Genomic DNA, 57,671 nt, shown 5'->3' with positions numbered 1-57,671 from the left:
ACAAATACAAGCATTTACAGAATGACAAATTAATTGATTCACCATTGAACAAATCCAAATATTGACAAAATTACAAATTCAATCATTGACAAAAAAACAAATAGAATCATTTACTACTTTACAAATTTCTTGATTCACCAAAAAACAAATATCATGATTCACAAACTTACAAATTACTTGACTTAGAAAAAAACAAATAGCATCATTTACAGAAATACAAATAAAAGCATTAACCAAAAAACAAATACCAGCACTCACAAGCGAACAAGCAGCAGCACTTACTGTTTGACAAATCACTTGATTTACTAAAAACAAATACCACAATTTACAGAAACGCATATAGCAGTATTCACAAAAGATAAGATTTCTTGATTTACTAAAAAACAAATACAAGCATTCACAATCAAACAAATTGAAATATTTACTAAAGAACAAATACAAGCATTCACAATCGAACAAATACCAGAATTTATACCACAACAAATTAAAGCACTGACTGAATGACAAATTAGTTTATTTACAACAAAACAAATAAAAAATTTTACATGAAAACAACCATTTACAGCAGAGCAAATACCACACTTCACAACAAAACAAATAGCAGCAATACCACCAATTCAAATTTCATGATTTCATGATGATCAAATCCAAGCACTCACAATTGAACAAATACCAGCATTCACAATCGAACAAATACCATATTTCACAAAAGAACAAATATCAGCATTAACCAAAAAACAAATACCAGAATTTACATATTGAAAAATGCCAGAATTTACAAATGAATAGATTCAATCATTCACAATTAAACAAATACCAGAATTTATAAATTTACAAATTACTTGATTTACGATTGATCAAATACCCGCATTCACAATCAAGCAAATACAAGCATTCACAAACTGACAAATTACTTGATTCACCATTGAACAAATAGAAGCACTAACAATTAAACAAATACCAGCACTAACAATTCAACAAATACCACACTTCACAAAAATGCAAATACAAGCACTCACAAGCGAACAAATACCACACTTCACAAAAGAACAAATACCAAGTTTTACAACAAAACAAATAAAAAATTTTACATGAAAACAACCATTTACAGCAGAGCAAATACCACACTTCACAACAAAACAAATAGCAGCAATACCACCAATTCAAATTTCATGATTTCATGATGATCAAATCCAAGCACTCACAATAAAACAAATACCAGTATTAACATCACAACAAATTAAATGATTTTACTATGAACAAATCCAAGTTTTTACAAAAGAACAAATTCAGTCATTTACAACAGAACAAATATCAAAATTTACAATAGAACAAATACAAGCACTCACAAAAGAACAAATACCCGCATTAACATCACAACAAATACAAGTACTCAATGAGGGAGCGTACCGAAGATGTCGATAAATAAAAATTTTTAAAAATAACTCCTTTCTTTTTTAAACTATTAAATTAAAAAATAAATGACAAAAGACGAGAATAAAATTCTTGTCTTTTTTTGTAATTGTAAAATTTTAAAATTTTTAATAACCGTCTTTAGCACTATTATCAACACGTGTTAGGGAAATAAAAAAGTGAACTACAACATAGTTGTTAAAAATAGTAGCTAGCATGTGGACTTGCATGGATAAATAAAAAGTGGAGTGATACCTAATAAAATATACTAACCAGAAATGGTAATTCTTGGGGTGGGAGCGAATTGGAAACTAGTATATATAGACCCGGAGTGGGGACCAACTATTATTCTTTATTTAACCAACCTTGCCACTACCAAGTGAGCAAGTGTTGGTTTTATTTTTTATTTTTTTTTGAAAAATTTTTGGGCGAGAAAATAAATTTCAAACTTGTAAAAAAAATTGAGCGGGACCGGTTCAATTAAAATATTAATTTGCTAAACGCAAATTAAATAAATATTGAATCGAATGCCTCAATGTTTTTTAAAATTTCACAATTTATTTTTGAGCCCAGAATTGCTGGAATGAATAAAACAAATAGTAGTATTATTAATAATCTAAGAATAAAAATATATGTTCTTTATGCTAGAAGCAACAGAACATATTAGGAAAGGATTATTATGCAAATAGAATTTAAAAAAGAACAAATTGTTAAAGATAAACCACAATCTATTCTTATTGATTATGTTGAATATAAATTATCTCTTCCAAAATGAATGATTAAAAATAATTCTTTTATTGTTGATAACAGTTGCACATATTGAGTTTTTAATTTAGAAAATATTAAAAAAGAATTAAGTGGTAATGAATTAATAAAGTTATTAGAACCATATATTAAAGACCAAAAAATAACTGTTAATAAACCAACTGCTCCAAAATAATATTATCTTAATGATATAAAACTTGAACAATTAACATTTTATGAACAGCATAATAGTTGATTTATGGGTGAAATAACAGATAACAAAACTAAAATTACTAATCCTTGTTTTAAATATAACATTACGTGAGAAGAAAACAGAAAAGGTTTTAAAATAAATAATCCATATAAACATGATGATTTACCAATTAATTATATAGTTACTTCTTATAAGGAAATTTCAACTCATAATGAAAAAGTATTTTTGTTGAACATGTAAACAAAATAAATTAGATTATTTATTCTTTAATACTAATGATATAAAAACAAGAAAATATTTTTTAAGAGATAAAAATAGTAAAGCAATTTGTTATGACTGTATTTTAAATATTAGGTTAAGTAGGAGGTATAAATATGAATAAAGAAAAAATACTTGAATATCTTAAAGATGAATGAGAATGAAATAAAGAAATGAGAGACGATGAAAAAGTAACTAAACTTTGAAAAAGTTGTTTTAATGGAAGATTAAATCTTATATCTCAATTAAATCAAAAAATTAAAAATGGTGAATTTGATTAATAATGCAATATGACTTAATTATTGGGATTGACCCCGCTGGTATTGGTAATAATGGAATTGTTATATATTCAAATGAAACAAATAGGATTATTTATACAGAAACATTCAACACAACACATGTTTTTGAAAGTAAAAATCGTTATAAAAGAATATTATCAATAATCAAAGAACAATTTTTTGAAAACAAAATATTAGTTATTGTAGAAAATTTCTTTTTAAGTTCAAAACAATTATTAACTAATCCATTAGCAACTCCTAAAATTATTGGTTCATTAATGGTATTAGTACAAGATGTTTTCAACTGAGATTATCTAGAAAACCAACCAAAAAATAAAAATAAAATAACAAATTATAAAGGAAATATAAAATTAACAAAACATGAACAAGATGCATATAAACACATTCAATACTATTTAAGGAATTATAAAAATGAAAGATAAAGCCAATTATGTCAAATTAACAGTAAAACTAAGTAACACTATTGAAGCAAAATATTACGAAAAAGGTAATAAAGAATTATATTATAGTGTTCGTGGTCAATGAAATGGTTTAAACTATGTTACTTTAATTTTTAATAATCCAAAATTTTATAACCGATGTATTTTATTAAACAAAAACGATGAAATTATTGTCACTGGTCAAATTTTTAATACTTTAAACATTCCTAAAATCGTGTATTTTGTTCAATTAATGTTAAATGATTTAAAAAATGAAAAGAGTAAAAAATGATATGATGAGAAATTTTATTAATAGCACCAATATTAATAACAAGTATAACACTAATAATATTTTTAATATTTATTATTAAAGAATTAAAAAATGAATATAAAGTATTAAAAATATTAAGTGAAATTGCTAATCAAATTGAAAATAAGGAGAATAAATAATGAAATGTTTTCTTTGCATGCATGGAGAAATATATTCTCCAAAAACCTTGTATAAAATAAAAAAATTGAAAAAAATAATTTACCAAGATAGAGATATTGATAGTGAAGATTTTAAGAAAAGATATGAATATCTTTTAAAAAAATTAGGTGATGGTGATAATCAAATTATTTGAATAAATTTCTTAATAAAGCAAGAAAGAAATAATAGAAAGGAGAATAAATAATGAATAAAGAAGTATGTTGTGAAGATTGTTGTGTATGTGATAAAAAACATGATTTATTTACTTGCGAAAAAAACTGCTGAGAAATGTATGTGAACATTGTTATCAAGGTGATAAAGAACATAGAAATAAAGTTGATGAAATTAATAAATCAAGACATAAAAATTGTATTAATAAAGAAAGATTTATGCAATATCTTAAAAACACATATCGCTTAAACGGATATTATGAAGAAGTTTATAAACCAATTAAAACCAGAATTAAAGACCGGTGATTTGATAATGACTAATTATTTACTTTCAATTGACCCAAGTATTAAAAATACTGGATTTACTTTATGAAAAAAAGTTTATTTACATGATAAATATGATTTTTGAAATTGAAAACCAATATTTGTTAAAAGTTATAATTTAAAAGAATATGATGGACAAAGAAAATTTTATTGAGATATAAAAGTTAATGATAATGAATTGGATTTAATTATTGAACGTGGTACTTTTAATTCAAAAAATGGTATTGGTTATGAAACTCAAGAACATTTACGTGGTTTTATTGCAGGACAATTTAATAAATTATTAACAAAAGATATGTTAATAAGTCCAAGTGAATGAAAGAAATGATATGAACGTTATGACCCACCTATTTTTTGATTAAGACCTTGAGATAAAGAACTAAGTATATATGTTGCTGAAGAAATTATTAAAGAAATAATTGAAATATAAAAATATCAAATCATGATGAAGCAGATAGTTTATTAATTGGTTGATATTATTTAAATAAGGAGAATAAATAATGAATAAAGAAAAATTACTTAAATATATGAAAGATATAATTAAATGAACTAAAAAAATTAATTATACAAACTCTGATTTGGACAAAAATATTTTAAATTTATTAATTGAAAAAATAGAAAAAGGTGAATTTGATAATGACTAAATTAACAGATTTATTTGGTCAAGATAAAATAGAAATATTTTCACCAAATCCCAAAGATTTAACAGATAGTAATGATATAAAAGCAATTATTTTATGAAAATATCCTAATGTTATTGCTGAATATTTAGTTGTTTCTCAACCACATGCAAATACTGCTATTTTAGTTGGTGATAACGTTCACTATACAGGTTGAGTTGAAGTGTTTATTAAACCAAAAAATGAAGGAGTAAATGAAAATGCCAAATGACACGAATGTACAATCAAATAACTATACTTTATTAAAAATAATAAGAATTGGAATAAGTCCATTATCAGCAATGATTGGTACAAGTGCTTATTATGGTCAAATTATTGGTAATCCAGTATTAGGAAGTATTAATGCTTTATTATTTAGTAAAAAGTTAGGAATTGATATATGAAACTTAAATCAAATGCCAAGTACTAAAAAGAAAATATTAAATTCAAGTAAAAAAAATATTATTAGGTTTAGGAACTATTGGTTTAATTAATTATGCAAAATTTACAAAAATCAATCCTAATCCTGAACCACCACCTTGATTAACAACTACTACCACAGAAACACCACCATGACCATTATTATTAACTAATGATAATAAACAACAAATGGATTGAGATACATATATTAGTTTAAGTACTTATGGTATATCAAATCTAATTGGTGGGTTAAGTGAACTAATACCTAATAGATTTGAAGTAATAAGAAAAATATGTAATATGGCAACTAGTGGATGTCTAATTTCAAGTGGTGTAGCTATGGGTATAAATAATGATTTTAATAATGCTTATGCAGTACCAACAATAGTTGCTGGTGCAAGTGAAATTATACATAATTTATTACCTATGGAAACTACAAATTATAATCAAGAAATGCAAGAAACATCATTTACAAATGAAACAAGAAGATTAATTAATAGTGATGCTATTAGTAATAATAGTGGAAGTAGTGATGTTTTATATGAAAGACCAACTACATATGATAGTTTATAAAGGAGATGATAACTAATGAATAAAGAAAAATTGATTGAATATTATAACAATGAAATTCAGACATATAAAGAAAGAATGGAACAATTAAATAAAGAAATATCTTTATTGGTAACTATTATAAGTAATTCAAAATCAATGATTGAAAGAATTAATAATGGTCAATTTGACGAATAATTAAAAATAAATAATTGAAAGGAAATAATTGAAAATGAAAGAATTTTTACATGAATTAATTATTATTGGAACAAGTGTAGGAACATTAATTTGTAGAGAATTAATTGTTTGATTGAAAAGATTTATTACAACTCCAAAACATATTAGAAGAAATAATAAAGTGATGAAACATCAAAAAAAATTAGCAAAACTTAATGAAAAAATTAATGGAAAAGAAAATAAATAATAAAGGTGTGATTTAAATGTTAGAAAATGAAACTAATGTTGAACAAAATACTGAACCTTTAATTGAAAATAATAATTTACAACAAGAGCAAGAAATTAAGATTGTTGAATTAGAAAATAAGTTAAATAAACTTAATCAAGAAATTAAAGAAAAAGAAATAATTAATATATTTAAAAAATATCAAGTTAAAAAAGAATTTTATGAATTTTTAAAATTTAAAACAAGTAATATAGAAAATTCAAAAATTGAAGAAACTATTAAAAAAATGATTAAAGAACAACCACTATTTAAAGAACCAATTAATACAGGTGGTAAACAAGAAACAATATTAACAAATCAAGAAACTTCAATAAAAAGTAGTTTATTAGATTATAAAAAGAAAAATAATTTATAAAAGAAAGGAAAATTTAAAATGCCAAATCCAGTGCCATTTAAACAAAATTTAGATAATACTACAAAATTAGTAGAAACACCTGAATTTATAGAATTTTATAAACAATCAAATAGTCCATGAGCAAGTTTTTTTCCAATTGAAATGGTTAATTCTACAAAAATTGAATTTATAGTTAAAAAACCAAAAGACCCAACATTCAAAATACTTCATTGAAATGATAAAAGTAAAGGATTAGAAGTTGGTTATGTTGATACTGATAAAATTATTAAAGAAATTACAAAAGAAGCTAGTACAGGAGAAATGATTGGTGAAGTTGATTTATTTGCAGATAATGGGCAAAATTTACTAGAAAGTATGCAATATGAAGTTGCTAATGATTTAGCAGATTATTTAGCAAATAATGATACAAATACAATTGCTAAATCTGCCAAAAAAGTAATCATTACTGATACAACACCAGTAGGATATTTAAAATCAATGTTATCAGCATGAAATACTTTATTTCAATTAAGAAATAGTAATAATTGTAAATTTTTTATAACAAATAGTCTTTATGATACTTTAGTTTATTTAGCAGATAATAAAGGTTTAATTACTGATAATCAACTAGCACAACAATTAAGATTAAATGGAACAAATTTATATATTAAAGGTGTATTATGTCAAATTGTTATGGATGATTATATGACATTTAAAAATACTGAAAATAAAAATCAAATTATGAATTTTGTTTTAGCAACACCAAAAGCAATGAAAAGATATATGTTACAACAAACTAGTATATATGTTGAAGATATTAAAGATGGTAAAGTTCCAAAAAGATATTTAGTTGGTGGACAAGTAACAGGAGAATCTATTCCTTATATGTCAAACTCAGAAACAGAATCAAGATGAATGTTATGTGGTATTGTTAATAAAAAATATTTAAGTGAAGAAATTACAACATTAACAACTAATATTACTGCTGATACTACTAAAAAGAATAAATTATTAGATACAACAATTAAAAATACAACTGAACTAAATAATTTAAATCCAAATTTAACAACTCCAATTATTAATTATTTTAGTGATGCCCAAGGTCAAGTGGATGTAAGTAATCAAAACCAAAAAGCAGGAGATTTATATGTAGTAATCACTACTAATGACACTGATAAAAATTATCAAGGTTCAACAAATCCTATAAAAATAACTCTTAAATAAGGATAATTATTATGCCAATTGGTACAACTAGTACAGCAATACTTTTAAACATAAATAAACCAAAACATACTAGAACAAGTCAACAACAAGAACATAAAAGTTGATGATGAGAAATTTTAGAAATGATTGGTGTACAAGTAATAGCAGTAGCACTTGCTCCTTTTACTGGTGGATTAAGTGAAAGTTTAGCACTTGGTTTAGGTGCAAGTGATTTACTTGCTAGTATTAGTGCTGTTGGTGTAGAGTTTTTAACTGATTTTACTATTAATCAAGTTTATGATTATTTAAAAGGAAATGTTACACCATTAAATACTTTTTTTAATATATTACCTGCATTTGCTGGACTTAATAGAATTAGTCGTGGTTATCGTACAACTAAATTTATTAGTTTAGCAGAAAAAACTAAAACATTAGAACAAATTGGCATTAAAAAAGCAAAAAATTTACAAGAAATCATTAGTCAAGTAAGTGGAAAAGAAATTTTAACAGATAAAATTATTGGAAATAAACGTTATTTATTTAATTATAACCATGCTCCAAATCGCGAAACAATAATACAAAATTTAGGTTTTGTTGCTGAAAGACAATATAAAAATAATTTTGCAAAATTAGAAGTACAAGAATTAAAAAATTATTTATTATTACAAAATGAATTAATAAAGTTAAGTCCACAGTTAACTCCTAAATTTAAAATTAAAGATATTGATAAAGCAAACAATTTTTTACAAAAATATAATACTGATTTAAAAGAAGTATTAAAAATGAACCAACATGACTGATTAAATTTAGTTCATACAATACATGCAGAAAATAGATATGGAAAATCTTTAATTTTAGATTTACAAAAAATTCGTGCTAATGCAATTAAATTTAATTTTAAAAATAGTTCAATTCATAAATTAGTATTAAAAGCAAATCAAACTTTTAAATATTTTGATATTAAATTTTATTTTAAAAAAGGTTTAAATAAATTTTGAAAAGATACTTCATATTTTGAAAAAATAAGAATAAATATTTATAAATTACAAGAGAAATTCGAAAAATTAGAAAAACAAGCATTTGAAAAAATTAATAAATTAAAAGAAAAAACAATTGATGTATTTACAAGTGCTGAAAAGAAAGCAATTAAACATGCACAATTAATTCCATTAAATTCACCAGTATTTATGGCTTGTAAAATTCAACCTTTATCATTAGATAAATGTGGAATTACTATTTATCATCGTAATCCTAAATATAAACCAATTGTAGTTATTGATAGTATTATCAAAGCAGAAACTTTTGTTATTCAAATACATCCATTTCATTGATATAGATGATATAGCGGTTGATATATTGGATATGGAGTTAGTCAAAATAAATGATTAAAAAGTATTGCTTTTGCTCTACCAGTTGTACAACAAATGATTAAAGATAGTTTTAAAATTTATAGGCAAATATTAAGGACAATTAGAACTTATCATAAAGTAGTTAATGTTATTAATAATCCTATTGATAATGTCAATAAATCATTTAAAAGGGTGGGTTTAAAATTATCAGTTAATACTGTATTTGGTACTGGATTGTTAAGACATTTAGAAAAATTTGCATATAATCAAGTTGTAAAAAAAGGAAATAAAAAATTACAAAAAGAAATTATACATATATCACATAGAAAAACTAAATCAAAAACCAAACGTTATAAAAAAGCATTTTTTAAGGAATGATAAAATATGATTAATAAACTTTGAACTGGTGTCAGTTTAGAAAATTATAATAACTGATATCCATTAACTGGAACAATTACAGAAACACCACGACAATATATAAATACATGACCAAATGTTGATGATTGATTTAAAACATTTGCTATTCGTGCTCAAAATGATATTAATGCTTATCTTGATTTTATTTTATCTAAATTTCCTTTTGATAGTTTTAAAGATGAATTAATTAAAGAAACTTTAAGAGATATGGTTTATGTTATGGTTGAACATTGAGTATTTAATCGTACACCAATTGAATTTAATGTTGATGCTACTATTCAATTTAATAATGGTAATCAATTTAGTGCAAGTAGTACTCCTACGATTAATATTTGAGATTTAGCACCTAGTAGAATGAAAATATGAGCAAGATTAACAGAATTAAAACAAATATTTTCAAATTATAATAATGATGAAATAGATGTTGAAAAAATTGACTTAAAAGCATTTTATACTAGAAACCAAGTTAATGAATTAATTCAAGAACAAAAAGAATTTACATTATCAAAGCAAATAAAATTATATGATGATACCATTAATGGTAATAAAAATGAAACATATAGGGGACCAGTTACAAATTTAATAAATAAAGGTTATGTTGCAACAGAATATGACTCAAAAACTGAAACTATGATTTTAGATTGACCTAATGAAATTGGAACATTACCACCTGATGTTTTACAAAACAATCCACAAATTGGTGATTATACACATGCACCAACTTGTGATTTTTCTGCTAAACAACAAAAACGAATTACTACAAATGAAAATGAAATTACCAAATTAAATAGTGAATTAATTAAAACAAACGAAAATATTAATGATGTTAAAAATAATTGATTTAATATTGAAACTAGTCCCTTATGAAAAAAAGTTGAAAATAATAATATAGAAATATTTAAATGATATTTTATTAAAATCAGTTATCAATATTCAACAGAAAATAACTTTATGAAATTTTATAAAGTAATTAAAATTTATTTAAATAATGTTTTTAACGAATTTGAATTGTTAAATGTTGATTCCATGACTTATGGAGAACAAATACAAAATAAAAATATTTTAAATATTGGAACTATTTACTATAACAATAAAAAGAAACAATTTAGTGGTGGTGGTAATTCTTATCCTGAACTTGGAAAAATTAATTTAATTGGTGATATAGAAGAAATATATCAATATCAAGGAATAGATACACCAACTGAATTTATAGCAGAAGAAAATACTGAACATGATTATTATACAAAACTAGAAACAAATCAATTATTAGATAAAAAACAAGATAAGTTAATTGCTGGTGAAAATATTAAAATTGATGAAAATAATAAAATTAGTGCTACTTGCGGGAAAACTGATTTAACTGATTATTATAAAAAAGAAGAAGTAGATAAAAAATTAGACAATAAAATGGATAAAGACCAATTCAAATATGCTTTTTCTATAAATACTATTGGTACTGAAATTCCTAATTTAGAAACTACTGATAAAACTGTTGCTGGTGCTATTAATGAAATTATCAAAAAACAACCACAACCAATTCCAATTCCTCCAAGTAGTTCAATTTGAAAAGAAGTAGGAATAAGAGAAAAAAATAAATGAGATAATTGACAAATTACTTATGATTTTATAGTTAATAAAAGATATAAAGTTTATTATTCTTGAAATATATATGCTAAATTGTAAAGGTAAGTGCAACTAAATTATTTTTCTATCCAAATATTCGATTGGTGAAAGATAATTTAGTATTTTTCTCGGTCTTTGATTTAAAGACAATATAAATTTATGAACTTCATTTTTATTAGTTTTTGAAAAAATAAATTTTTTAGGAAATTTTTCTCTAATTAAACCATTAGTATTTTCATTAGTACCTCTTTGTCAAGGTGAATATGGATTGGCAAAATAAATTTTTACATCTAAATTTTTTTCAAGTTGTTGTCAATTTGAAAATTCTTTGCCACGATCAAAAGTAATAGTTTTAACAATGTTTTTAGGAAGAATTGATAAATAATAACTGACATTTTTATTAATAACTTTAGTAGTTCTGTTTTTAACTAATATTGCTAAAGTAAATCGTGATACTCTTTCAACTAAAGTTATTAAACATGATTTGCTTTTACCTCGTGATGATACTATAGTATCTCCTTCTCAATGACCAAGTGTTATACGATCATTAACATTTATATCTCGTTCTTTAATTGATTTACCATTAAACTTGCCACGATTTTCTTTAGATTTTCGTTTTTTACCTTTTCTTCTTAAATTTTTACTAGTAACTTTATCAAGCATTCCAAAATAAATTCAAGTATAAATTGTTTTAAAACTAATAACTCACTCTTTATGAAAATTTTTAATTCTGCCATAAATTTGTTCAGGTGATCAACCTAATAGTAATTTTTGTTGTACATATTTTACTAAATTCTTATTTTTAAACTTATGAAAACTAATATGTGATTGTTTTCGATTTTCAGCTTTATTTTGTGCAATTAATGAAAAATAATGATTATTATCTTTATTTCTATTAATTTCTCGAATAATAGTACTAATACTTCGATTAAGATTTTTAGCTATTTCACTAATTTTAAATTTAAATTTCAATTGATTCTCAATATAAATCCTTTCATCTATGCCAAGATGTTTATAACTCATATAAAAACTCCTTACTTTTTTCTAAACTAAATTTAGCATTATGAAATTTTTATATGAGAATTTTTTGCAATTTTATTTACTTGCACTTACAAGTATAATTCAGCAATAAAATGGATGATATTTATCATAAGGATTACATGTAAAAGTAATGAAAAAACTTTTATAAAAATAACGAGTAATCTTTTGTCCAAAGGTAGAACTATATATATTTTTATCAATAAATGTTCAACTTCACTCTTTAATAGGTTTATTTGATACTTTAATACGATTACTTCTAAACATAGAGTTTTGTAAACGTTCATATCGATATGTTAATTGTTTTTCAGTTAATGTTTCTTTTTCTTCTGCCATAATAATTTCATCTGTTCTTGAACCTAAAAAACTTGACCCACCTGCTTCTTTTCCAAAAATCTTATTACCATTAGCATAACCAATAAAGTCAATTTGTTGATTACTTGGAAAGATAATACATCCCCCATCCTTAGTAATTTTTCATTTAATGCCATGTGGATTATTAGGTAATAAATTAATATTATATGTATCTAATAAAACTTGACAAACATTCATTAAAGCACCAATTGTAGTTTCACTATGAGTATTTTCATATCTTCTTACTTCTTGAACACTACTATCTCTAAAATTACAACATATAAATAAATCAAATGCTAAACAGTTTCAAGTTTTTCTTGTTCCACGTGCTGTTGGAACAAAACGATAAAAACAATTAGTAGTAAAATATTCTGCTCATTCATCACCAACAAATTCTTTAAAAATATCTCAACTAAAACCATAATTATTATCACTAAAATTAAGATTATATTTTTTATTTAATTGTCCATAACTACTAATAAAAGCCATATTTACTCCTTATTTTTAAAAAAAAATTAAACTTAAATTATTAACAAACAAAAATTAGAAAGGAACATTAAAAATGTTTATATTACCATTCGCAAATCATTTTGATTGAGACAAACATGATTTTAATCAAGATGAATTAAGTTTAAAACAAACAGAAGAATTATTTGCAAAAATAGATGATTATTTATGAAGTATATGTGATAAATCTGAATATAAATCATATAGATTTAGACAACGAAAATTAAAAGCAAAAAAAGGTTTATTAACTTATAAGCGACGTATTTGTACACATTATAACACAAAAACACAAAAAATGGAGTACGTATCATTATTAGATAATTATCTTGGTGTTAAAAAATATAGTAAACTTGCACCTAACGTTATTAAACAAATTTTAAAATATTTTGCTGATGGTAAAAAGTATCGTGATGTTTGTGATACTTTTATTGAAGATTTAATAAGTAATAGTACAGTTTGTAGAACATATCAAAAATTTGAATTACCAAAAGCAAATATTCCCAAAATACCATTACAACCAAATCAAAATTTATATGTAAATATTGATGATGGTCATCGAAAATTTAAGTTTAATGAAAAACACAATACTAAAAATTGTAAAAAATGTTCGATGAGATTAATAGTAATGTGTACTGGTAAAAAGAAAAATGGAAAATTAATTAATAAAAGAGCTGTATGTAAAATAAGAGTTTCAAAAACAGAAATTGGTGCTGAAAAAACCGCAAAATTAATAGAAAAATATGGTAATTTATTTTTTGAAAACTTTGACCAAGCAAATTTAATAGTTTGTGGAGATAGTGCAAAATGAATTAGAAAAACTGCTACAATTTTAAATGCTAAATTTATTTTAGATAAATTTCATGCTTTTCATGTTTTATTTCTTGGTATAATGGCAGGAAGAAGAAAAAATCAAATTGCTAAATTACACTATCAAAATGCAATAAATTTATTTGCCAAAGGTCAATATTATGAATTAATTGATTTTTTACAATCATTAACTTTACAATATAAAAAATTAAAAGTTGGTTATTTTATTAATGCAAAAGATGGTGTATTAAACCAAGCATTAGTTGAAAATATTGGTTGCTTTACTGAAACTAATATTAAACAAATTTTAAAGCATATGATTGGTGATAGAACTTATAACATTGATATGTATACAAAAATGGTTAATTTTAAATGTTATCAAATAAATACAATTATCCAGTTATTATAAATTAAAACTTAAATTTGCTGAATTATACTTGTAAGTGCAAGTAAATAAAATTGCAAAAAATTCTCATATAAAAATTTCATAATGCTAAATTTAGTTTAGAAAAAAGTAAGGAGTTTTTATATGAGTTATAAACATCTTGGCATAGATGAAAGGATTTATATTGAGAATCAATTGAAATTTAAATTTAAAATTAGTGAAATAGCTAAAAATCTTAATCGAAGTATTAGTACTATTATTCGAGAAATTAATAGAAATAAAGATAATAATCATGATTTTTCATTAATTGCACAAAATAAAGCTTAAAATCGAAAACAATCACATATTAGTTTTCATAAGTTTAAAAATAAGAATTTAGTAAAATATGTACAACAAAAATTACTATTAGGTTGATCATCTGAACAAATTTATGGCAGAATTAAAAATTTTCATAAAGAGTGAGTTATTAGTTTTAAAACAATTTATACTTGAATTTATTTTGGAATGCTTGATAAAGTTACTAGTAAAAATTTAAGAAGAAAAGGTAAAAAACGAAAATCTAAAGAAAATCGTGGCAAGTTTAATGGTAAATCAATTAAAGAACGAGATATAAATGTTAATGATCGTATAACACTTGGTCATTGAGAAGGAGATACTATAGTATCATCACGAGGTAAAATCAAATCATGTTTAATAACTTTAGTTGAAAGAGTATCACGATTTACTTTAGCAATATTAGTTAAAAACAGAACTACTAAAGTTATTAATAAAAATGTCAGTTATTATTTATCAATTCTTCCTAAAAACATTGTTAAAACTATTACTTTTGATCGTGGCAAAGAATTTTCAAATTGACAACAACTTGAAAAAAATTTAGATGTAAAAATTTATTTTGCCAATCCATATTCACCTTGACAAAGAGGTACTAATGAAAATACTAATGGTTTAATTAGAGAAAAATTTCCTAAAAAATTTATTTTTTCAAAAACTAATAAAAATGAAGTTCATAAATTTATATTGTCTTTAAATCAAAGACCGAGAAAAATACTAAATTATCTTTCACCAATCGAATATTTGGATAGAAAAATAATTTAGTTGCACTTACCTTTACAATTTAGCAAATAAATAAAAATAAAATAAAACTTATTAAAGAAAACTTTAATAAGAATTTTTGAGTTATAAAAGTAAGTATTATTGTTGACTAATATTTTTGAAGTGTTAAGATTAACTTACAATTGCATATTGAAGTCTAAATTATTCTCGTCTAAACTTATAATTTAAAGACAAATTTGAATATTATTGACAACATCGGTACGCTCCCAATTTATTAATAAATACTAGTAATTAACAATCTTTTTTTAAAAAATTATTATACAAATTATAAAAAATATTTTCTTAAAAAATAAATGCTTTAATCTAATTTACATTACTATACATTTATTTTTTTTAGATTTAAAACTTATTACTTCATCATCATTAATTTTTTGATAGTTAATATTAGAAATTTTATGAATTATTTTTTTCTCATTATTTTTAAATGTTTTTCTTTTTTTTAATATTTTTTCTAAACTGTCATTGTTCTGTTCAATCAATTTCTCAAAACTGTCATTTAAGTTTTTTACCATAATTTAAAATTCCCCTTTTTCATTGCTTAATAAATTTATTATACAGAATAAAAATAAAAACTGAATTTATTAAAAAACATTTAAAACATTATATTTATTAAACCTGATAAAGGTTTTAAAATATTGCTAGCATATAATTTTATTGTCATTTTCTACCTGCTTTAACATAAGGTTGCGCTCAACTTTTGACCAATTCTGTATTAGGACGAAAAATCATTAATGATACTAATGCTATTAAATATGGAAACATTCCTCATAATCAACTTGGAATATTATTACTAATAACTATAAATGTTTGTGAAGCATTAATATACTGATATAAAAAAGAAAAAATAAAACAAATAATAGAAGTTAAAAAAAATCTACTATGTGCCATCATTCATAAAGCAATTGCTAAAAATCCAATACCACCAAAATTATTACTATAAATAAAAGTACTTGGAAGTACATAAACAAATAAAGCACCCGAAAAACAAGCTAAAGAACTAGAAAATAGCGAAATATAAAATCGAGAACGACGAACATGAATATAATTTAAAGCCACTGCAGTTGGATTCTCACCAATTCCTCTAATGTATAATCCAAGCTTAGTTAAAAACAAAATAGCTGCAAAAATATAAATTGCTAAAAAGGTTACCAAAATTGCAATTCAAGAAAATTGATAAATATAAATACTTGCTAATGAATAATTTATTTCTCCAGTAAATGTTAATGGTAAAATTACTGCTAATCCATAACCAAAGTAATTAATAACCATTGATACTAAAAATTGATTTGTTCTAAACAATAAGGTTGCTAAACTATGAATTAAACCAAATACAATTCCGATGATAATAGTTATAAAAAATGCCAAAATTGCAACTCCACCACCAAAATTATTTTTTAATTGTGAAACAATTATACAATATGTAGCAGCACCAGTACACATAATACCATCAAAACCAAAATTAACAATTCCTGCTCTAGTATTTAAAATTCCACCTGTACATAACAATAATAATGGACAAGCAAATAATAATGTATTAACTAAAATTGTTGAAAATGATAGTAACATAATTATTTTTTTCTCCTTTTCCTTTTAAATATTTTCTTTTTTTTAAAAATTTTTGAAGATTTTGATTCAACATTAACAATTTTAACATTTTGTTTTTCATCCTTAATTAATTCTTTTTTTCATATTAGCTTCTTTTTAGTCTTATTAAATATTCTTTAATAGCAATAGAATGAGTTAAGTAATGCCAAATAAAAGGATAAATACCAATAATGTAAATGGTGATTGATAATACTATTATTGCAATTTCTGGATTTTTCAAATACATAAAAGCATTATTTTCAATAGGACTAATAAATAAACTCATAAAAAATGATGAAAATAAAATAACTCCTGGTGTATATCCCGCTAAAGCAGCTACTACTATCCCATAAAATCCTTCTTGAATTGGAGCAGAAAGCGAAGGTAAATTATTATTAACTCCTAAAAAATAAAGATAACCAGCAATTCCTGCTATCGCTCCTGAAATTGGTAAAATTATTAAACCCTGATATTGAGGATTTAATCTGGCATATTTTGCAGCAACGGGATTTTTAGCAATTGCGTTTAATTTAAAACCAAGAGTGCGATTATTAAAAATAATAATTGCGATTAATAAGACAATAATAGCAATAATAATACCAGCAGAAAATAAATTACTAATGCTAAAAGGTCCACTAATTAATGAAAATCTAATATTAGTAATTTGTGTTGGAATGTTTAAGTTATGATAAACATTACTGGCTATTAAACCTTTATATCCTTCTCAAGCAATAAAATTAAATAAAATAGTGCTAATAATTTCATGAATTTTAAAATAAGTTTTTAAAATTGCAATAATTAAACCGGCTAAACCACCAATTAAAACTGCAATTAATAAAAGAAAAGGAGTAATTCATTGACTATGACCACCACTCTTATAAATAGCTACTGCCAATACATATGTTACCATAGCACTAAATAACATTTGACCACTAACTCCAAAGTTATAAATACGATACTTAAAAGTAATAGCTACTGCTAATCCTGTTAATATTAATATACTATATGTTTCAATTAAATTACTAAAACTTACTAAATTAGTTAAAGGATTAATAAAAATAGTTTTCCAAAATGATAATGGATTAACTTGTAAACATAGCATTAATAAACTAACAAAAAATAGAGTTATTAGTAATAATAATGTACCCACTAATCAAAAATTTCATTTTTTAATATTTTCCAACATCTTTTAACCCAACCTTGACCTAATATTTTCCATTTTTTTATTAATTCAACTAGTAATTTTGACAAATGGTCTTTTCAAATAATTAATTGTTCTAATTATTTTTTTCTTTTTCAAACTTCACTTTGTTTGTGGTAATTGATACATTTTATCAGTTTTAACAATTATTTCATTTGTAATAGGATAATCATGTCATAGTGCTGGATTGTTCATTATTTCAACTTTAACATCTTTATTTTCCAATTTACAAACAAATTGTTTGTGATAAATAACTGCTATTCGTTGACACAATAATTGTAATAAGTACGGATCAGTATCAATAATTAAAATGCTTGAGCCACTTTCGCGTAACTCTATTATCTTTTTAATAATTAATAATGAAGAATTTTCATCTAAATCAGAAAATGGATTAGATAAAATTAATAATTGTGGTTGCTCTTCAATACTTCTTGCTAATACAAATTTCTGCATTTCTCCTTTTGATAATTTATTAATTTTAATAAAAATATTATTATCGTTAAATATTTGATATTTTTTAATAATTTCTCGTACCTTTTTATTAACAACGGCTGTTTTGACAACTCCGGATTTAGTTACATATTTTTCTTTATTATAATTTCAAAAGGTAAAATTTTCAAATAAAGTGGCATCAGGAATTATAGCAGTATTACTATAATGTCCAGATATTCAATCAATTCCTAAATGACTAATTTCTTGCGGTTTAAAATAAGTTACTTCTTGTTCTTGAAAAAAAATGCGTCCTGTTTGCGTTTTAATCATACGTACTATACTTTCAAGTAAAACCTCGCTATAAAGGTTTTCATAATCATAAATACCATATATTTCACCAGGGCGAATTGCAAATTCAATTTTATGAAAATTTGAAATATTAGGTTTATTCAAAGAAAGATTATCAATATAAAGCATTGGTACTGAATTTATCGATTTTGGCTTTTTATAATTAAAAATCTTACCTCAATAATTAGTTGTAAATAATTTAGTATTTTCTTCTAATTTCATTACTTTTGTTTTACCAATATTTAAGTTTTCAATTCAAGATACTCGGTTAGCAACCATTTTAGCAAATTCTTCATCTCTAGTTGTGAAAAGGACCGTTATTTCTTCATTACGAAATGTTTTAAAAATCATTCAAAACTCTACTTTTTGACTATCAGATAAACCAACAGTTGGTTCATCTAACAATAATATTTTAGGTTCTTTGAATAAAGCACGAAGCAAAGATAATTTTTTTAATTCTTCAATCGCAAGTGTTGATACTCTCTTATTTAAATTAAGCTTAATTTTATATTTTTCCATTAAATTATTAATTTTAAATTCAGCTTCTTTTCAATTAGGAAAAATTTTGGCAATAGTTGGTTCATTACCAAGTATAATATTTTGTTTAACAGTAAGATTGTCTAAGAAAAAATCTTCTTGACCAGCATAAGCTATTCTAAAATAAAGCATTTCACTAGGATCACGAGGAAAATAACATCCTTTTCTTAAACTATTAATAACAATTTTTCCTTTAGAAGGTTGTTCAAAACCAGCAAGCATCCTAATTAACGTTGATTTACCAACGCTGTTATTACCAACAATGGCATGAATTTCTTGTGTTATTTCTAAATTAACATTTTCAAATATAACACGAGTATCATAATATTTACTAATTTTTTGTAACTTCAATATTGTTTTTTCCATAATTATATATCTCCATACTGATTAGTAAAATCAATGTTATTAACACCATAAGTTTGGATTTTACTTTCTGAAGCACTAGGTATAATTTTAAAATTAGGATTAATTTCTTCGTTAAATGTCTCATCAAAAATTTCCAAACCAGGCATAAAACCAAAAGCTAAATAATTAATATCATCATAAACATAATCATTATTATTAATGACATTAGATCCAATAAAACTAATAGTTTTACTATAAGTTGGACGGGAAGATATTAACCTAGCAGTATAAGCAATAATACTGTTATATCAATAATTAGTATTAATAATAAAATTAACACCATGTGTTTCATATAATGATTGGGCAATCTGACCAACACCGGCAACACTATCAGCACTATAAATATTACTTGTTACAAAACTATCATGAGGATTAGCATAAATAATTTTATATGTAATTTTTGGATTATCAATACCATTAATTATCTCAGCAAATTGATTCAAAATAGTTTGATCATAATCAATACCAATATTATTAATAATACCAATTCTAACTATCAATTTACCGTTGTCATCAACATCAAAGTTATATTTTTTATTTATTATTCCATCCTGAACATTTTGTTGAAAATGTTCAGCAATTTTACTGCCATAATTTAAATGGCTACTAGTTACGTTATCAGTATTATATCTAATATCATAAATATTATTAGTGACTTTAACCGTATCAGCAATAATATTATTAAAAAAATAAAATTTAACATTCTGAAATTGTTGTAATACTCTAATTAAGTTTTTAGTAGAATAACTACTAGTTTCACTATGATGTGGAATATACTTTTGAAAACTAGGATTTAAAATATAAACTTTTTTGATATTATATGTAGATAAAAAGTTCCTCAACATTAATGCATAATAATTATCATCTTGAGAACTAAAAAATGTTACTACATGATCTTTACCATAAAAAGTTTGTAACTTTTGATAAACAAGTCGGTCATAAATGTTTTGATTTTGTGCTTGTTGATAACTTGTTATTAATAAAACTGTTGGTTGTAAATTCCAAGTACAAGCATAAATACTACTACTAATAGTAGTTATTGTTGGCAAAATTATAGTGAATAATAGAAAACGTCGAAACATAAAAACCACCTACTAATAATACTTATTTATAATTATACAAGAAATCTTAGTTTAATATCAAACAATCAATTTATTGCAAATTAATTAAACGGTTTATTAAAAAAATAATAAAGAATATAGATAAAAAGGATTTATGACAATTAATTTTATTAATAGTAATATTTGGTTTGTTATTATTTTCAAAGTTATTTTCTTTTGTTATTCCTAAAATGTAATGATGAGGAATTTTAATTTTATTTTTAGTCGCATTTACGTTCTTATTTATATCTTTTGCTAGATCATTTATTTGAAATTCTAATTTTTGAATGATTTTAAAAAACAAAAAAAATAAATTATTTACTATTAACTTTGACTTATTTATATAAATTTTTACATACTTTATATTTATTTTTAATAATAAATTAATTAATTGTAAAATACATAAAATTTGATAATATACAATTATTATTAGTATACATAAGTTTTAACCAATTACTTTTATAGGAAAGTAAATGGATTTTTTTGTTAAAAGGAGGTATTAAAATGGCAAACAAAAATAAATCAGAAATATTTCAAAAAATAACAGCACAAAAAGAAATGAAAGATATTTTAAACCAATCAAATTCTACATTTAAAAATAAAAAAGGAAGAAAAAAAGAAAGACATGGTGGGTTAACATTTAAATTTAATAAAATTAATAACACTAATAATCAATTAACAGATGTAATAATTAATGATAACCCATCAAAAAGTCATATAGAAAATCCAGAGACAGTTTCTATTATTTTAACAGAGAGTGAAAATATGCAAGAAACAGCTAATGAATTAGAAGAAATAAGTAGTCTTTATGCAAAATATATAAAATTAGCGATCTTTTAATTAAGATCGCTAATTTATTAAATATTTAAATTTGGATATTTGCGTTTTAAAAAAAATAATAAAACTTGAATATCAGCAGGACTAACACCAGAAATTCTTGTAGCATGACCAATTGTTAATGGTCTAACGCGCTTTAATTTTTCTCTAGCTTCACCAGTAATACTTTCTACTAAATCATAATCAATATCACTAGGAATTTGTTTTTTTTCTAAACTATTAGTTTGTTGCGCCATTTTTAGTTGCTGATTAATATACCCTGAATATTTAATTGTAATTTCTAATTCCATTAATTCATGATATTGTAAATCATTTATTAAAGGTAACTGTGAAGTAAACATTGATAATTTGACACCTGGGCGTTTTAATAATTCATAAGCAATAATATGATTATCGGGAATTGGACCTAAATTATTATTAATAATATACTTAGCAACTTCTGAATTGGGACTAACTTTAATGGTTTTTAATTTTTCAACAATATTGGACATTAATGTTTGTTGAATATTAAATTGTGATCAACGTTGTTCACTAACTAAGCCAACTTGATAACCATACTTAATTAATCTTGTTTGAGCATTATCATTTCGTAATAATAAACGATGTTCAGCTAAAGAAGTTAATAAACGATAAGGTTCAACTGTTCCTTTTGTTACTAAATCATCAATTAAAACTCCGATATATGCTTCATCACGCTTTAAAATTAATGGTCTTTCTTTTTTTATTTTTAAATGGGCATTAATTCCGGCTATTAAACCTTGACACGCTGCTTCTTCATAACCACTAGTACCATTAATTTGACCAGCACTAAATAAGTTTTTAATTAATTTAGTTTCCAATGTTGGTCATAATTGTGTTGGTTCAAAAGCATCATATTCAATAGCATATGCTCATTTTAATACTTCACAATTTTCTAAACCAGGTAACGTTCTCAACATTTTATCTTGCACATCAATTGGCAATGATGTTGAAAAACCTTGGACATAAATTGAATCCAAAGCAAGTGATTCTGGCTCTAAGAAAATTTGATGACGAGGCTTATCAGCAAAACGTACTACCTTATCCTCAATACTTGGACAATAACGTGGTCCAGTACCTTGTGCTTCACCATTATACATTGGTGATTTATCTAAATTATTATTCATAATGGTATGAGTTTTATCATTTGTATAAAGTAAATAACAAGGTAATTGTTTTGCTAATGGTAAAAAATTTTTAGTTTCATGTGAAAATGCTAAAGGTAAATCACTACCTAGTTCAATATTAGTTTTGTCAAAATCAATACTATTTTTTTTAATACGAGGTGGTGTTCCTGTTTTTAAACGTATCATATTAAAGCCTACAATTTTTAATTGTTCAGAAATACCATTACTTGTTCTTTGACCATCTGGTCCTTCTGATTTCTTATTATGACCTTGTAAAGTTAAAGCTGTCATATAAGTACCAGTAGTTAAAATCACAATTTCACTTGTAATTTTTTCGCCATTCTCTAAAATAACACCCTTAGCAGTGTTTTCTTCAATTATTAATGATTGTACCATAACTTCTAAAATTGTTAAATTTTCTTGTTTATTTATTGCATTTTGCATATATTGTGAATAAGCAATTTTATCAGATTGAGCACGAATAGCTCAAACTGCTGGACCACGTGAATGATTTAATAGTTTCATTTGCAAAGCAGTAGCATCTGCTGCTTTAGCCATTTCGCCACCAAGTGCATCAATTTCACGAACCACAACTCCTTTGGCGGGTCCACCAATAGAAGGATTACATGGCATTAATGCAATTTTAGTTTTATCAAGAGTAATAATAGCAGTTTTATGACCTGCTCGTGCAGAAGATAATGCCGCTTCAACACCAGCATGACCCGCACCAATTACAATAATTTCATAGTCATATTTCATTGATTTCACCTCCATTTCATAAAATATTACATATCAAAATTAATAACATCAAAAATAAGAAATTTTATTTTTAATTTCTTTAGTAATGTTATCATAAACAAGCAAAATATTCATGTACTTTTTAGACTTTTATGCTTAATTATAATTGTAAGTGCAAGTAAATAAAATTGCAAAAAATTCTCATATAAAAATTTCATAATGCTAAATTTAGTTTAGAAAAAAGTAAGGAGTTTTTATATGAGTTATAAACATCTTGGCATAGATGAAAGGATTTATATTGAGAATCAATTGAAATTTAAATTTAAAATTAGTGAAATAGCTAAAAATCTTAATCGAAGTATTAGTACTATTATTCGAGAAATTAATAGAAATAAAGATAATAATCATTATTTTTCATTAATTGCACAAAATAAAGCTGAAAATCGAAAACAATCACATATTAGTTTTCATAAGTTTAAAAATAAGAATTTAGTAAAATATGTACAACAAAAATTACTATTAGGTTGATCACCTGAACAAATTTATGGCAGAATTAAAAATTTTCATAAAGAGTGAGTTATTAGTTTTAAAACAATTTATACTTGAATTTATTTTGGAATGCTTGATAAAGTTACTAGTAAAAATTTAAGAAGAAAAGGTAAAAAACGAAAATCTAAAGAAAATCGTGGCAAGTTTAATGGTAAATCAATTAAAGAACGAGATATAAATGTTAATGATCGTATAACACTTGGTCATTGAGAAGGAGATACTATAGTATCATCACGAGGTAAAAGCAAATCATGTTTAATAACTTTAGTTGAAAGAGTATCACGATTTACTTTAGCAATATTAGTTAAAAACAGAACTACTAAAGTTATTAATAAAAATGTCAGTTATTATTTATCAATTCTTCCTAAAAACATTGTTAAAACTATTACTTTTGATCGTGGCAAAGAATTTTCAAATTGACAACAACTTGAAAAAAATTTAGATGTAAAAATTTATTTTGCCAATCCATATTCACCTTGACAAAGAGGTACTAATGAAAATACTAATGGTTTAATTAGAGAAAAATTTCCTAAAAAATTTATTTTTTCAAAAACTAATAAAAATGAAGTTCATAAATTTATATTGTCTTTAAATCAAAGACCGATAAAAATATTAAATTATCTTTCACCAATCGAATATTTGGATAGAAAAATAATTTAGTTGCACTTACCTTTACAATTGAGCAAAATTGAATTTTAGTTAATAATCTTCTCGATTATAATTCATTATATTTTATACAAGATATAAATATTATTTAAAGAATTAGTGCTGCACTTAAAAATAGCAACTGTTTTAACTAGTAATCATTAATACTAATTTAAAACCAGTAATTACTTACTTTTAAGTATTTTATTTATTATCACAAGATGTGTTTTTATTGAAAAGACACTTTTGTCATTAACATTAGTGACTGTATCCAATGGTGATAAAACATATGCAACATCTATTTCTTTTTCCATAACTGTAACCTCTTTTGTATACAATTTGACTTAAATAATTTATCTTAATATCCCTACATAAGTATAATTATAATGTTAATTTTTAAATTTGCAAATTTTTATTTACTATACTTTAAACTTAAAAAGTATTTTTATATTTAAAAATACATCTTATATTAATTAAGATAAAGAATCACCAAATAATCTCCCCATTTTAATATTAAGATTATTACATAAAGTTTTTAAATGGTAATGTTCACTGAAATGTATATTAATTAATTTATGTAAAGTGGTAACATCTGCCAATGGATCATGATGATCAAATTTAATTTGATTACTATGAGCAAGAGCACTTAAACGATTATTAGGATAATCATATGTTCTCCTAAATAACTTAACTGAACAAATGTAAAAAAAATTAGAGCACTCTAAATCATTATGATTTATTAATGATCTTAAGATATTAATGTTAAAGTTAGCATGATGAGCAATAACAACAGTATTTTCGGTGCTAAATTGTAAAGGTAAGTGCAACTAAATTATTTTTCTATCCAAATATTCGATTGGTGAAAGATAATTTAGTATTTTTCTCGGTCTTTGATTTAAAGACAATATAAATTTATGAACTTCATTTTTATTAGTTTTTGAAAAAATAAATTTTTTAGGAAATTTTTCTCTAATTAAACCATTAGTATTTTCATTAGTACCTCTTTGTCAAGGTGAATATGGATTGGCAAAATAAATTTTTACATCTAAATTTTTTTCAAGTTGTTGTCAATTTGAAAATTCTTTGCCACGATCAAAAGTAATAGTTTTAACAATGTTTTTAGGAAGAATTGATAAATAATAACTGACATTTTTATTAATAACTTTAGTAGTTCTGTTTTTAACTAATATTGCTAAAGTAAATCGTGATACTCTTTCAACTAAAGTTATTAAACATGATTTGCTTTTACCTCGTGATGATACTATAGTATCTCCTTCTCAATGACCAAGTGTTATACGATCATTAACATTTATATATCGTTCTTTAATTGATTTACCATTAAACTTGCCACGATTTTCTTTAGATTTTCGTTTTTTACCTTTTCTTCTTAAATTTTTACTAGTAACTTTATCAAGCATTCCAAAATAAATTCAAGTATAAATTGTTTTAAAACTAATAACTCACTCTTTATGAAAATTTTTAATTCTGCCATAAATTTGTTCAGGTGATCAACCTAATAGTAATTTTTGTTGTACATATTTTACTAAATTCTTATTTTTAAACTTATGAAAACTAATATGTGATTGTTTTCGATTTTCAGCTTTATTTTGTGCAATTAATGAAAAATAATGATTATTATCTTTATTTCTATTAATTTCTCGAATAATAGTACTAATACTTCGATTAAGATTTTTAGCTATTTCACTAATTTTAAATTTAAATTTCAATTGATTCTCAATATAAATCCTTTCATCTATGCCAAGATGTTTATAACTCATATAAAAACTCCTTACTTTTTTCTAAACTAAATTTAGCATTATGAAATTTTTATATGAGAATTTTTTGCAATTTTATTTACTTGCACTTACAAGTATAATTCAGCATATATCAATTTGATTTATTTGATAACTCTTTAGGTATTAAAAAGTAGTAGTATCGTTATCAATAAATTCTATGTTATGATAAGTATAGTTATTAAAGGGTATATAGAATCAAGAAAGTGTATTATCAATAATTTCAAAAATGTAATTGATATTATGTTAATCTTTGAAAATATAAGCAACGAGTTTTAGTAAAAGTAAAATTTAATTTATTAAATGTTTTTTTATTTGGAGGGAGAAAATTTATATATTAAGATAAATTAATTGTAATCATATATTATGGGAGGCAAAAAATGAAAATTGTATTATCTGGTGTAGTTGGTGTTGGTAAGAGCACTATTAGTAGAGAATTAGCAAAATTATTAAAATATAAAATTATGGACGAGCCAGTTACTAGTAATCCCTATTTAGATGATTTTTATCAAAATCCTTTAGAATATGCTTTTAAAATGCAAGTATTTATGTTGATGGCACGAAGTAAACAATTAAAAGAAGCACAAAATTTTAACAATGTTATTTTTGATCGCAGTATTTTAGAAGATCCTATTTTCGTTGAAGTATTAAAAGCTCAAAACAATATGAATGATAGAGATTATGAAGTGTATTTAAATTTTTATAATAATGTTATTATTTCATCACTTTATTTTGATCCACAAATTAAACCTGATTTAATTGTCTATTTAAAAGCAAATCTTGAAAACACAATTGAACGCATAAACCTTCGTGGTCGTGAATCAGAAAAACATGTACCTCATGAATACTGAAGTTTATTAAATAAAAAATATGAACAGTGATATGAAAAAGAAAAAAATAACTTTAATTTTTTAGTAATTGACACTAATGATTTAACCCCTAAGGAAATAGTGCAAAAAATAATTGATTATATAAAATAAAATTTCTTATTGAAATCAAATTTTTATTTAGTCATTTTTTCTCATGTTATATTAATAATTATTGTTATTTTTCCTTTACTTTAAAGGTAATTACGTTATAATATTGTATGAGTCAAATATTTCAAAATCAAACTTAATATATTTACTCCTTGCTCATCAGAGCCATATGCCCAAAAGGAGGTCTTCGAACATTGGAAGATTTAAAACAAAAGCATAATTATGAAATTATGTACATCGTTGATGATCAAAATCAAGAAAAAGCACAATTAATTAAAAAAGAATTTTGTGAAATTTTAACTAAAAATGCTGGAAAAATTACTAAAGAACAAGATTCTATTCGTCAATTTGCTTATCCTATTAACAAAAAAGTTAAGGGTCATTATTTTATTATTGAAGTGCTAACTTCACCAGAAAATATTGCTAACTTTAATCGTGTAGCTTTAAATAAACAAAGACAATTAGACGTAATGCGTTTTTTGGTTATTAATTTAGATAGTGAAAAAATTAATAAGTTTAAACCAAAACGCCAAGTAGAATCTAGTTCTTTCTCTCGACCAACAAGACCAGGAAATCGTCCTTCTTATAATCGTGATGAAAATGGTGAAAGAAAACCAAGACCAATCGCTGGTACTGAGTCATCTTATCGTACAAAAACTAATTACCAAAATTCAAAAACAAATACTAATAATAATGCATCGAATACTGAACAAAAAGATTAATAAAATCTAAGTTAAAAGTGAGGATAAAAAATGAATATTGTTACATTAATTGGTAGAATCACTCGTGATTTAAAGTTACATCAAACTTCAACAGGAAAACCTTTTACTTTTTTTACACTTGCAGTTAATAATATTCAAAATCAAGCTGATTATATTTCATGTGTGGCTTGAAATAAAGTTGCTGAAAATATGACTAATTATTTAGTTAAAGGTTCTTTAATTTCAGTTTCAGGAAGACTGTCAGTAAGAAAATCAACAGATCAGAATGGAAAAGAACTATATATTACTGAAGTGGTTGCACAAACTGTTACTTTTTTAGATAATCGTAAAAAAGATAGTAGTGGTAATAACACTAATATTAATTATTCAAAACCAAGAGATGAGAATAAAATTCATTTAGATGATGCTTTTAAAAGTCCTAATTATAGTACTGATATTGCCTTTACTAATATTAATCAGCTTCAAGAAAAAGAAGCGGCTATTCAAAATATAGAATTTGATGAAGAAGATATCATTTGAGATTTAAATAATTAAAGGAGGATAATTATGAACACTGGTAAACCAAGAAATTTTACAAGAAGAAAATCTTGTTTTATTACTAAAAATAATATTACTTATATTGATTATAAAGATATTGAATTACTAAGTAAATTTATGGGTAATAATAACAAAATTTTGCCAGCAAGAACAACAGGTACTAATCCAAAGTATCAACGTTTAATTGCTAAAAATATAAAACGTACCCAAATCATGGGATTATTAAGATATTCAAGATAAAAAAATTGAGTAAGATTTGTAAACTTACTCAATTTTTAATAAAAAGACCTTAATAGTATTATATTACATAAAAGATAATGGCTGTTTTTAATATTAGTGTTATAGTATAATTAATAATATTATAAGGAAGTGACAAAGTGTTCAAATCGTTAAGAAATTATCATTTAATAATGATTGTTTGATTAGTAGTTGAAATTTTAATTGGCTTGACTTATTTTATTGTTAATATTGAGACAGCAGAACAAGTGGTCACTATTACTGTAATTTTAAGTTTAGTTTTAGGTAATTTTATTATTGTTTGTCTTTATATTTTTCTATTTAGTTTATGAATTCGTCATCGTTATATTAACACAGCTGAAATCATAAAATTAAATAATGCACAAGCTTTAACTTTTGGTAGTGTTGGTATGATTGTTTTAGATAGTGATTTATCAATTATGTGAGTAAGTGAATTTTTAGAAGATAAAGGTTTAGGTAGACTAATTGGAAAATCAATTGTTAAACTATCAAGAGATTTAGAACAATTAATTAGTAATAATATTACTCAAATTACACTTAAAATTGAAGATATGCTTTATGATGCTATTTATTTAGTACAAACTAGAACAATTTTGTTACAAGAAACAACTAAATATCATTTCTTATATAATAAATTGCAGCAAGAAAAATTAGTTTTTGGTGTAATTAGTATTGATAATTTTTATAATTCTTTACAAAAATTAAGAGTTGAGAATCAAATTCGTGTTGAAGCATTTATTAAAACTGAATTAAATGATTTTGCTAATAATTATTCAGGTTTATTATTAGGTAATATTGAAGATGGTTACAATATTTTACTTTATCAAAATGAATTTAATAAAGCAAGAAATGATAACTTTCCACTTATTAAAAATATTCGAGAAGGTGTTAAAAAATTTAAAGCAGATATTACGTTATCTGCTGGTTTCTCTTATGGTAATGCTATTAGTAAAGATCTATATGATTTGGCTATTGAAAGTAAAGAATTAGCAGTTTATCGTGGTGGTGATCAAGTAGTTATTCGTGAATTTGGTGGTAATACAGTTTTTATTGGAGGTACTATTGAAGCAAAACAATCAGAATCTAAAATTAATATTAGAATGTTTGCACAATCATTATATAATGAAATAAAATTAGCAGAAAACATTTTAGTTATGGGACATGCGGCTGCTGATTTTGATAGTATTTCTTCAGGAACAGCTATTATTGAAATTGCTAAAAGTTTAAATAAAAGTGCTCATTATGTTATTAATCAAAATGAAGTTGATGAAAAAACATTAAAAATTCTTCATGAACTTGTTCCTGAAAGTTATATTAGTCGTAATTTTATTACAGGTAAACAAGCACTTAAATTTCTTCATGCAAATACTTTATTAATTGTTGTTGATACTCATAATCCACAACGTGTTGATAGTCCTGATTTATTAAGTAAAGCTGTAAAAATTATTGTTATTGATCATCATCGTGTTTCTGATGAATCAATTAGTAGCACCATTACTTCTTATATTGATGCAGGAACTTCTTCAACAGCTGAAGCAATGACAGAAATTATTTATTATAATGATTTTAATAATATTGAATCAGAATTTTTATGAAATATAATGTTTGCAGGTATTTTAATTGATACTAATAATTTCCAAGTAAGAACAACAAGAAGAACTTTTGAAGCCTGTGGATTATTAACTGATTGAGGAGCTTCTCCTTCTAAAGTTAAAGGATTATTGAAAAATAGTTTAAATGAACTAATTGATAAATTTGCTTTAATTAGTCACGCCCAAGAAATTAAAAAAGGATTTTTAGTTGCTGTTGGTGATGAAAACTTAGAAGTACATACTTCATATTTAGCCCAAATTTCAGAAATGTTGTTAGACTTACGTGATTGTAAAGCATCATTTACTATTGCTTATGATCGTCAAGGACGTGCTTGTTTATCAGCACGAAGCAACGGTGAAATAAATGTTCAAATTATTTGTGAAAACTTAGGTGGTGGTGGTCACTTTAGTGCTGCTGCTGTCCAAAGTAGTAAATTGGGAATTAGAGCATTGTATGATGAATTGGTAAAATTAATTGAAAGTGGCGTATATCAAAGTGAGAGTGCTACTACTGAAAGGTATTAAAATTATTAAAATAGAAAGTGAGATGTTTACAATGAAAGTTGTCCTTTTAACGGATGTTAAAAATTATGGTAAAAAAGGTGAAGTTGTTAATATTAGTGATGGTTATGGTAAAAATTATTTATTACCAAGAAAATTAGCTGTAATTGCTACAACAGAAGCATTAAAAATTAATCAAAAAGTAATTGAAAATAAAAAAATACAACGAGAAATGGAATTAGAAGATTTACAAAAAATTAAAGAACAATTAGATTTAATTACTTTACAATTTAAATTAAAAAGTAATAATGGTAAAGTTTCTGGTGCTATTTCTTCAAAACAAATTTGTGAACAACTAGTGCAAAAATATAACATTAAAATTGATAAACATAAATTTGTTAAATTTAATCCTATTAATGAATTAGGTATAACTAACATTAATATTAAATTAGATGTTACAATTATTGCACAATTAAAGGTTGAAGTTTTAGGAGAATAATTATGTCTAACAATGGTCAATATATAAATAATGCAGAAGTTAATGTTTTAAGTGCGATGATTCAATCATCACCAGCATGTGAAAGTGCATTAAATTTATTGGCACCACATGATTTTACAATTAATTCTAATCAAATTATTTTTAAAACAATTACCAATCTTTATAAAAATAATTCTGGTATTGATATAACAACTATTGCCGAAGAATTAGTTAAGCAAAATAATTTGGATAAAATTGGTGGAATTGAATATTTATCTTCTTTAGTGGCTCAATATATTACTGATGCTAATTTAAAAGAACACATTGATATTTTGATTGAAAGAACTACTAAACGACAATTAGAAAATGCTTTAAAAAATATAGGTAAAGAGTTACAAAGCGAAAAGTCAATTAATGAAGTTTTAATTGCTGCTGAAGCTCAAATTGTACAAGTAAGTAGTGAACGTAATCATGAAGAGATGTTGCCAATTAGTGAACACATTGATGATGTGGTAACTAAAATTGAACAACTACAAAAATCAACAGTTAATATTACTGGTACAAGTTCAGGTATTAACAATTTGGATATGATTACTAGTGGTTTTCAGCGAGGTGACTTAATTATTTTAGCAGCTAGACCTTCAATGGGTAAAACCGCCTTAGCACTTAATTTTGCTTTAAATGCTGCTAATGAACAAGATAATAAAAACGATGTTGTTGTTATTTTTTCATTAGAAATGCCAAAAGATCAATTAATTACAAGAATGATTTCTTGTCAAGGACATTTTGATGCTAATCGTTTACGTAATAAGTCTAAATTTACACAGGCTGATTGAAATCGTATTAGTGCTACTGCTGAGCAATTGAAACAAAAAAGAATTATTATTGATGATACACCTGGTTTAAGAGTTTTAGAGTTGCAAACTAAATTAAGAAAATTAAGTCGTGAAAATAGCATTAAATTAGTAATTATTGATTATTTACAGTTATTAACTGGTAGAGATAGTGAATCACGTCAACAAGAAGTTTCAAATATTTCTCGTAGTTTAAAAATTTTGGCAAGAGAATTAAGAGTACCAATTGTTTGTTTATCACAATTATCAAGAATGGTGGAGAGACGTGAAGAAAAACGTCCTTTAATGTCTGATTTACGTGAGTCAGGGGCTATTGAACAAGATGCTGATGTAATTATGTTTTTATATCGTGATGATTATTATAAGGAAAAAAATAGTGAAGAAACAACAAGTTCACAAGAAAGTAATCTTGCTGAAATTCTTATTTCTAAACATCGAAACGGCCCAACAGGAAAAGTAGTAACTGTTTTTATTCCAAAATGAGGTAAGTTTGAAAATTATACAGGATAAAAATAATAAAAAACCTAAAATTTAATTTTAGGTTTTTTTAAAAGAAGTTAATAAATTAAATTAATTAGTTTTTATTATCCTTCTGGATTTAAACTTTTAAATAGTTTTCCTTTATTATCACTAATTTTAGTTCCAGCGTAAACAATACCATTGACATTTAATAAACTATGTACTTCGCCACCACTGCTACTTCAAATAAAAATACCAATTGCTACTGTATAGACAACTTTAAATAATCTTCCTTTACCATCAGTAGTTCTTGTTCCAACAAAGATTGTATTATTGTCATTAACTAGACTTAAAACTTCGCCATTAGTTTCTTTTCGGTTGGTTACTAGTGTACTTGTACCATCTTCTTTAACTTTATATAAATCTCCTTGACCATCACCAGTTTTGGTTCCAATATAAATACTTTCGTTTGTTGAACTAGTTAAACTATAAATTTCACCATTATTTACATTTCATTTTGATAATATTGTTATTGTGTCATCTTTTGTAATTTTAATTAACTTTCCTGTATATGCATTATTAATAGGTGTTGTTTTAGTTCCAACATAGATTGTGCCATTGACATTTAGTAAACCACGAACTTCACCATTAGTATCTTTTCAATCAGATAGTGCTGTTATTGTATCATCATCAGTAATTTTAAATAAATTACCTTTGTCATCACCAGTTTTGGTTCCTGCATAAATAGTATTTTATTATTAACTAAGCTTTGAATTTCACCATTATTTTCTTTTCAATTTGTTATTTCTTGAAAATTACTTGTTATATTACTTATACATGCAGTGACATTGCTTGTTGTTGCTGCTGTAAATCCTAAAACACCTACAATTGATAGTATACTTTTTAAATTTTTCATAAAATACCCCTTTTTCAAACTTTAACCCCCTTTTATAAAATAATTTGGGAGCATACCGATGTTGTCAATAATATTCAAATTTGTCTTTAAATTATAAGTTTAGACGAGAATAATTTAGACTTCAATATGCAATTGTAAGTTAATCTTAACACTTCAAAAATATTAGTCAACAATAATACTTACTTTTATAACTCAAAAATTCTTATTAAAGTTTTCTTTAATAAGTTTTATTTTATTTTTATTTATTTGCTAAATTGTAAAGGTAAGTGCAACTAAATTATTTTTCTATCCAAATATTCGATTGGTGAAAGATAATTTAATATTTTTCTCGGTCTTTGATTTAAAGACAATATAAATTTATGAACTTCATTTTTATTAGTTTTTGAAAAAATAAATTTTTTAGGAAATTTTTCTCTCATTAAACCATTAGTATTTTCATTAGTACCTCTTTGTCAAGGTGAATATGGATTGTCAAAATAAATTTTTACATCTAAATTTTTTTCAAGTTGTTGTCAATTTGAAGATTCTTTGCCACGATCAAAAGTAATAGTTTTAACAATGTTTTTAGGAAGAATTGATAAATAATAACTGACATTTTTATTAATAACTTTAGTAGTTCTGTTTTTAACTAATATTGCTAAAGTAAATCGTGATACTCTTTCAACTAAAGTTGTTAAACATGATTTGCTTTTACCTCGTGATGATACTATAGTATCTCCTTCTCAATGACCAAGTGTTATACGATCATTAACATTTATATCTCGTTCTTTAATTGATTTACCATTAAACTTGCCACGATTTTCTTTAGATTTTCGTTTTTTACCTTTTCTTCTTAAATTTTTACTAGTAACTTTATCAAGCATTCCAAAATAAATTCAAGTATAAATTGTTTTAAAACTAATAACTCACTCTTTATGAAAATTTTGAATTCTGCCATAAATTTGTTCAGATGATCAACCTAATAGTAATTTTTGTTGTACATATTTTACTAAATTCTTATTTTTAAACTTATGAAAACTAATATGTGATTGTTTTCGATTTTCAGCTTTATTTTGTGCAATTAATGAAAAATCATGATTATTATCTTTATTTCTATTAATTTCTCGAATAATAGTACTAATACTTCGATTAAGATTTTTAGCTATTTCACTAATTTTAAATTTAAATTTCAATTGATTCTCAATATAAATCCTTTCATCTATGCCAAGATGTTTATAACTCATATAAAAACTCCTTACTTTTTTCTAAACTAAATTTAGCATTATGAAATTTTTATATGAGAATTTTTTGCAATTTTATTTACTTGCACTTACAAGTATAATTCAGCAATAACTTTAGTAGTTCTGTTTTTAACTAATATTGCTAAAGTAAATCGTGATACTCTTTCAACTAAAGTTATTAAACATGATTTGCTTTTACCTCGTGATGATACTATAGTATCTCCTTCTCAATGACCAAGTGTTATACGATCATTAACATTTATATCTCGTTCTTTAATTGATTTACCATTAAACTTGCCACGATTTTCTTTAGATTTTCGTTTTTTACCTTTTCTTCTTAAATTTTTACTAGTAACTTTATCAAGCATTCCAAAATAAATTCAAGTATAAATTGTTTTAAAACTAATAACTCACTCTTTATGAAAATTTTTAATTCTGCCATAAATTTGTTCAGGTGATCAACCTAATAGTAATTTTTGTTGTACATATTTTACTAAATTCTTATTTTTAAACTTATGAAAACTAATATGTGATTGTTTTCGATTTTCAGCTTTATTTTGTGCAATTAATGAAAAATAATGATTATTATCTTTATTTCTATTAATTTCTCGAATAATAGTACTAATACTTCGATTAAGATTTTTAGCTATTTCACTAATTTTAAATTTAAATTTCAATTGATTCTCAATATAAATCCTTTCATCTATGCCAAGATGTTTATAACTCATATAAAAACTCCTTACTTTTTTCTAAACTAAATTTAGCATTATGAAATTTTTATATGAGAATTTTTTGCAATTTTATTTACTTGCACTTACAAGTATAATTCAGCATATTGTAAAGTTAATGATTGTAAAAAATCAATTAATTCATAATATTGACCTTTGGCAAATAAATTTATTGCATTTTGATAGTGTAATTTAGCAATTTGATTTTTTCTTCTTCCTGCCATTATACCAAGAAATAAAACATGAAAAGCATGAAATTTATCTAAAATAAATTTAGCATTTAAAATTGTAGCAGTTTTTCTAATTCATTTTGCACTATCTCCACAAACTATTAAATTTGCTTGGTCAAAGTTTTCAAAAAATAAATTACCATATTTTTCTATTAATTTTGCGGTTTTTTCAGCACCAATTTCTGTTTTTGAAACTCTTATTTTACATACAGCTCTTTTATTAATTAATTTTCCATTTTTCTTTTTACCAGTACACATTACTATTAATCTCATCGAACATTTTTTACAATTTTTAGTATTGTGTTTTTCATTAAACTTAAATTTTCGATGACCATCATCAATATTTACATATAAATTTTGATTTGGTTGTAATGGTATTTTGGGAATATTTGCTTTTGGTAATTCAAATTTTTGATATGTTCTACAAACTGTACTATTACTTATTAAATCTTCAATAAAAGTATCACAAACATCACGATACTTTTTACCATCAGCAAAATATTTTAAAATTTGTTTAATAACGTTAGGTGCAAGTTTACTATATTTTTTAACACCAAGATAATTATCTAATAATGATACGTACTCCATTTTTTGTGTTTTTGTGTTATAATGTGTACAAATACGTCGCTTATAAGTTAATAAACCTTTTTTTGCTTTTAATTTTCGTTGTCTAAATCTATATGATTTATATTCAGATTTATCACATATACTTCATAAATAATCATCTATTTTTGCAAATAATTCTTCTGTTTGTTTTAAACTTAATTCATCTTGATTAAAATCATGTTTGTCTCAATCAAAATGATTTGCGAATGGTAATATAAACATTTTTAATGTTCCTTTCTAATTTTTGTTTGTTAATAATTTAAGTTTAATTTTTTTTAAAAAATAAGGAGTAAATATGGCTTTTATTAGTAGTTATGGACAATTAAATAAAAAATATAATCTTAATTTTAGTGATAATAATTATGGTTTTAGTTGAGATATTTTTAAAGAATTTGTTGGTGATGAATGAGCAGAATATTTTACTACTAATTGTTTTTATCGTTTTGTTCCAACAGCACGTGGAACAAGAAAAACTTGAAACTGTTTAGCATTTGATTTATTTATATGTTGTAATTTTAGAGATAGTAGTGTTCAAGAAGTAAGAAGATATGAAAATACTCATAGTGAAACTACAATTGGTGCTTTAATGAATGTTTGTCAAGTTTTATTAGATACATATAATATTAATTTATTACCTAATAATCCACATGGCATTAAATGAAAAATTACTAAGGATGGGGGATGTATTATCTTTCCAAGTAATCAACAAATTGACTTTATTGGTTATGCTAATGGTAATAAGATTTTTGGAAAAGAAGCAGGTGGGTCAAGTTTTTTAGGTTCAAGAACAGATGAAATTATTATGGCAGAAGAAAAAGAAACATTAACTGAAAAACAATTAACATATCGATATGAACGTTTACAAAACTCTATGTTTAGAAGTAATCGTATTAAAGTATCAAATAAACCTATTAAAGAGTGAAGTTGAACATTTATTGATAAAAATATATATAGTTCTACCTTTGGACAAAAGATTACTCGTTATTTTTATAAAAGTTTTTTCATTACTTTTACATGTAATCCTTATGATAAATATCATCCATTTTATTTAAAATACTGTACACCATTTTTACCATTAAATGATGAAGTCATGAAAAATCTTAAAAAAGTTGGTAAAGTTTATTATGAAAATAAAGATATGTTTAGTGGTTTAGGTTTATTTGTTTTAAGATTTACTATTCAACCATTTTGAAATAAATTACCTGACATTCAACAAAGAACATTATTAGAAATGGAAAAAAGTAATCCAGATGAATATAATACTGTTTATTATGGTTTTGAATTTTTAGATAGCGATGCAACAATTTTCCTATTTCAAAAAACAGTAAAATATTGACAATCATATGATTTAAAACAATTTTATAATCAAGAAAAAGAAATGTATAAATTTGATTTTTATAGTGTTGGTATTGATTGAGCTACGGGACCAAAAGACCATACTGTATTTATGGTAGTTGGTTTTAAAGAATATAATAATACTGGTTATTATGATGCTTATATTATTTGTGAATTAGTAGTTACTCCAAATGATTTTATAAATGAAAATGAAAAAATTAATGCTTATGTTAATTAAATTTTAGGATTAATGGATAATTTTGAAAATTTTGAACAAGCAATTTATTTTTATGATGATAAAGCAAGAACAGCAATGGATTGATTAAATCAAAAATTAATTGATGAACACAATACTATTTTAATAACACAAACCGCTATTAAACATGCTTCAAATTTAAATCAAGAAGCCGGATTAACTAATAGAGTAGTTTGAATGAGAAATATTATGAGTTATGGAAACTTTTATGCAAATAAAGATGATTTACCAAAAACAACTCAATGTTTAGAAGAATTACGTTATGACCAAACCAAAACTAACATTCCTGACAAAAATATGTATCAAGACCCTTATGATGCATTATTTTATGCATTATATCCATATAAAAATGTAATTAGGGGTAAAAATAATGCTACTGTCAAAAAAAGTATCTTCACATTTGCAATATAATAAATAAGCGCAATACAATTAATATTATAGGTATCAAAAAATAAACACCTTTAATTTAGGCGTTATTTTGCTTTTAAAAGCATACTTGTAAAAATAATCAAAAATAGTACAATTTAAAAGTAAAATCAAGGAAAAAAGGAGATATTTATTATGAAAACATGAATAAAAACAAATTTTCAAAAAATATCATTATCATTTGCTGTAATAACTGGTGTTACCGGTTTAATCTTAGGAATAGTTTCATATAATAAAAATAATCAATTAACATATTTTTATGATTACGACCATGAAGCACACTGGGGGGCAACTATTTGAGCAAGACCAGTAAGTAATAAACATAAAATTACTCTTTACTGAGCATCAAATAAATTAACTGATGATGCAGTAAAATGAGATGGTATTTATCCAGATGGATATTTTGATAATTAAATTTCTAAATTTATATAAGAAATATTTTCATTATATTTATCAAATAAATTAATATTATTTAAATTTATTTCTTGTTTATTTGTTACTAAAATTAAATCATAATTACCAGCACCAAATAGTCCGCTAACTTCAATTCGATTTAAGTTATTAATTGGATTTTCAATTTGTAATTCAAATTCACTATTATTGTCAATTTGTAAAACTTCTTTATAAAATTCTAATTTAGAAAATAATTGTGATTTATTTGAACCATATAAATTTAAAGCATTTTCGGTTTTATTTTTATTAATAATTAATCTTGTAAAATATTTTCCATATTCACCATTACCTAATGTTCAATCTGCCGGAATTAATGATGGTATATTATTGCTTTCTAATTCATTAGTTATGGATAGTCAGTTAAATTGATTATCATCTAATTTCAATAATTCATTTTGACTAATGTCATTGTTTTTTAGTTTAATGTTATTGATATCTGTAAAATCAAAATATGCAGATTTTAATACTACTTTTATATCTTTAAATTCTCAAATCTTATCAGGTGTAGAATGTATAGGATTTGATTTTAATTCAAAATAATAAGGTAATAATAATTTATAGTCATCATTTAAACCGTTATTAATAGACATGGTTGAATAAATATTTTTTGATAGCATTATAACTATTTGTTTTAATATTTTAACTTTTGGTAAATTTGTATAGTTAGGATAATCTAATTCTCATTGTTTAAATAAATTAGTAATAACTTCATTTGGTTTTTGTCCTTCAAACTTAGCACGAATTTTATCTAAATCATTCATTTCTTTTAAAACATTACTTAATGATGCACCATCAAAGTTTCTATTATAAGTATATGTATAAGTTAACATATCTAATAATACTTTTTGTAAACTATCAATTGGTGGTCTATCTTTTATTTCTAGTTCAACATCATGAAATTTATTTGTTGTAGAAATAAATAAATTATAGTCACTTACTAAAAATCATGACTCTAATTTTTTATCTTTTAATTCTAGTTCATCAGATAATGGTCATACTTTTGAATTTTTAGAAACATCATAACCAATTTTATCATTAGTTACTCTTGCATTATTAATAATTTCTTTTCTTGTTTCTCTACCACCACCAATAGCAATTAAATCTAAAACTGATTTTTCTTGTCCTATAAATTGTTTTGCTAAATTTCAAGGTAATATTTGTTCACTAAATCATTGTTGTAATATTCTAACTTTTGGTTGAGTTTCAATAGGCATTGATAATAGCGGAAATGCTATCTTATCTTTGACAAATAACTTTGGGTATACCTCCAATTGTCGACTTCACCAAGTACCTTTATATTGCCAAAAATCATGCTTCTAGGTGCTTTAATTTTTAAACCAATAACTTTGGTGTCTTTATCTAGTGGTTTTTGTAATTTAATAATAATTGGATAACCATCTCTTGTTTTAAAGTCTTTAATTTTAATAATAGTAATACTTTTAGTACTTCTAGTTTTTGGATTTTGATAAGGTTCTGAATAATTATTAATAATATATAAATTATCAATATTATTTTCAGTTAATGGTTCATTTATACTAACTGCATATAACTTAAATTGATTTAATAAATTTATTTCTTGAAATATTAAATTTTTAATATCAGTCATACTATATTCAATTGTATTGTCATTAATATTAGTACTTGCTCTTTGATTTAATTGCATAGTAAAATCAGATGTTTCAACAGCAGTAGTTTTTAATACTTTATCAATATCAATAAAACCTATTTTAATAGTATTTGCTGAAAATCTTAAACTATTATTTTCATTATTTTTAAATAAACGTTCAATTTCATAAATATAAATTTTTCTTTTTTTAAATTCATCGTATGCTCTATTAATATCAGGGTCACTAGTAGCACTCATCATATTAGTAAAATCATAAGGAATATTATCAATTAAATAATCATTTTCTATTTCTGCTTGATTAAGTTTAGTTTGTTTCTGTGGAAACTTCGTTTGTGGTTTGTTGTTGTTTTCCATTGTTTTCTCCTATTAATTGGTTATTTTCTGGATTAAATAATTTTAATTTAACTGTTAAGTTATTAATTTCTTGTTCATCATTAATATTAAATGTTTTACTATTTAATAAATCTTTATCTAAACGTACTAATATTTGAATAAATTTAAGAATATCAATATTAAATTGTCATAATTTTTGTTCAATATAATTAATAGTTGAAATATTTACCGCTGTACTTTCGGGAACCGATTGTTGTGCTGATTTCTTTTGACTTGGTATATGAATACCACAACGTTTAAATATTTCATTAATATTTCAATCATATATATCAGTTAAATTTTTACCTTTAAAATTACTACTTGTCATATTAATATTTTCACTTTTTTCATTATTATCACCAGTAGTTTTTCAAATATAGTTGTTAGTAACTAATGTTCTTACGGCTTCATCCATTGTAGATTTAGCATTACCATAAGTTTGGTCAAAAATAAACTTTGGTGAATTTAAAATAGTATCTAAAACAATTTGTTCATAAATAACATCTAATGCTTTAATTTTATCCATTACTTTATTACAATCTGCTAACTCATTTGCTTTATTTCTCATAATTGCTATTGGAATATAATTAATATTTAATGTTTGTTCTTGTTCTAAATTAGGATTATTACTATATTCTTTAAAAGGTAAAGGAAATTGTTTTTTATTATCACTAATACTATAAATTGCACGATTAATAGTTACTTGTTCATTATTTAATTTATAAACTTCAAATAATCTTACTGTTTGTGCATTTTGTTGATAACTATCATAAAAAATAGTACATTGAATTAATTTACCAGTAATATCATAAATTCTTTGCTGTATATCTACTACTTGAAAATATAAATCATCATTAGCAATATAAATTAAATAACCACTAATTCCTAATTTGCTTAATTTAAAAATAGAATTTCAATTCTTTCTATAAAATTCTTGTTTAATTAAATATTGTTTAATAGTTTCATTATTAATATCCAATGGAGCATTATATAAATTAGCATTATTTTCAGCAACAAAATCAGTAAAATAAGTCTCATGATTAAAATCATTAAAACCAAAATAACTTAAAATAGCAGTGTGTGTACTTTTATTTTCTAAAAAAATTAATTTAGATTTTTCTTCATTATTATTAATATTTGTTTTATCTTTTCTTGGTCAAAAAGGTTTCATTTTTTTCTCCTTTCTAAAATATTTGATTAATTTTTAAGACAATTTTTACTATAATAAATATAATTAAACCAGCAACAGCAGAAGATAATAAAACTCCAATTAAACTTAAAATAATTTTTATAATTTTTCAAATCATAATTTTATTCCTGTAATTCTTCTACTTTTCATGTATTACCTTTATCGCTACCTTTTAAAGAATAAATAGTAATAAATTTTGAGTGTTGTACTGATAAAACTAAGAGGGAGCGTACCGAAGATGTCGATAAATAAAAATTTTTAAAAATAACTCCTTTCTTTTTTAAACTATTAAATTAAAAAATAAATGACAAAAGACGAGAATAAAATTCTTGTCTTTTTTTGTAATTGTAAAATTTTAAAATTTTTAATAACCGTCTTTAGCACTATTATCAACACGTGTTAGGGAAATAAAAAAGTGAACTACAACATAGTTGTTAAAAATAGTAGCTAGCATGTGGACTTGCATGGATAAATAAAAAGTGGAGTGATACCTAATAAAATATACTAACCAGAAATGGTAATTCTTGGGGTGGGAGCGAATTGGAAACTAGTATATATAGACCCGGAGTGGGGACCAACTATTATTCTTTATTTAACCAACCTTGCCACTACCAAGTGAGCAAGTGTTGGTTTTATTTTTTATTTTTTTTTGAAAAATTTTTGGGCGAGAAAATAAATTTCAAACTTGTAAAAAAAATTGAGCGGGACCGGTTCAATTAAAATATTAATTTGCTAAACGCAAATTAAATAAATATTGAATCGAATGCCTCAATGTTTTTTAAAATTTCACAATTTATTTTTGAGCCCAGAATTGCTGGAATGAATAAAACAAATAGTAGTATTATTAATAATCTAAGAATAAAAATATATGTTCTTTATGCTAGAAGCAACAGAACATATTAGGAAAGGATTATTATGCAAATAGAATTTAAAAAAGAACAAATTGTTAAAGATAAACCACAATCTATTCTTATTGATTATGTTGAATATAAATTATCTCTTCCAAAATGAATGATTAAAAATAATTCTTTTATTGTTGATAACAGTTGCACATATTGAGTTTTTAATTTAGAAAATATTAAAAAAGAATTAAGTGGTAATGAATTAATCAAGTTATTAGAACCATATATTAAAGACCAAAAAATAACTGTTAATAAACCAACTGCTCCAAAATAATATTATCTTAATGATATAAAACTTGAACAATTAACATTTTATGAACAGCATAATAGTTGATTTATGGGTGAAATAACAGATAACAAAACTAAAATTACTAATCCTTGTTTTAAATATAACATTACGTGAGAAGAAAACAGAAAAGGTTTTAAAATAAATAATCCATATAAACATGATGATTTACCAATTAATTATATAGTTACTTCTTATAAGGAAATTTCAACTCATAATGAAAAAGTATTTTTGTTGAACATGTAAACAAAATAAATTAGATTATTTATTCTTTAATACTAATGATATAAAAACAAGAAAATATTTTTTAAGAGATAAAAATAGTAAAGCAATTTGTTATGACTGTATTTTAAATATTAGGTTAAGTAGGAGGTATAAATATGAATAAAGAAAAAATACTTGAATATCTTAAAGATGAATGAGAATGAAATAAAGAAATGAGAGACGATGAAAAAGTAACTAAACTTTGAAAAAGTTGTTTTAATGGAAGATTAAATCTTATATCTCAATTAAATCAAAAAATTAAAAATGGTGAATTTGATTAATAATGCAATATGACTTAATTATTGGGATTGACCCCGCTGGTATTGGTAATAATGGAATTGTTATATATTCAAATGAAACAAATAGGATTATTTATACAGAAACATTCAACACAACACATGTTTTTGAAAGTAAAAATCGTTATAAAAGAATATTATCAATAATCAAAGAACAATTTTTTGAAAACAAAATATTAGTTATTGTAGAAAATTTCTTTTTAAGTTCAAAACAATTATTAACTAATCCATTAGCAACTCCTAAAATTATTGGTTCATTAATGGTATTAGTACAAGATGTTTTCAACTGAGATTATCTAGAAAACCAACCAAAAAATAAAAATAAAATAACAAATTATAAAGGAAATATAAAATTAACAAAACATGAACAAGATGCATATAAACACATTCAATACTATTTAAGGAATTATAAAAATGAAAGATAAAGCCAATTATGTCAAATTAACAGTAAAACTAAGTAACACTATTGAAGCAAAATATTACGAAAAAGGTAATAAAGAATTATATTATAGTGTTCGTGGTCAATGAAATGGTTTAAACTATGTTACTTTAATTTTTAATAATCCAAAATTTTATAACCGATGTATTTTATTAAACAAAAACGATGAAATTATTGTCACTGGTCAAATTTTTAATACTTTAAACATTCCTAAAATCGTGTATTTTGTTCAATTAATGTTAAATGATTTAAAAAATGAAAAGAGTAAAAAATGATATGATGAGAAATTTTATTAATAGCACCAATATTAATAACAAGTATAACACTAATAATATTTTTAATATTTATTATTAAAGAATTAAAAAATGAATATAAAGTATTAAAAATATTAAGTGAAATTGCTAATCAAATTGAAAATAAGGAGAATAAATAATGAAATGTTTTCTTTGCATGCATGGAGAAATATATTCTCCAAAAACCTTGTATAAAATAAAAAAATTGAAAAAAATAATTTACCAAGATAGAGATATTGATAGTGAAGATTTTAAGAAAAGATATGAATATCTTTTAAAAAAATTAGGTGATGGTGATAATCAAATTATTTGAATAAATTTCTTAATAAAGCAAGAAAGAAATAATAGAAAGGAGAATAAATAATGAATAAAGAAGTATGTTGTGAAGATTGTTGTGTATGTGATAAAAAACATGATTTATTTACTTGCGAAAAAAACTGCTGAGAAATGTATGTGAACATTGTTATCAAGGTGATAAAGAACATAGAAATAAAGTTGATGAAATTAATAAATCAAGACATAAAAATTGTATTAATAAAGAAAGATTTATGCAATATCTTAAAAACACATATCGCTTAAACGGATATTATGAAGAAGTTTATAAACCAATTAAAACCAGAATTAAAGACCGGTGATTTGATAATGACTAATTATTTACTTTCAATTGACCCAAGTATTAAAAATACTGGATTTACTTTATGAAAAAAAGTTTATTTACATGATAAATATGATTTTTGAAATTGAAAACCAATATTTGTTAAAAGTTATAATTTAAAAGAATATGATGGACAAAGAAAATTTTATTGAGATATAAAAGTTAATGATAATGAATTGGATTTAATTATTGAACGTGGTACTTTTAATTCAAAAAATGGTATTGGTTATGAAACTCAAGAACATTTACGTGGTTTTATTGCAGGACAATTTAATAAATTATTAACAAAAGATATGTTAATAAGTCCAAGTGAATGAAAGAAATGATATGAACGTTATGACCCACCTATTTTTTGATTAAGACCTTGAGATAAAGAACTAAGTATATATGTTGCTGAAGAAATTATTAAAGAAATAATTGAAATATAAAAATATCAAATCATGATGAAGCAGATAGTTTATTAATTGGTTGATATTATTTAAATAAGGAGAATAAATAATGAATAAAGAAAAATTACTTAAATATATGAAAGATATAATTAAATGAACTAAAAAAATTAATTATACAAACTCTGATTTGGACAAAAATATTTTAAATTTATTAATTGAAAAAATAGAAAAAGGTGAATTTGATAATGACTAAATTAACAGATTTATTTGGTCAAGATAAAATAGAAATATTTTCACCAAATCCCAAAGATTTAACAGATAGTAATGATATAAAAGCAATTATTTTATGAAAATATCCTAATGTTATTGCTGAATATTTAGTTGTTTCTCAACCACATGCAAATACTGCTATTTTAGTTGGTGATAACGTTCACTATACAGGTTGAGTTGAAGTGTTTATTAAACCAAAAAATGAAGGAGTAAATGAAAATGCCAAATGACACGAATGTACAATCAAATAACTATACTTTATTAAAAATAATAAGAATTGGAATAAGTCCATTATCAGCAATGATTGGTACAAGTGCTTATTATGGTCAAATTATTGGTAATCCAGTATTAGGAAGTATTAATGCTTTATTATTTAGTAAAAAGTTAGGAATTGATATATGAAACTTAAATCAAATGCCAAGTACTAAAAAGAAAATATTAAATTCAAGTAAAAAAAATATTATTAGGTTTAGGAACTATTGGTTTAATTAATTATGCAAAATTTACAAAAATCAATCCTAATCCTGAACCACCACCTTGATTAACAACTACTACCACAGAAACACCACCATGACCATTATTATTAACTAATGATAATAAACAACAAATGGATTGAGATACATATATTAGTTTAAGTACTTATGGTATATCAAATCTAATTGGTGGGTTAAGTGAACTAATACCTAATAGATTTGAAGTAATAAGAAAAATATGTAATATGGCAACTAGTGGATGTCTAATTTCAAGTGGTGTAGCTATGGGTATAAATAATGATTTTAATAATGCTTATGCAGTACCAACAATAGTTGCTGGTGCAAGTGAAATTATACATAATTTATTACCTATGGAAACTACAAATTATAATCAAGAAATGCAAGAAACATCATTTACAAATGAAACAAGAAGATTAATTAATAGTGATGCTATTAGTAATAATAGTGGAAGTAGTGATGTTTTATATGAAAGACCAACTACATATGATAGTTTATAAAGGAGATGATAACTAATGAATAAAGAAAAATTGATTGAATATTATAACAATGAAATTCAGACATATAAAGAAAGAATGGAACAATTAAATAAAGAAATATCTTTATTGGTAACTATTATAAGTAATTCAAAATCAATGATTGAAAGAATTAATAATGGTCAATTTGACGAATAATTAAAAATAAATAATTGAAAGGAAATAATTGAAAATGAAAGAATTTTTACATGAATTAATTATTATTGGAACAAGTGTAGGAACATTAATTTGTAGAGAATTAATTGTTTGATTGAAAAGATTTATTACAACTCCAAAACATATTAGAAGAAATAATAAAGTGATGAAACATCAAAAAAAATTAGCAAAACTTAATGAAAAAATTAATGGAAAAGAAAATAAATAATAAAGGTGTGATTTAAATGTTAGAAAATGAAACTAATGTTGAACAAAATACTGAACCTTTAATTGAAAATAATAATTTACAACAAGAGCAAGAAATTAAGATTGTTGAATTAGAAAATAAGTTAAATAAACTTAATCAAGAAATTAAAGAAAAAGAAATAATTAATATATTTAAAAAATATCAAGTTAAAAAAGAATTTTATGAATTTTTAAAATTTAAAACAAGTAATATAGAAAATTCAAAAATTGAAGAAACTATTAAAAAAATGATTAAAGAACAACCACTATTTAAAGAACCAATTAATACAGGTGGTAAACAAGAAACAATATTAACAAATCAAGAAACTTCAATAAAAAGTAGTTTATTAGATTATAAAAAGAAAAATAATTTATAAAAGAAAGGAAAATTTAAAATGCCAAATCCAGTGCCATTTAAACAAAATTTAGATAATACTACAAAATTAGTAGAAACACCTGAATTTATAGAATTTTATAAACAATCAAATAGTCCATGAGCAAGTTTTTTTCCAATTGAAATGGTTAATTCTACAAAAATTGAATTTATAGTTAAAAAACCAAAAGACCCAACATTCAAAATACTTCATTGAAATGATAAAAGTAAAGGATTAGAAGTTGGTTATGTTGATACTGATAAAATTATTAAAGAAATTACAAAAGAAGCTAGTACAGGAGAAATGATTGGTGAAGTTGATTTATTTGCAGATAATGGGCAAAATTTACTAGAAAGTATGCAATATGAAGTTGCTAATGATTTAGCAGATTATTTAGCAAATAATGATACAAATACAATTGCTAAATCTGCCAAAAAAGTAATCATTACTGATACAACACCAGTAGGATATTTAAAATCAATGTTATCAGCATGAAATACTTTATTTCAATTAAGAAATAGTAATAATTGTAAATTTTTTATAACAAATAGTCTTTATGATACTTTAGTTTATTTAGCAGATAATAAAGGTTTAATTACTGATAATCAACTAGCACAACAATTAAGATTAAATGGAACAAATTTATATATTAAAGGTGTATTATGTCAAATTGTTATGGATGATTATATGACATTTAAAAATACTGAAAATAAAAATCAAATTATGAATTTTGTTTTAGCAACACCAAAAGCAATGAAAAGATATATGTTACAACAAACTAGTATATATGTTGAAGATATTAAAGATGGTAAAGTTCCAAAAAGATATTTAGTTGGTGGACAAGTAACAGGAGAATCTATTCCTTATATGTCAAACTCAGAAACAGAATCAAGATGAATGTTATGTGGTATTGTTAATAAAAAATATTTAAGTGAAGAAATTACAACATTAACAACTAATATTACTGCTGATACTACTAAAAAGAATAAATTATTAGATACAACAATTAAAAATACAACTGAACTAAATAATTTAAATCCAAATTTAACAACTCCAATTATTAATTATTTTAGTGATGCCCAAGGTCAAGTGGATGTAAGTAATCAAAACCAAAAAGCAGGAGATTTATATGTAGTAATCACTACTAATGACACTGATAAAAATTATCAAGGTTCAACAAATCCTATAAAAATAACTCTTAAATAAGGATAATTATTATGCCAATTGGTACAACTAGTACAGCAATACTTTTAAACATAAATAAACCAAAACATACTAGAACAAGTCAACAACAAGAACATAAAAGTTGATGATGAGAAATTTTAGAAATGATTGGTGTACAAGTAATAGCAGTAGCACTTGCTCCTTTTACTGGTGGATTAAGTGAAAGTTTAGCACTTGGTTTAGGTGCAAGTGATTTACTTGCTAGTATTAGTGCTGTTGGTGTAGAGTTTTTAACTGATTTTACTATTAATCAAGTTTATGATTATTTAAAAGGAAATGTTACACCATTAAATACTTTTTTTAATATATTACCTGCATTTGCTGGACTTAATAGAATTAGTCGTGGTTATCGTACAACTAAATTTATTAGTTTAGCAGAAAAAACTAAAACATTAGAACAAATTGGCATTAAAAAAGCAAAAAATTTACAAGAAATCATTAGTCAAGTAAGTGGAAAAGAAATTTTAACAGATAAAATTATTGGAAATAAACGTTATTTATTTAATTATAACCATGCTCCAAATCGCGAAACAATAATACAAAATTTAGGTTTTGTTGCTGAAAGACAATATAAAAATAATTTTGCAAAATTAGAAGTACAAGAATTAAAAAATTATTTATTATTACAAAATGAATTAATAAAGTTAAGTCCACAGTTAACTCCTAAATTTAAAATTAAAGATATTGATAAAGCAAACAATTTTTTACAAAAATATAATACTGATTTAAAAGAAGTATTAAAAATGAACCAACATGACTGATTAAATTTAGTTCATACAATACATGCAGAAAATAGATATGGAAAATCTTTAATTTTAGATTTACAAAAAATTCGTGCTAATGCAATTAAATTTAATTTTAAAAATAGTTCAATTCATAAATTAGTATTAAAAGCAAATCAAACTTTTAAATATTTTGATATTAAATTTTATTTTAAAAAAGGTTTAAATAAATTTTGAAAAGATACTTCATATTTTGAAAAAATAAGAATAAATATTTATAAATTACAAGAGAAATTCGAAAAATTAGAAAAACAAGCATTTGAAAAAATTAATAAATTAAAAGAAAAAACAATTGATGTATTTACAAGTGCTGAAAAGAAAGCAATTAAACATGCACAATTAATTCCATTAAATTCACCAGTATTTATGGCTTGTAAAATTCAACCTTTATCATTAGATAAATGTGGAATTACTATTTATCATCGTAATCCTAAATATAAACCAATTGTAGTTATTGATAGTATTATCAAAGCAGAAACTTTTGTTATTCAAATACATCCATTTCATTGATATAGATGATATAGCGGTTGATATATTGGATATGGAGTTAGTCAAAATAAATGATTAAAAAGTATTGCTTTTGCTCTACCAGTTGTACAACAAATGATTAAAGATAGTTTTAAAATTTATAGGCAAATATTAAGGACAATTAGAACTTATCATAAAGTAGTTAATGTTATTAATAATCCTATTGATAATGTCAATAAATCATTTAAAAGGGTGGGTTTAAAATTATCAGTTAATACTGTATTTGGTACTGGATTGTTAAGACATTTAGAAAAATTTGCATATAATCAAGTTGTAAAAAAAGGAAATAAAAAATTACAAAAAGAAATTATACATATATCACATAGAAAAACTAAATCAAAAACCAAACGTTATAAAAAAGCATTTTTTAAGGAATGATAAAATATGATTAATAAACTTTGAACTGGTGTCAGTTTAGAAAATTATAATAACTGATATCCATTAACTGGAACAATTACAGAAACACCACGACAATATATAAATACATGACCAAATGTTGATGATTGATTTAAAACATTTGCTATTCGTGCTCAAAATGATATTAATGCTTATCTTGATTTTATTTTATCTAAATTTCCTTTTGATAGTTTTAAAGATGAATTAATTAAAGAAACTTTAAGAGATATGGTTTATGTTATGGTTGAACATTGAGTATTTAATCGTACACCAATTGAATTTAATGTTGATGCTACTATTCAATTTAATAATGGTAATCAATTTAGTGCAAGTAGTACTCCTACGATTAATATTTGAGATTTAGCACCTAGTAGAATGAAAATATGAGCAAGATTAACAGAATTAAAACAAATATTTTCAAATTATAATAATGATGAAATAGATGTTGAAAAAATTGACTTAAAAGCATTTTATACTAGAAACCAAGTTAATGAATTAATTCAAGAACAAAAAGAATTTACATTATCAAAGCAAATAAAATTATATGATGATACCATTAATGGTAATAAAAATGAAACATATAGGGGACCAGTTACAAATTTAATAAATAAAGGTTATGTTGCAACAGAATATGACTCAAAAACTGAAACTATGATTTTAGATTGACCTAATGAAATTGGAACATTACCACCTGATGTTTTACAAAACAATCCACAAATTGGTGATTATACACATGCACCAACTTGTGATTTTTCTGCTAAACAACAAAAACGAATTACTACAAATGAAAATGAAATTACCAAATTAAATAGTGAATTAATTAAAACAAACGAAAATATTAATGATGTTAAAAATAATTGATTTAATATTGAAACTAGTCCCTTATGAAAAAAAGTTGAAAATAATAATATAGAAATATTTAAATGATATTTTATTAAAATCAGTTATCAATATTCAACAGAAAATAACTTTATGAAATTTTATAAAGTAATTAAAATTTATTTAAATAATGTTTTTAACGAATTTGAATTGTTAAATGTTGATTCCATGACTTATGGAGAACAAATACAAAATAAAAATATTTTAAATATTGGAACTATTTACTATAACAATAAAAAGAAACAATTTAGTGGTGGTGGTAATTCTTATCCTGAACTTGGAAAAATTAATTTAATTGGTGATATAGAAGAAATATATCAATATCAAGGAATAGATACACCAACTGAATTTATAGCAGAAGAAAATACTGAACATGATTATTATACAAAACTAGAAACAAATCAATTATTAGATAAAAAACAAGATAAGTTAATTGCTGGTGAAAATATTAAAATTGATGAAAATAATAAAATTAGTGCTACTTGCGGGAAAACTGATTTAACTGATTATTATAAAAAAGAAGAAGTAGATAAAAAATTAGACAATAAAATGGATAAAGACCAATTCAAATATGCTTTTTCTATAAATACTATTGGTACTGAAATTCCTAATTTAGAAACTACTGATAAAACTGTTGCTGGTGCTATTAATGAAATTATCAAAAAACAACCACAACCAATTCCAATTCCTCCAAGTAGTTCAATTTGAAAAGAAGTAGGAATAAGAGAAAAAAATAAATGAGATAATTGACAAATTACTTATGATTTTATAGTTAATAAAAGATATAAAGTTTATTATTCTTGAAATATATATAATAATGTTTTTGCAATTAAAGAATTTATTATAACTAATACAAAAATAGCAGGTGTACCAATAGAAGTTTTTAACAATAATACTAATGTCTTAGTTTTATCAGTACAACACTCAAAATTTATTACTATTTATTCTTTAAAAGGTAGCGATAAAGGTAATACATGAAAAGTAGAAGAATTACAGGAATAAAATTATGATTTGAAAAATTATAAAAATTATTTTAAGTTTAATTGGAGTTTTATTATCTTCTGCTGTTGCTGGTTTAATTATATTTATTATAGTAAAAATTGTCTTAAAAATTAATAAAATATTTTAGAAAGGAGAAAAAAATGAAACCTTTTTGACCAAGAAAAGATAAAACAAATATTAATAATAATGAAGAAAAATCTAAATTAATTTTTTTAGAAAATAAAAGTACACACACTTCTATTTTAAGTTATTTTGGTTTTAATGATTTTAATCATGAGACTTATTTTACTGATTTTGTTGCTGAAAATAATGCTAATTTATATAATGCTCCATTGGATATTAATAATGAAACTATTAAACAATATTTAATTAAACAAGAATTTTATAGAAAGAATTGAAATTCTATTTTTAAATTAAGCAAATTAGGAATTAGTGGTTATTTAATTTATATTGCTAATGATGATTTTTATTTTCAAGTAGTAGATATACAGCAAAGAATTTATGATATTACTGGTAAATTAATTCAATGTACTATTTTTTATGATAGTTATCAACAAAATGCACAAACAGTAAGATTATTTGAAGTTTATAAATTAAATAATGAACAAGTAACTATTAATCGTGCAATTTATAGTATTAGTGATAATAAAAAACAATTTCCTTTACCTTTTAAAGAATATAGTAATAATCCTAATTTAGAACAAGAACAAACATTAAATATTAATTATATTCCAATAGCAATTATGAGAAATAAAGCAAATGAGTTAGCAGATTGTAATAAAGTAATGGATAAAATTAAAGCATTAGATGTTATTTATGAACAAATTGTTTTAGATACTATTTTAAATTCACCAAAGTTTATTTTTGACCAAACTTATGGTAATGCTAAATCTACAATGGATGAAGCCGTAAGAACATTAGTTACTAACAACTATATTTGAAAAACTACTGGTGATAATAATGAAAAAAGTGAAAATATTAATATGACAAGTAGTAATTTTAAAGGTAAAAATTTAACTGATATATATGATTGAAATATTAATGAAATATTTAAACGTTGTGGTATTCATATACCAAGTCAAAAGAAATCAGCACAACAATCGGTTCCCGAAAGTACAGCGGTAAATATTTCAACTATTAATTATATTGAACAAAAATTATGACAATTTAATATTGATATTCTTAAATTTATTCAAATATTAGTACGTTTAGATAAAGATTTATTAAATAGTAAAACATTTAATATTAATGATGAACAAGAAATTAATAACTTAACAGTTAAATTAAAATTATTTAATCCAGAAAATAACCAATTAATAGGAGAAAACAATGGAAAACAACAACAAACCACAAACGAAGTTTCCACAGAAAAAAACTAAACTTAATCAAGCAGAAATAGAAAATGATTATTTAATTGATAATATTCCTTATGATTTTACTAATATGATGAGTGCTACTAGTGACCCTGATATTAATAGAGCATACGATGAATTTAAAAAAAGAAAAATTTATATTTATGAAATTGAACGTTTATTTAAAAATAATGAAAATAATAGTTTAAGATTTTCAGCAAATACTATTAAAATAGGTTTTATTGATATTGATAAAGTATTAAAAACTACTGCTGTTGAAACATCTGATTTTACTATGCAATTAAATCAAAGAGCAAGTACTAATATTAATGACAATACAATTGAATATAGTATGACTGATATTAAAAATTTAATATTTCAAGAAATAAATTTATTAAATCAATTTAAGTTATATGCAGTTAGTATAAATGAACCATTAACTGAAAATAATATTGATAATTTATATATTATTAATAATTATTCAGAACCTTATCAAAATCCAAAAACTAGAAGTACTAAAAGTATTACTATTATTAAAATTAAAGACTTTAAAACAAGAGATGGTTATCCAATTATTATTAAATTACAAAAACCACTAGATAAAGACACCAAAGTTATTGGTTTAAAAATTAAAGCACCTAGAAGCATGATTTTTGGCAATATAAAGGTACTTGGTGAAGTCGACAATATGGAGGTATACCCAAAGTTATTTGTCAAAGATAAGATAGCATTTCCGCTATTATCAATGCCTATTGAAACTCAACCAAAAGTTAGAATATTACAACAATGATTTAGTGAACAAATATTACCTTGAAATTTAGCAAAACAATTTATAGGACAAGAAAAATCAGTTTTAGATTTAATTGCTATTGGTGGTGGTAGAGAAACAAGAAAAGAAATTATTAATAATGCAAGAGTAACTAATGATAAAATTGGTTATGATGTTTCTAAAAATTCAAAAGTATGACCATTATCTGATGAACTAGAATTAAAAGATAAAAAATTAGAGTCATGATTTTTAGTAAGTGACTATAATTTATTTATTTCTACAACAAATAAATTTCATGATGTTGAACTAGAAATAAAAGATAGACCACCAATTGATAGTTTACAAAAAGTATTATTAGATATGTTAACTTATACATATACTTATAATAGAAACTTTGATGGTGCATCATTAAGTAATGTTTTAAAAGAAATGAATGATTTAGATAAAATTCGTGCTAAGTTTGAAGGACAAAAACCAAATGAAGTTATTACTAATTTATTTAAACAATGAGAATTAGATTATCCTAACTATACAAATTTACCAAAAGTTAAAATATTAAAACAAATAGTTATAATGCTATCAAAAAATATTTATTCAACCATGTCTATTAATAACGGTTTAAATGATGACTATAAATTATTATTACCTTATTATTTTGAATTAAAATCAAATCCTATACATTCTACACCTGATAAGATTTGAGAATTTAAAGATATAAAAGTAGTATTAAAATCTGCATATTTTGATTTTACAGATATCAATAACATTAAACTAAAAAACAATGACATTAGTCAAAATGAATTATTGAAATTAGATGATAATCAATTTAACTGACTATCCATAACTAATGAATTAGAAAGCAATAATATACCATCATTAATTCCGGCAGATTGAACATTAGGTAATGGTGAATATGGAAAATATTTTACAAGATTAATTATTAATAAAAATAAAACCGAAAATGCTTTAAATTTATATGGTTCAAATAAATCACAATTATTTTCTAAATTAGAATTTTATAAAGAAGTTTTACAAATTGACAATAATAGTGAATTTGAATTACAAATTGAAAATCCAATTAATAACTTAAATCGAATTGAAGTTAGCGGACTATTTGGTGCTGGTAATTATGATTTAATTTTAGTAACAAATAAACAAGAAATAAATTTAAATAATATTAATTTATTTGATAAATATAATGAAAATATTTCTTATATAAATTTAGAAATTTAATTATCAAAATATCCATCTGGATAAATACCATCTCATTTTACTGCATCATCAGTTAATTTATTTGATGCTCAGTAAAGAGTAATTTTATGTTTATTACTTACTGGTCTTGCTCAAATAGTTGCCCCCCAGTGTGCTTCATGGTCGTAATCATAAAAATATGTTAATTGATTATTTTTATTATATGAAACTATTCCTAAGATTAAACCGGTAACACCAGTTATTACAGCAAATGATAATGATATTTTTTGAAAATTTGTTTTTATTCATATTTTCATAATAAATATCTCCTTTTTTCCTTGATTTTACTTTTAAATTGTACTATTTTTGATTATTTTTACAAGTATGCTTTTAAAAGCAAAATAACGCCTAAATTAAAGGTGTTTATTTTTTGATACCTATAATATTAATTGTATTGCGCTTATTTATTATATTGCAAATGTGAAGATACTTTTTTTTACAGTAGCATTATTTTTACCCCTAATTACATTTTTATATGGATATAATGCATAAAATAATGCATCATAAGGGTCTTGATACATATTTTTGTCAGGAATGTTAGTTTTGGTTTGGTCATAACGTAATTCTTCTAAACATTGAGTTGTTTTTGGTAAATCATCTTTATTTGCATAAAAGTTTCCATAACTCATAATATTTCTCATTCAAACTACTCTATTAGTTAATCCGGCTTCTTGATTTAAATTTGAAGCATGTTTAATAGCGGTTTGTGTTATTAAAATAGTATTGTGTTCATCAATTAATTTTTGATTTAATCAATCCATTGCTGTTCTTGCTTTATCATCATAAAAATAAATTGCTTGTTCAAAATTTTCAAAATTATCCATTAATCCTAAAATTTAATTAACATAAGCATTAATTTTTTCATTTTCATTTATAAAATCATTTGGAGTAACTACTAATTCACAAATAATATAAGCATCATAATAACCAGTATTATTATATTCTTTAAAACCAACTACCATAAATACAGTATGGTCTTTTGGTCCCGTAGCTCAATCAATACCAACACTATAAAAATCAAATTTATACATTTCTTTTTCTTGATTATAAAATTGTTTTAAATCATATGATTGTCAATATTTTACTGTTTTTTGAAATAGGAAAATTGTTGCATCGCTATCTAAAAATTCAAAACCATAATAAACAGTATTATATTCATCTGGATTACTTTTTTCCATTTCTAATAATGTTCTTTGTTGAATGTCAGGTAATTTATTTCAAAATGGTTGAATAGTAAATCTTAAAACAAATAAACCTAAACCACTAAACATATCTTTATTTTCATAATAAACTTTACCAACTTTTTTAAGATTTTTCATGACTTCATCATT

At 23.5% G+C, this 57,671-nt stretch carries 82 protein-coding genes (2 of these 82 cut by a window edge); 60 read left to right on the top strand and 22 right to left on the bottom strand.

The annotated features are described in order from the left end of the window. Positions 1-343, top strand: the 3' portion of a protein-coding gene (locus AAHM79_RS09080) for a hypothetical protein (protein WP_342257691.1). It extends 155 nt beyond the left edge of the window; the window shows 343 of its 498 coding nt (coding positions 156-498); the start codon falls outside the window, past its left edge; the stop codon is at positions 341-343. Here AAHM79_RS09080 and AAHM79_RS09075 read toward each other — a convergent pair. Then, the gene (locus AAHM79_RS09075) at positions 306-926 is read right to left on the bottom strand and encodes a hypothetical protein (protein ID WP_342257690.1); all 621 of its coding nucleotides are present in this window, start codon (positions 924-926) and stop codon (positions 306-308) included. The two genes, AAHM79_RS09080 and AAHM79_RS09075, sit on opposite strands and share 38 nt — an antisense overlap. A 73-nt stretch (positions 927-999) precedes the next feature. Between AAHM79_RS09075 and AAHM79_RS09070 the strand changes: the two genes are divergently transcribed. The 21 genes from AAHM79_RS09070 to AAHM79_RS08970 all read left to right on the top strand — a co-directional run bounded on the left by AAHM79_RS09070 (position 1,000) and on the right by AAHM79_RS08970 (position 11,387). Then, positions 1,000-1,425, top strand: a complete 426-nt coding sequence (locus AAHM79_RS09070) for a hypothetical protein (protein WP_342257689.1) — start codon at positions 1,000-1,002, stop codon at positions 1,423-1,425. A 523-nt stretch (positions 1,426-1,948) separates the two neighbouring features. Further along, a complete protein-coding gene (locus AAHM79_RS09065) occupies positions 1,949-2,080 on the top strand; it encodes a hypothetical protein (RefSeq protein WP_338958910.1) in 132 nt (43 codons plus the stop codon). Between the two features lie 12 nt (positions 2,081-2,092). Continuing rightward, positions 2,093-2,353, top strand: coding sequence for a hypothetical protein (locus tag AAHM79_RS09060; protein ID WP_342257423.1), 261 nt, complete (start codon positions 2,093-2,095; stop codon positions 2,351-2,353). Positions 2,354-2,416: 63 nt separating this feature from the next. Continuing rightward, complete coding sequence (locus AAHM79_RS09055) at positions 2,417-2,611, top strand: hypothetical protein (RefSeq protein ID WP_342257314.1); 195 nt, start codon at positions 2,417-2,419, stop codon at positions 2,609-2,611. Between the two features lie 134 nt (positions 2,612-2,745). Continuing rightward, complete coding sequence (locus tag AAHM79_RS09050) at positions 2,746-2,910, top strand: hypothetical protein (RefSeq protein ID WP_338957566.1); 165 nt, start codon at positions 2,746-2,748, stop codon at positions 2,908-2,910. A gap of 2 nt (positions 2,911-2,912) precedes the next feature. Further along, positions 2,913-3,350: a hypothetical protein gene (locus AAHM79_RS09045; protein ID WP_338957565.1), complete on the top strand. Its 438-nt coding sequence runs from the start codon at positions 2,913-2,915 to the stop codon at positions 3,348-3,350. After that, complete coding sequence (locus AAHM79_RS09040) at positions 3,340-3,660, top strand: hypothetical protein (RefSeq protein WP_342257315.1); 321 nt, start codon at positions 3,340-3,342, stop codon at positions 3,658-3,660. The genes AAHM79_RS09045 and AAHM79_RS09040 overlap by 11 nt, the downstream gene beginning before the upstream one ends. Next, positions 3,636-3,797 (top strand): hypothetical protein, encoded by a 162-nt coding sequence (locus tag AAHM79_RS09035; protein ID WP_338957563.1) that lies wholly within the window; start codon positions 3,636-3,638, stop codon positions 3,795-3,797. The genes AAHM79_RS09040 and AAHM79_RS09035 overlap by 25 nt, the downstream gene beginning before the upstream one ends. Before the next feature lie 17 nt (positions 3,798-3,814). Then, entirely contained in the window at positions 3,815-4,021 is a 207-nt protein-coding gene (locus AAHM79_RS09030; RefSeq protein WP_342257316.1) for a hypothetical protein, read from the top strand. A 61-nt stretch (positions 4,022-4,082) separates the two neighbouring features. After that, positions 4,083-4,307, top strand: coding sequence for a hypothetical protein (locus AAHM79_RS09025; RefSeq protein ID WP_342257317.1), 225 nt, complete (start codon positions 4,083-4,085; stop codon positions 4,305-4,307). Continuing rightward, positions 4,246-4,740: a hypothetical protein gene (locus AAHM79_RS09020; RefSeq protein WP_342257318.1), complete on the top strand. Its 495-nt coding sequence runs from the start codon at positions 4,246-4,248 to the stop codon at positions 4,738-4,740. Before AAHM79_RS09025 ends, AAHM79_RS09020 begins: the two co-directional genes overlap by 62 nt. A gap of 70 nt (positions 4,741-4,810) precedes the next feature. Continuing rightward, the gene (locus AAHM79_RS09015; protein WP_338957559.1) at positions 4,811-4,954 is read left to right on the top strand and encodes a hypothetical protein; all 144 of its coding nucleotides are present in this window, start codon (positions 4,811-4,813) and stop codon (positions 4,952-4,954) included. Further along, positions 4,947-5,222 carry a hypothetical protein gene (locus AAHM79_RS09010; protein WP_338957557.1) on the top strand — a complete coding sequence of 92 codons (276 nt, stop codon included), beginning with the start codon at positions 4,947-4,949 and terminating at the stop codon, positions 5,220-5,222. Before AAHM79_RS09015 ends, AAHM79_RS09010 begins: the two co-directional genes overlap by 8 nt. Continuing rightward, complete coding sequence (locus AAHM79_RS09005) at positions 5,191-5,463, top strand: hypothetical protein (protein WP_342257221.1); 273 nt, start codon at positions 5,191-5,193, stop codon at positions 5,461-5,463. The genes AAHM79_RS09010 and AAHM79_RS09005 overlap by 32 nt, the downstream gene beginning before the upstream one ends. A gap of 115 nt (positions 5,464-5,578) precedes the next feature. After that, positions 5,579-5,962, top strand: a complete 384-nt coding sequence (locus tag AAHM79_RS09000; RefSeq protein WP_342257220.1) for a hypothetical protein — start codon at positions 5,579-5,581, stop codon at positions 5,960-5,962. A 15-nt stretch (positions 5,963-5,977) separates the two neighbouring features. Then, on the top strand, positions 5,978-6,136 hold the full coding sequence (locus AAHM79_RS08995) for a hypothetical protein (RefSeq protein ID WP_338957552.1): 159 nt from the start codon (positions 5,978-5,980) through the stop codon (positions 6,134-6,136). Between the two features lie 34 nt (positions 6,137-6,170). After that, positions 6,171-6,362 (top strand): hypothetical protein, encoded by a 192-nt coding sequence (locus AAHM79_RS08990; protein ID WP_342257320.1) that lies wholly within the window; start codon positions 6,171-6,173, stop codon positions 6,360-6,362. A 16-nt stretch (positions 6,363-6,378) separates the two neighbouring features. Beyond that, positions 6,379-6,756: a hypothetical protein gene (locus AAHM79_RS08985; protein ID WP_342257219.1), complete on the top strand. Its 378-nt coding sequence runs from the start codon at positions 6,379-6,381 to the stop codon at positions 6,754-6,756. A gap of 18 nt (positions 6,757-6,774) precedes the next feature. Then, positions 6,775-7,959, top strand: a complete 1,185-nt coding sequence (locus tag AAHM79_RS08980; protein WP_338958609.1) for a hypothetical protein — start codon at positions 6,775-6,777, stop codon at positions 7,957-7,959. 11 nt (positions 7,960-7,970) lie between these two features. Continuing rightward, positions 7,971-9,668 (top strand): hypothetical protein, encoded by a 1,698-nt coding sequence (locus tag AAHM79_RS08975; protein ID WP_342257321.1) that lies wholly within the window; start codon positions 7,971-7,973, stop codon positions 9,666-9,668. Positions 9,669-9,671: 3 nt separating this feature from the next. Continuing rightward, on the top strand, positions 9,672-11,387 hold the full coding sequence (locus tag AAHM79_RS08970; protein ID WP_342257688.1) for a hypothetical protein: 1,716 nt from the start codon (positions 9,672-9,674) through the stop codon (positions 11,385-11,387). A gap of 12 nt (positions 11,388-11,399) precedes the next feature. On the opposite strand, the gene AAHM79_RS08965 is transcribed toward AAHM79_RS08970, so the two are convergent. Then, the gene (locus AAHM79_RS08965) at positions 11,400-12,350 is read right to left on the bottom strand and encodes an IS30 family transposase (RefSeq protein WP_338979395.1); all 951 of its coding nucleotides are present in this window, start codon (positions 12,348-12,350) and stop codon (positions 11,400-11,402) included. Between the two features lie 72 nt (positions 12,351-12,422). Next, positions 12,423-13,208: a hypothetical protein gene (locus tag AAHM79_RS08960; RefSeq protein WP_342257687.1), complete on the bottom strand. Its 786-nt coding sequence runs from the start codon at positions 13,206-13,208 to the stop codon at positions 12,423-12,425. A gap of 73 nt (positions 13,209-13,281) precedes the next feature. On the opposite strand from AAHM79_RS08960, the gene AAHM79_RS08955 reads away from it, so the two are divergent. The 3 genes from AAHM79_RS08955 to AAHM79_RS08945 all read left to right on the top strand — a co-directional run bounded on the left by AAHM79_RS08955 (position 13,282) and on the right by AAHM79_RS08945 (position 15,513). Continuing rightward, a complete protein-coding gene (locus AAHM79_RS08955) occupies positions 13,282-14,442 on the top strand; it encodes an Mbov_0401 family ICE element transposase-like protein (protein ID WP_338957526.1) in 1,161 nt (386 codons plus the stop codon). 120 nt (positions 14,443-14,562) lie between these two features. Then, positions 14,563-14,745 carry a helix-turn-helix domain-containing protein gene (locus AAHM79_RS08950; RefSeq protein WP_342257686.1) on the top strand — a complete coding sequence of 61 codons (183 nt, stop codon included), beginning with the start codon at positions 14,563-14,565 and terminating at the stop codon, positions 14,743-14,745. Between the two features lie 18 nt (positions 14,746-14,763). Next, the gene (locus AAHM79_RS08945; RefSeq protein WP_342258252.1) at positions 14,764-15,513 is read left to right on the top strand and encodes an IS30 family transposase; all 750 of its coding nucleotides are present in this window, start codon (positions 14,764-14,766) and stop codon (positions 15,511-15,513) included. A gap of 326 nt (positions 15,514-15,839) precedes the next feature. On the opposite strand, the gene AAHM79_RS08940 is transcribed toward AAHM79_RS08945, so the two are convergent. The 5 genes from AAHM79_RS08940 to AAHM79_RS08920 form a co-directional block, all read right to left on the bottom strand. After that, positions 15,840-16,043, bottom strand: a complete 204-nt coding sequence (locus AAHM79_RS08940; RefSeq protein ID WP_342257685.1) for a hypothetical protein — start codon at positions 16,041-16,043, stop codon at positions 15,840-15,842. A gap of 139 nt (positions 16,044-16,182) precedes the next feature. Further along, the gene (locus AAHM79_RS08935; RefSeq protein ID WP_342257684.1) at positions 16,183-17,097 is read right to left on the bottom strand and encodes an ABC transporter permease subunit; all 915 of its coding nucleotides are present in this window, start codon (positions 17,095-17,097) and stop codon (positions 16,183-16,185) included. A 124-nt stretch (positions 17,098-17,221) separates the two neighbouring features. Then, positions 17,222-18,217: an ABC transporter permease subunit gene (locus tag AAHM79_RS08930; protein WP_342257683.1), complete on the bottom strand. Its 996-nt coding sequence runs from the start codon at positions 18,215-18,217 to the stop codon at positions 17,222-17,224. A gap of 87 nt (positions 18,218-18,304) precedes the next feature. After that, complete coding sequence (locus tag AAHM79_RS08925) at positions 18,305-19,999, bottom strand: ATP-binding cassette domain-containing protein (protein WP_342257682.1); 1,695 nt, start codon at positions 19,997-19,999, stop codon at positions 18,305-18,307. Between the two features lie 2 nt (positions 20,000-20,001). Beyond that, positions 20,002-21,120 carry a hypothetical protein gene (locus AAHM79_RS08920; protein ID WP_342257681.1) on the bottom strand — a complete coding sequence of 373 codons (1,119 nt, stop codon included), beginning with the start codon at positions 21,118-21,120 and terminating at the stop codon, positions 20,002-20,004. Positions 21,121-21,642: 522 nt separating this feature from the next. On the opposite strand from AAHM79_RS08920, the gene AAHM79_RS08915 reads away from it, so the two are divergent. Next, complete coding sequence (locus tag AAHM79_RS08915) at positions 21,643-21,978, top strand: hypothetical protein (RefSeq protein ID WP_342257680.1); 336 nt, start codon at positions 21,643-21,645, stop codon at positions 21,976-21,978. A 17-nt stretch (positions 21,979-21,995) separates the two neighbouring features. On the opposite strand, the gene mnmG is transcribed toward AAHM79_RS08915, so the two are convergent. Beyond that, positions 21,996-23,879 carry a tRNA uridine-5-carboxymethylaminomethyl(34) synthesis enzyme MnmG gene (gene mnmG, locus AAHM79_RS08910; protein ID WP_342257679.1) on the bottom strand — a complete coding sequence of 628 codons (1,884 nt, stop codon included), beginning with the start codon at positions 23,877-23,879 and terminating at the stop codon, positions 21,996-21,998. 237 nt (positions 23,880-24,116) lie between these two features. Here mnmG and AAHM79_RS08905 point away from each other — a divergent pair, with 237 nt between their 5' ends. Continuing rightward, positions 24,117-25,067: an IS30 family transposase gene (locus AAHM79_RS08905; RefSeq protein ID WP_342257678.1), complete on the top strand. Its 951-nt coding sequence runs from the start codon at positions 24,117-24,119 to the stop codon at positions 25,065-25,067. Positions 25,068-25,237: 170 nt separating this feature from the next. Here AAHM79_RS08905 and AAHM79_RS08900 read toward each other — a convergent pair whose 3' ends face one another. Both AAHM79_RS08900 and AAHM79_RS08895 read right to left on the bottom strand, forming a co-directional pair. Continuing rightward, entirely contained in the window at positions 25,238-25,366 is a 129-nt protein-coding gene (locus tag AAHM79_RS08900; protein ID WP_339039398.1) for a hypothetical protein, read from the bottom strand. A 513-nt stretch (positions 25,367-25,879) separates the two neighbouring features. After that, a complete protein-coding gene (locus AAHM79_RS08895; protein WP_342257677.1) occupies positions 25,880-26,830 on the bottom strand; it encodes an IS30 family transposase in 951 nt (316 codons plus the stop codon). Between the two features lie 395 nt (positions 26,831-27,225). Here AAHM79_RS08895 and AAHM79_RS08890 point away from each other — a divergent pair, with 395 nt between their 5' ends. The 7 genes from AAHM79_RS08890 to dnaB all read left to right on the top strand — a co-directional run bounded on the left by AAHM79_RS08890 (position 27,226) and on the right by dnaB (position 33,274). Further along, entirely contained in the window at positions 27,226-27,825 is a 600-nt protein-coding gene (locus AAHM79_RS08890; RefSeq protein WP_252320085.1) for a deoxynucleoside kinase, read from the top strand. Between the two features lie 191 nt (positions 27,826-28,016). Further along, complete coding sequence (rpsF, locus tag AAHM79_RS08885) at positions 28,017-28,544, top strand: 30S ribosomal protein S6 (RefSeq protein WP_174481287.1); 528 nt, start codon at positions 28,017-28,019, stop codon at positions 28,542-28,544. Positions 28,545-28,574: 30 nt separating this feature from the next. Then, complete coding sequence (locus tag AAHM79_RS08880; RefSeq protein ID WP_342257676.1) at positions 28,575-29,078, top strand: single-stranded DNA-binding protein; 504 nt, start codon at positions 28,575-28,577, stop codon at positions 29,076-29,078. 12 nt (positions 29,079-29,090) lie between these two features. Further along, positions 29,091-29,321, top strand: a complete 231-nt coding sequence (gene rpsR, locus AAHM79_RS08875) for a 30S ribosomal protein S18 (RefSeq protein ID WP_342257675.1) — start codon at positions 29,091-29,093, stop codon at positions 29,319-29,321. Between the two features lie 137 nt (positions 29,322-29,458). Further along, the gene (locus AAHM79_RS08870) at positions 29,459-31,456 is read left to right on the top strand and encodes a DHH family phosphoesterase (RefSeq protein ID WP_252320081.1); all 1,998 of its coding nucleotides are present in this window, start codon (positions 29,459-29,461) and stop codon (positions 31,454-31,456) included. A gap of 31 nt (positions 31,457-31,487) precedes the next feature. Then, positions 31,488-31,931 (top strand): 50S ribosomal protein L9, encoded by a 444-nt coding sequence (gene rplI, locus AAHM79_RS08865; RefSeq protein WP_342257674.1) that lies wholly within the window; start codon positions 31,488-31,490, stop codon positions 31,929-31,931. Between the two features lie 2 nt (positions 31,932-31,933). Then, positions 31,934-33,274: a replicative DNA helicase gene (dnaB, locus tag AAHM79_RS08860; protein WP_252320077.1), complete on the top strand. Its 1,341-nt coding sequence runs from the start codon at positions 31,934-31,936 to the stop codon at positions 33,272-33,274. Positions 33,275-33,899: 625 nt separating this feature from the next. Here the strand turns inward: dnaB and AAHM79_RS08855 are convergent. From AAHM79_RS08855 to AAHM79_RS08840, 4 genes are all read right to left on the bottom strand, one after another. Then, entirely contained in the window at positions 33,900-34,139 is a 240-nt protein-coding gene (locus AAHM79_RS08855) for a hypothetical protein (protein WP_342257673.1), read from the bottom strand. Positions 34,140-34,411: 272 nt separating this feature from the next. Next, positions 34,412-35,362 (bottom strand): IS30 family transposase, encoded by a 951-nt coding sequence (locus AAHM79_RS08850; RefSeq protein ID WP_342257672.1) that lies wholly within the window; start codon positions 35,360-35,362, stop codon positions 34,412-34,414. A gap of 86 nt (positions 35,363-35,448) precedes the next feature. Then, positions 35,449-36,087, bottom strand: a complete 639-nt coding sequence (locus tag AAHM79_RS08845; protein WP_342257671.1) for an IS30 family transposase — start codon at positions 36,085-36,087, stop codon at positions 35,449-35,451. A gap of 86 nt (positions 36,088-36,173) precedes the next feature. Continuing rightward, positions 36,174-37,145, bottom strand: a complete 972-nt coding sequence (locus tag AAHM79_RS08840) for an Mbov_0401 family ICE element transposase-like protein (protein WP_342257670.1) — start codon at positions 37,143-37,145, stop codon at positions 36,174-36,176. Between the two features lie 73 nt (positions 37,146-37,218). Between AAHM79_RS08840 and AAHM79_RS08835 the strand changes: the two genes are divergently transcribed. The 3 genes from AAHM79_RS08835 (at position 37,219) to AAHM79_RS08825 (ending at position 39,354) form a co-directional block, all read left to right on the top strand. Further along, positions 37,219-38,496, top strand: a complete 1,278-nt coding sequence (locus tag AAHM79_RS08835; RefSeq protein WP_342257662.1) for a hypothetical protein — start codon at positions 37,219-37,221, stop codon at positions 38,494-38,496. A gap of 12 nt (positions 38,497-38,508) precedes the next feature. After that, positions 38,509-38,925 carry a hypothetical protein gene (locus tag AAHM79_RS08830; protein WP_342257663.1) on the top strand — a complete coding sequence of 139 codons (417 nt, stop codon included), beginning with the start codon at positions 38,509-38,511 and terminating at the stop codon, positions 38,923-38,925. A gap of 150 nt (positions 38,926-39,075) precedes the next feature. Continuing rightward, on the top strand, positions 39,076-39,354 hold the full coding sequence (locus AAHM79_RS08825; protein ID WP_338959597.1) for a hypothetical protein: 279 nt from the start codon (positions 39,076-39,078) through the stop codon (positions 39,352-39,354). Here AAHM79_RS08825 and AAHM79_RS08820 read toward each other — a convergent pair. From AAHM79_RS08820 to AAHM79_RS08805, 4 genes are read right to left on the bottom strand one after another with little or no spacing between them, the layout of a single operon-like run. Further along, a complete protein-coding gene (locus tag AAHM79_RS08820; RefSeq protein WP_342257669.1) occupies positions 39,351-40,664 on the bottom strand; it encodes a hypothetical protein in 1,314 nt (437 codons plus the stop codon). The genes AAHM79_RS08825 and AAHM79_RS08820 overlap by 4 nt on opposite strands. Next, entirely contained in the window at positions 40,625-41,374 is a 750-nt protein-coding gene (locus tag AAHM79_RS08815) for a hypothetical protein (RefSeq protein WP_342257668.1), read from the bottom strand. The genes AAHM79_RS08820 and AAHM79_RS08815 overlap by 40 nt, the downstream gene beginning before the upstream one ends. Continuing rightward, on the bottom strand, positions 41,325-42,563 hold the full coding sequence (locus tag AAHM79_RS08810; RefSeq protein ID WP_342257667.1) for a hypothetical protein: 1,239 nt from the start codon (positions 42,561-42,563) through the stop codon (positions 41,325-41,327). Before AAHM79_RS08810 ends, AAHM79_RS08815 begins: the two co-directional genes overlap by 50 nt. Before the next feature lie 13 nt (positions 42,564-42,576). Further along, positions 42,577-42,699, bottom strand: coding sequence for a hypothetical protein (locus AAHM79_RS08805; protein ID WP_338957828.1), 123 nt, complete (start codon positions 42,697-42,699; stop codon positions 42,577-42,579). 653 nt (positions 42,700-43,352) lie between these two features. Between AAHM79_RS08805 and AAHM79_RS08800 the strand changes: the two genes are divergently transcribed. The 23 genes from AAHM79_RS08800 to AAHM79_RS08690 all read left to right on the top strand — a co-directional run bounded on the left by AAHM79_RS08800 (position 43,353) and on the right by AAHM79_RS08690 (position 56,322). Continuing rightward, positions 43,353-43,484: a hypothetical protein gene (locus AAHM79_RS08800; RefSeq protein WP_338958910.1), complete on the top strand. Its 132-nt coding sequence runs from the start codon at positions 43,353-43,355 to the stop codon at positions 43,482-43,484. 12 nt (positions 43,485-43,496) lie between these two features. Beyond that, positions 43,497-43,757, top strand: coding sequence for a hypothetical protein (locus tag AAHM79_RS08795; protein WP_342257423.1), 261 nt, complete (start codon positions 43,497-43,499; stop codon positions 43,755-43,757). Between the two features lie 63 nt (positions 43,758-43,820). Then, positions 43,821-44,015, top strand: a complete 195-nt coding sequence (locus AAHM79_RS08790) for a hypothetical protein (protein WP_342257314.1) — start codon at positions 43,821-43,823, stop codon at positions 44,013-44,015. Between the two features lie 134 nt (positions 44,016-44,149). Beyond that, positions 44,150-44,314: a hypothetical protein gene (locus tag AAHM79_RS08785; protein ID WP_338957566.1), complete on the top strand. Its 165-nt coding sequence runs from the start codon at positions 44,150-44,152 to the stop codon at positions 44,312-44,314. 2 nt (positions 44,315-44,316) lie between these two features. Then, entirely contained in the window at positions 44,317-44,754 is a 438-nt protein-coding gene (locus tag AAHM79_RS08780) for a hypothetical protein (RefSeq protein ID WP_338957565.1), read from the top strand. Continuing rightward, positions 44,744-45,064, top strand: coding sequence for a hypothetical protein (locus tag AAHM79_RS08775; RefSeq protein ID WP_342257315.1), 321 nt, complete (start codon positions 44,744-44,746; stop codon positions 45,062-45,064). Before AAHM79_RS08780 ends, AAHM79_RS08775 begins: the two co-directional genes overlap by 11 nt. Then, positions 45,040-45,201, top strand: a complete 162-nt coding sequence (locus AAHM79_RS08770) for a hypothetical protein (protein ID WP_338957563.1) — start codon at positions 45,040-45,042, stop codon at positions 45,199-45,201. The genes AAHM79_RS08775 and AAHM79_RS08770 overlap by 25 nt, the downstream gene beginning before the upstream one ends. Positions 45,202-45,218: 17 nt before the next feature. Continuing rightward, positions 45,219-45,425, top strand: coding sequence for a hypothetical protein (locus AAHM79_RS08765; protein WP_342257316.1), 207 nt, complete (start codon positions 45,219-45,221; stop codon positions 45,423-45,425). Positions 45,426-45,486: 61 nt separating this feature from the next. Beyond that, positions 45,487-45,711: a hypothetical protein gene (locus AAHM79_RS08760; protein ID WP_342257317.1), complete on the top strand. Its 225-nt coding sequence runs from the start codon at positions 45,487-45,489 to the stop codon at positions 45,709-45,711. Then, positions 45,650-46,144 carry a hypothetical protein gene (locus AAHM79_RS08755; protein WP_342257318.1) on the top strand — a complete coding sequence of 165 codons (495 nt, stop codon included), beginning with the start codon at positions 45,650-45,652 and terminating at the stop codon, positions 46,142-46,144. Before AAHM79_RS08760 ends, AAHM79_RS08755 begins: the two co-directional genes overlap by 62 nt. Positions 46,145-46,214: 70 nt before the next feature. Next, the gene (locus AAHM79_RS08750; RefSeq protein ID WP_338957559.1) at positions 46,215-46,358 is read left to right on the top strand and encodes a hypothetical protein; all 144 of its coding nucleotides are present in this window, start codon (positions 46,215-46,217) and stop codon (positions 46,356-46,358) included. Beyond that, positions 46,351-46,626, top strand: a complete 276-nt coding sequence (locus tag AAHM79_RS08745) for a hypothetical protein (protein ID WP_338957557.1) — start codon at positions 46,351-46,353, stop codon at positions 46,624-46,626. Before AAHM79_RS08750 ends, AAHM79_RS08745 begins: the two co-directional genes overlap by 8 nt. Beyond that, positions 46,595-46,867, top strand: a complete 273-nt coding sequence (locus tag AAHM79_RS08740) for a hypothetical protein (protein WP_342257221.1) — start codon at positions 46,595-46,597, stop codon at positions 46,865-46,867. Before AAHM79_RS08745 ends, AAHM79_RS08740 begins: the two co-directional genes overlap by 32 nt. Positions 46,868-46,982: 115 nt before the next feature. Then, positions 46,983-47,366 carry a hypothetical protein gene (locus AAHM79_RS08735; protein ID WP_342257220.1) on the top strand — a complete coding sequence of 128 codons (384 nt, stop codon included), beginning with the start codon at positions 46,983-46,985 and terminating at the stop codon, positions 47,364-47,366. 15 nt (positions 47,367-47,381) lie between these two features. Further along, positions 47,382-47,540 (top strand): hypothetical protein, encoded by a 159-nt coding sequence (locus tag AAHM79_RS08730; protein ID WP_338957552.1) that lies wholly within the window; start codon positions 47,382-47,384, stop codon positions 47,538-47,540. 34 nt (positions 47,541-47,574) lie between these two features. Next, positions 47,575-47,766: a hypothetical protein gene (locus AAHM79_RS08725; RefSeq protein WP_342257320.1), complete on the top strand. Its 192-nt coding sequence runs from the start codon at positions 47,575-47,577 to the stop codon at positions 47,764-47,766. 16 nt (positions 47,767-47,782) lie between these two features. Beyond that, positions 47,783-48,160 carry a hypothetical protein gene (locus AAHM79_RS08720; RefSeq protein ID WP_342257219.1) on the top strand — a complete coding sequence of 126 codons (378 nt, stop codon included), beginning with the start codon at positions 47,783-47,785 and terminating at the stop codon, positions 48,158-48,160. Positions 48,161-48,178: 18 nt separating this feature from the next. Next, the gene (locus AAHM79_RS08715; RefSeq protein ID WP_338958609.1) at positions 48,179-49,363 is read left to right on the top strand and encodes a hypothetical protein; all 1,185 of its coding nucleotides are present in this window, start codon (positions 48,179-48,181) and stop codon (positions 49,361-49,363) included. 11 nt (positions 49,364-49,374) lie between these two features. Next, positions 49,375-51,072, top strand: coding sequence for a hypothetical protein (locus AAHM79_RS08710; protein WP_342257321.1), 1,698 nt, complete (start codon positions 49,375-49,377; stop codon positions 51,070-51,072). A 3-nt stretch (positions 51,073-51,075) separates the two neighbouring features. After that, entirely contained in the window at positions 51,076-52,968 is a 1,893-nt protein-coding gene (locus tag AAHM79_RS08705) for a hypothetical protein (protein WP_342257209.1), read from the top strand. A 4-nt stretch (positions 52,969-52,972) separates the two neighbouring features. Next, a complete protein-coding gene (locus AAHM79_RS08700; RefSeq protein WP_342257666.1) occupies positions 52,973-53,095 on the top strand; it encodes a hypothetical protein in 123 nt (40 codons plus the stop codon). 13 nt (positions 53,096-53,108) lie between these two features. Next, the gene (locus tag AAHM79_RS08695) at positions 53,109-54,347 is read left to right on the top strand and encodes a hypothetical protein (RefSeq protein WP_342257665.1); all 1,239 of its coding nucleotides are present in this window, start codon (positions 53,109-53,111) and stop codon (positions 54,345-54,347) included. Then, entirely contained in the window at positions 54,298-56,322 is a 2,025-nt protein-coding gene (locus AAHM79_RS08690) for a hypothetical protein (RefSeq protein ID WP_342257664.1), read from the top strand. The genes AAHM79_RS08695 and AAHM79_RS08690 overlap by 50 nt, the downstream gene beginning before the upstream one ends. Here the strand turns inward: AAHM79_RS08690 and AAHM79_RS08685 are convergent. The 3 genes from AAHM79_RS08685 to AAHM79_RS08675 all read right to left on the bottom strand — a co-directional run. Then, entirely contained in the window at positions 56,319-56,597 is a 279-nt protein-coding gene (locus tag AAHM79_RS08685) for a hypothetical protein (protein WP_342257212.1), read from the bottom strand. The two genes, AAHM79_RS08690 and AAHM79_RS08685, sit on opposite strands and share 4 nt — an antisense overlap. 150 nt (positions 56,598-56,747) lie before the next feature. After that, a complete protein-coding gene (locus AAHM79_RS08680; protein WP_342257663.1) occupies positions 56,748-57,164 on the bottom strand; it encodes a hypothetical protein in 417 nt (138 codons plus the stop codon). Positions 57,165-57,176: 12 nt separating this feature from the next. Further along, positions 57,177-57,671, bottom strand: partial view of a hypothetical protein gene (locus AAHM79_RS08675; RefSeq protein WP_342257662.1) — the final stretch only. Its footprint extends 783 nt past the window's final position; 495 of the gene's 1,278 nt are visible here — the last part of the coding sequence; the start codon falls outside the window, past its right edge — the gene reads right to left on this strand; it ends in the stop codon at positions 57,177-57,179.

The sequence above is a fragment of the Spiroplasma endosymbiont of Nomada ruficornis genome (assembly GCF_964030795.1).
GTDB lineage: Bacteria > Bacillota_I > Bacilli_A > Mycoplasmatales > VBWQ01 > Spiroplasma_E > Spiroplasma_E ixodetis_A.
The sequence above is the reverse complement of the archived record's forward strand: the minus strand, read 5'-3'. Positions and strand labels throughout refer to the sequence as shown.